Below are 55,739 nucleotides of genomic sequence, written 5' to 3' on the forward strand. Positions count from 1 at the left end.
GCGTATGCCGATGAAAAAAACACGGCGAACGATGCTCATGATCTGGCTTACAGCCTCGGTGCCAGCCTCGGCGAACGGCTGCGTCAGGAGGTGCCGCAGTTGCAGATCCAGGCGCTGATCGAAGGTCTGCAACAGGCGTATCAGGGCAAGCCGCTGGCGCTGAGTGAAGCGCGTATCGAACAGATTCTGGCCGACCACGAATCGCGCAATGCCGAGCAGGCATCACGGCAATCGAGCGACGCGGCGATGGAAAACGAGCAACGCTTTCTCAGTGCGGAAAAAGCCAAACCGGGGGTGAAGGAACTGGCCGACGGCATCCTTCTGACTGAACTGGTTCCGGGCACTGGCGCCAAGGCCGGCCCCGACGGCAAAGTGCAGGTGCTGTATGTCGGCAAGCTGCCGGATGGCACCGTGTTCGATCAGAACACCCAGCCGCAATGGTTCAACCTCGACAGCGTAATCGCCGGTTGGCGCACCGCCTTGCAGAACATGCCGGTGGGGGCGAAATGGCGACTGGTGATTCCATCGGATCAGGCCTATGGCGCCGACGGTGCCGGCGACCTGATTGCGCCATTCACGCCACTGGTTTTTGAAGTGGAATTGCGCGGCGCGACGAGCTGATCAGGCATAAAAAAACGGTGCGCTTTCGGGCGCACCGTTTTTTCATGAAGGACGTGGATCAGGCCTGAACCGGATCTTCTTCCTTGTGTGCCGTGTGCAGCACTTCGATCAGGCAATCTTCAAGTTCAAAGCGCTCGTGCAACAAGCCGCCCAATTCCTTGAATTTCTCCGCAACGCATTTGCCTTCATCGCACAGGTCGTTGAACGCGAGCAGCTTCTCGGTAATGACGTCAATGCGCGGGTAGATGGTCTCGGCGAGTTCCAGACCGCGCTTGTCGTTGAACGCCTTGGCTTCGCCAGTCAGCTGTTCATAGATTTCGAAGTGCCCCGCCGATACGTAATCGACCAGCACCCCGCAGAATTCCTGCAAAGGCTTGCGGCTCTCGGACAGCGACTCAGGCTGCGCACCGAGCTTGTCGTAGGCGCCGATCAGCTCTTCACGCTCCTGCAACCAGCGGTCGATCAGCAGATGAACCCCACCCCAACGTTCCTGAGCATTCTGACAACTTTCGAGCATGGCGATCTCTCTTCCCTTGTGGGTCATGCTGCTCTACACCCGCGCCCTGTTCTGATTTGACTGGTGGACGATCGGGCAGAGCGTCATCGAGCAACATAAATCCAATGACACGTGCCGGCCAGATTATGCCCGCACGCCTATGGCTTCAAGGTACGCAGGAGATAAAGTTCATACAAGTGTTTAATCCCTGACCAGCATGTGGTGCGACGCTTCGTCGCTGACCGGTCGTTGCAGAGCGCTCCAGATCAGACGCAACAACTGACAAACAGCAAGAATCGACACGCCGACAAAAAACAGCAGGCTCCATTCAGGGATGCTCAAATCGAACAGCGTCCAGGAAATTTCCGCGCAATCGGCGCCGCCGTTGAGCATCCGTTGTAATGCGCAGATCCACGGCAAACCACTGAAGAGTGACTCCACGGTTGGCGAGCATCTGACCAGTTGCAGCATGGAGTCGCTCTGGATCAGGACCTGCCGCCACGCAGCGGTGGTTCCGCCCAGACTGGCGCCCAGCGCAAACAGCCAGTACCACCATAATCCGCCGCGCCGGGGGCCATGCACCGCCGCCACGCCACAGCCAATGCACAGCAGGGTGAGGAACAACCGCTGCACCAGGCACAGACTGCAAGGCGTCAGGCCGACCGCGTATTCGAGGTAATAGGAAGCTCCCAGAGCAAAGGCCCCCGCAATGAAAGCCATGAAGAACAAGGAGCGTGAGCAGGCCAACGACATGGCTTTTCCGTAACAGTAGAGACAGACGGTTACGGTAGAGGAAAGCGTGTCAGCCTTTCAAGGCAAGGACCTGCCGACAGTTCACCACAGGTGTAGGGAAAACCCGACAGGCTCGATAGGAAATGGTGAAGCGCTCTGTAGGACTTTGTCTCTTGAGCGCAAAGAAGGGGAATTTTCGGTCATCGAAGTTCGCGAGGGAGCATCCTCCCCCGCCCTTCAGACCTTCGCCACAACCGGCAAAGGCGCCGCCAGCAAGCGTTCATCCAGCAGCCCGAGACCTTCCTGGAACAACTGATTGCTGCGCTGGGTATCGCCAAGCTGTGCAAGCAGGCGGGCCAGTTCCGCACAGGTCTCCGGATTGCGCTGCACGCGCAGACTGCTTTCCAGATAGTCGCGAGCCTTGCCCCACAGGCTGGTTTGCAGACACAACCGCCCGAGGGTCAGCAGCAGACTCGGATCGGCCGGATGCTCCTTGAGCCAGCCTTCGGCAATCTGCAACTGACGCGCAGGATCACTGCCACGAACCAGACCATAAAGCCGCGCCAGATGGCTGTCGTACTTGCGCTTGAGCGCTGTGCGCAGCACTTCTTCCGCTTCGACCTGAGCGCCCAACTGGCGCAGTTGCTCGGCATAGGCCAGTACCAAAGGTGCTTCCTGACGCTGCGCCGAAGTCAGCTGTTCCCACGCCCGCTTGAGCGATTGTAGACCCACGGTACCGTCTTCTTCGCGTTGCGCTGCCAGGGACAGATTCTCACCCCAGGCGCGACGCTCGAGTTCAGCCAGTTCAGCCGGCGGTAGAACCTTGTCTTTGCGCAGTTCCGGCAACAGACGAATCACCGCCGACCATTCGCCACGCTGCTGATGCAGACGTTGCAATTGACGCAATGTCTGCGCGCTGCGCGGATGCCGTTCATGCATCGCCTGCAAGGTCACCAGCGCACCGTCGGTGTCGCCACGATCGGTCTGCAACTGTGCGTGACTGAGGGCGATCGCCAATTCGGCTTGCGGCTGACGCTCCAGCGCGCGTTCAAGCAAACGATCACTTTCTTCGTACTGGCCTTGCTCGTTCGCCGCACGGGCGGCGCCGAGGTAATACAGCAGCGGCTGACGCTCGGCTTCCGCTGCGCGGGTCAGATGCCGTTGCGCGCTGGCCCAGCGACCTTCAGCCAGATCCAGTTGTCCGTGTTCGATCGCCACTTGCACGCGGCGGCTGCGATTGCGTCGCGACCACGGATTGACCACGCCGGTGGAGGTCATCACCAGCTCGACCAGCACCTTGATGCCCCAGAACAGCAGCCACAGCACCGCTATCACCGCCAGTGTCGCCCACAGGCTCGATTCGTAGCGGAAGCTCTTGTACGCCACCAGCACGTAACCGGAATGCTCGGCAATCGCCAGGCCCAGTGCTGCCGTCGCGGCGATGACCAGAAACACGATTACATAGAGGCGCTTCATGGGGTCGCCTCCTGCGCAGCATTGGCGGCAGGCTTGGCGAACGGTTTCACCGATTCCTCGGCATTGACGTTACGTCGCTCCAGATATCCCTGCACCGCACTCAAGGTGCCGGTCAGATCCGGAGTCTTGACGGTGACCGGTTCCTTGCTCAGCTCGGCGACCTGTTCCAGCATGACTTTGCTTTGCGGGTTGTCCGGATTGAAATTGCCCTTGAGCACATCGCGCGCCTCGGCCAACGCCTGGGTGTATACCGGCGCCTGACCGTTGAGCGCGGCCCACTGCGCCTGCTCCAGCGCCAGGCTCAGGGCCAGGCGCACCTGGCTCAGGCTCTGTCCGGCCAGCAGCGGTTTGACGTTCTTGTCAGCGTTGAAGTCGATGCGGATATAGCGCGATACCTTGTCCCACCACTGTGCCCAGCGACTGGCGCCATCGCCATCGTTGGTCAGGCCCAGCAGCGACTCGCCGCGATCCTTGTACTCCGGCGCCAGCTCCGTGAGGTCGATGACCTGATCGCGCAGCGCGCCGAGACGCAGGAACAGCCCGGTGCGATCCGGCTGTTCGGTGCTGCGCAAGGCGACCAGGGTTTTCGCCACTTGCTCGCGCGCGGCGAAGGAACCCGGATCGTTCTGTTCACGCAGAATTTCATCGGCGCCCTGTACCAGTGCCTGGGCGCTGCTGATGTCCTGCAACGCTGAAAGGCGCAGGCTGGCCAGACGCAGCAAGTGTTCGGCCTCGGCCAGACGCCAGTCCTTGCGGCTGGCGCCGAGGACGGTTTCCAGACGTTGATTGAGGCGCTGCTGATCGCCCTGCAATTGCGTCACCAGACGTTGGCGCTCGGCGAGCTCGTCAGCACCGGGCAGCTGCGCCAGGCGTTCGGTCAGACGCTGTTCGTTGAGCTTCAGACTCTGCGCCTGATCGTTCAACGCCTGCACCTGACTCGACTGTTGCTGCGTGTTGTTCTGCAGGTGGCGCACCTGCCAGACACCCCAGCCGCCTATGGCGACACCGGCGGCGCCGAGCAGCAAGGCGACAATCGCCAGTCCATTGCCTCGGCGCGGCTCTTTGGCCGGTGGTGGAGTTTCAACCTGGGCATCGAGCGCAGGCTGGACGTCATCTTTTGGCAAGGCTGTTTCGCTCACGTATCCATCCTTTGCATTAGAAAACGGCACGGGACATTCCCGTAACGCCGTCAGCAAAGCCGCGGCACTCGCGCCGCGGCAATCCACAACTGTTTGAGCCCCGGCGGCACGTGCCAGCTCGGCGACCCTCGGGCTCGGTACAAACAACGGCAACTGCGCGATCTTCGGCCAGGCATCGCCGGCCATCTGCCGCAGGTGCTCGAAACCCTGTCCACTGCTGACCACCAGCCCGTTCAAGCGTTCCGCTTCGATCCGCCGTGGCAGCTCGTTTGGCGGGTAGGCTGGCAGGTCGCGGCGATACAACTCCCGATACTCGACACTAGCACCAAGCGCGCGCAGGCGCTCGGCGAGCAGTTCACGACCACCCTCGCCGCGCAGGATCATCACCTGCGCACCGGGCTGACTCACCGCCTCGCGCAGACGCGGCAATTGCAGCAGGGCTTCACTGTCATCGCCATCAGCCGGGAAGCTGACATCGAGACCATGCTCGCGAAGAATGCCTGCGGTCGCCGCGCCGACGCTGAACCACGGCATGCTCAATGGCGCCGTGCCTGCGGACTTGAGCAGATCCACCGCGATCCGCGCCGCCGGTTTGCTGACCACAATCACCGCGCTGCAATCGGGCAATCGCGAAATCGCCTGGCGAATAGTGTCAGAGACCGGCAGCGGGACAATGTCCAAAAGCGGCAGACAACTGCTGAAAATCCCGTGCCCGGCCAACTGTTCGGCCAGCGCCGCGCAATCATCCGCAGGGCGCGTCAGCAGCAGGCGCCAAGCCGTCACTCGTGACCCGCCTCGCCGTACACCGCTTTGAGAATGTCGTCGGCGCCTTGCTTGAGCAGGTCTTCAGCGACCTGTACGCCCAAGGTTTCCGCGTCGGCACGCGGCGCCCGGGCTTCGGCGCTGAGCAGCTTGCCGCCGCTTGGCTCACCGACCAGGCCGCGCAACCACAGTTGCTCGCCTTCGAGCACCGCGTAGCAGGCGATGGGCACTTGGCAGCCGCCGTTCAAGTGTTTGTTGAGGGCGCGTTCGGCGTTCACCCGCGAAGCGGTATCGGCGTGATGCAAAGGCGCGAGCAAGGCGTGGATTTCGTGGTCGGCGCTGCGGCATTCTATGCCGACCGCGCCCTGGCCACCGGCCGGCAAGCTGTCATCGACACTGATCGCCGAAGTGATGCGATCCTCGAAACCGAGGCGGATCAAACCGGCGGCGGCGAGGATGATCGCGTCGTACTCGCCGGCGTCGAGTTTGGCCAGACGGGTGTTGACGTTGCCGCGCAGGAAACGGATCTGCAGATCGGGACGCCGCGCCAGCAATTGCGTCTGCCGACGCAGGCTCGAAGTGCCGACGATGGCCCCGGCAGGCAGCGCTTCAAGACTGGCGTAGGTGTTGGAGACGAATGCATCGCGCGGGTCTTCACGCTCACAGATGCAGAACAGACCCAGGCCTTGCGGGAAGTCCATCGGCACATCTTTCATCGAATGCACGGCGATATCGGCCTGGTTTTCCAGCAGCGCGGTTTCCAGCTCCTTGACGAACAGACCCTTGCCGCCGATCTTCGACAGTGGCGAGTCGAGCAGCTTGTCGCCGCGACTGACCATGGGCACCAGCGTCACCAGCAGGCCCGGGTGGGCCGCCTCGAGACGGGCTTTGACGTATTCGGCCTGCCAGAGGGCCAGCGCACTTTTACGGGTGGCGATGCGGATTTCGCGAGGGGACATGGAACAATCCGTACTGAATAGATACGGCGGATAATAACAGCTCAGTCAATTTCGCTTTGACCTGAATCAGAACCGGCGCGGCCTCCCTGGCCTGCCATGCCGGATAAAAGAACACGAAAAGACCGCTGAAGACCGGGTCAAAGCCCCTGCATCATCTTGCGCACACCGGCAACATGCCGCCGGCTGACAATCAGCGCATCGCCATTGAGGCCTTTGAGGAACAACTGGAAATGTCCCAGTGGCGTGCGTTGCAAGCGCTCGATGCGGTCGCGAGCGACCAGCGCATTGCGGTGGATACGCACAAAGCGTTCGCCGAATTCGTCTTCAAGGGCTTTGAGGGGTTCGTCGAGCAGCACCTCGCCGGCTTCGTGACGCAGGGTCACGTACTTGTGGTCGGCGATGAAGTAGACCACCTGATCCAGCGGAATCAGCTCGATGCCTTTACGGGTCCGTGCGCTGATGTGGCTGCGTGGGCCGTTGCCACTTTCGGCAGCGGGACGGGTCAGGGCCGAGAGTTGCGCCCGGTTGGGACGTTCAGCCCGCTTCAGGGCTTCATTCAAGTGTTCGGTTCGCACAGGTTTCACCACATAGCCCACGGCGCTGGCCTGCAGGGCTTCCACGGCAAATTCATCGGGACTGGTGCAAAACACCACGGCCGGCGGCGTCTCTCGTTCGCACAGTCGGGCAGCAACCTGCAGGCCATCGAGGCCCGGCATGCGGATATCGAGCAGCACGATATCCGGCTTGTGGCTGTCGATCAGCGCTAACGCCTCCTCGCCATTCGTGGCACTGGGCTCCAGGACTGTGTAACCCTCGAGTTCGCTCACCATACGGCTTATGCGCTCGCGAGCCAGGGGTTCGTCATCAACGATCAGGACATTCATATTGCGCTGGATTCCTGCGTGAGTCTCGCACAAGGATAGCGTAGACAGGTGTAGTGACCTGCGTCACCGCGATCCACGCTAAGACTAGCCCGAGCGCCAAAAAGTGCCGTACGTCGGCCAGCAATATTTGCCAGCGTCCGGGTCGTACCGCTCAGAGCCCACTGTTTCCTGCGTTTCTCACGGTGGTTGGCCGTTGGACAACTCACCCGCCCCCTCTTCTTATAGTCGGTGGCCAGACCTTTGCATGATCCGCAATCGCACCGACCCTTATGTCCACTGTAGACGTTCGTCGGAACGATATTGCTCAATCAAAAAATATCCTTTTGTAAATTCCTTGCAGACCGCGCCGGACATGCCTGACACATCCGCGAAAAAACGTATCGACCGGTGTCAGCGACAGGATTGGCAACCCTGTTATTATCCGCGCCAGCGTTTCACGCCATTTCTTCAAGCCGATACGAGCGAATTCATGAGCACTGACAAGACCAATCAGTCCTGGGGCGGCCGCTTCAGTGAACCCGTCGACGCCTTCGTCGCCCGCTTCACCGCCTCCGTCACTTTCGACCAGCGCCTGTATCGCCACGACATCATGGGCTCGATCGCCCACGCCACCATGCTGTCCAAGGTCGGCGTGCTGACCGATGCCGAGCGCGACAGCATCATCGATGGCCTGAACACCATTCAGGGCGAAATCGAGGCCGGCCAGTTCGACTGGCGCGTCGACCTCGAAGACGTGCACATGAACATCGAAGCGCGCCTGACCGACCGCATCGGCGTCACCGGTAAAAAGCTCCACACCGGGCGCAGCCGCAACGACCAGGTCGCCACCGATATCCGCCTGTGGCTGCGCGATGAAATCGACCTGATCCTCGCCGAGATCACCCGCCTGCAAAAAGGCCTGCTGGAGCAAGCCGAGCGTGAGGCCGCGAGCATCATGCCGGGCTTCACTCACCTGCAGACCGCACAGCCAGTGACCTTCGGGCACCACATGCTGGCCTGGTTCGAAATGCTCAGCCGCGACTACGAGCGTCTGGTCGACTGCCGCAAGCGCACCAACCGCATGCCGTTGGGCAGCGCCGCGCTGGCCGGCACCACTTACCCGATCGACCGCGAATACACCGCGCAACTGCTCGGCTTCGACGCCGTCGGCGGCAACTCGCTGGACAACGTTTCCGATCGCGACTTCGCCATCGAATTCTGCTCGGCCGCGAGCATCGCGATGATGCACCTGTCACGTTTCTCCGAAGAGCTGGTGCTGTGGACCAGCGCGCAGTTCCAGTTCATCGATCTGCCGGATCGTTTCTGCACCGGCAGCTCGATCATGCCGCAAAAGAAAAACCCCGACGTGCCTGAGCTGGTGCGCGGCAAGACCGGCCGAGTCTTCGGCGCGCTGATGGGCCTGCTGACCCTGATGAAAGGCCAGCCACTGGCCTACAACAAGGACAACCAGGAAGACAAGGAGCCGCTGTTCGACGCCGCCGATACCCTGCGCGATTCGCTGCGCGCGTTCGCCGACATGATCCCGGCGATCAAGCCGAAACACGCGATCATGCGTGAAGCGGCACTGCGCGGTTTCTCCACTGCGACTGACCTGGCTGACTACCTGGTGCGCCGTGGCCTGCCGTTCCGTGATTGCCACGAAATCGTGGGCCACGCAGTGAAATACGGCGTCGACAGCGGGAAGGATCTGGCCGAGATGAGCCTGGAAGAACTGCGTCAGTTCAGCGATCAGATCGAGCAGGACGTGTTTGCCGTGCTGACCCTCGAAGGCTCGGTGAATGCACGCGACCATATCGGCGGGACTGCGCCGGCGCAGGTCAAGGCTGCGGTGGCGCGCGGTCAGGCGTTGATCGCCAGCCGCTAGAAGCCAAAAAAGCTTCGCGAGCAGGCTCGCTCCCACAGGGATTCTGGATGTTCACAAAATTTGTGTTCACCACCGGCTCAATGTGGGAGCGAGCCTGCTCGCGAAGGCTTCCTTCAGAGCGCTACAAAATTCACTTCTTGGCAGCAATCATTGCCAAAAACGCCGGCATCGCCGCGTCCTTGTCCGCCGCAATCTTCTGCACGTGCGGATTCTGCTCAAGCCGCTCCAGCAGCGCTCTCGCCTGCGGCATCTCGGCCAGCAGATCGATCCCGAACAGCTTCTGCCCGACCGCACAGGCCAGCGGCACGCTGTAGAGGAAATACAAATCGGCAATGCTCAGGCTGTCACCCGCCACGTACGGAGCGAACTTGCCATGACGGCCCAGCGCGGCGAAGCCCAGCAGCAGCTCGGTCCGGGTCTTCTCCTTGATCGCCTCCGGCAATGTCATACCGAAAAACGCCTCGCCATAGCAGGCACGCCCCGGCAACTCGATGTACAACTCGATCTCCTTGGCAATCGCCAATACCTGCGCGCGCTCGAACGGATCGCTGGGCAGGAGCGGCGTGCCCTTTTGTGATTGTTCGAGGTATTCGAGGATGATCGCGGTTTCGTTGATGTAACCGGCGTCGACACCCAGCACCGGGACCTTTCCGCGCGGGCTGATTGCCAGTGATTCCGGGGTTTGTGTCGGGTAGAAGGTCACCTCTTCGAAGGCCAGGCCTTTTTCCAGCAGTGCCAGTTTGACCATGTTGTAGTAGTTGCTGACAGCGAATCCGTAGAGCTTGAACATCACAGAGCCTCCAGGCCGTGCGGGGTGGGCAGTGCCTGTTTATAGATCGCCGCGGCGTTTCCCGCCAGCAGCATCACGCCGCTGAATGCGGGTAAACTGGCGCCTTTCCCTGAGGAGCCTGCAATGAGCGAGCCGACAGATATCGTCAACGATGACGACGAAGAAGCATTCACCGAAGCGACCCTGATCGAAGCCATCGAGAACCAGATCGAAAGCGACAACCCGCCGGCGGCCAAGGCGACGTTGAACAAGCTGACTTTGGTCGGCATGGACCGTGAGGAGATCCTCAATTTGATGGCCCATGTGCTGGCTTTCGAAATTGACGCGATGCTCGATGAAGACCGCCCGTTCGACACCGAATGGTACGAAACGGCATTGCGCAAGCTGCCAGAGCTGCCACCGGAAAAATAATAAAATCAAAAGATCGCAGCCTTCGGCAGCTCCTGCACCAATCTCTCGTAGGAGCTGCCGAAGGCTGCGATCTTTTTTATGCGGACTACACTGGAATTCGCCTCAAGACAAAATCCCCTGATCTGAGCACTGGACATGCCGCACCAGCGGGTTCACCTTAGGGGCGCTGTCGTCCAATTCCTAGAAAGTCTGGAGTCCTTATGTCGCTTACCCCTGAGTTGGTTGCCGAACTGGAAGTCCTTGCACTCTTCAACCTGGACAGTTCCCAGGAAGGTCTGAAAATTCATCAGACCGCTGCCCCGAAACACATCGCTGCTGCCCAGCGCCTCTTTGAAAAAGAACTCACCGACCAGCCCGATGGCGGTTATCTGACCAGCCTCGGTCGCGATGCCGCGCAAAACGTGCAGACCGTACTGACGATTTTGAAAGAACAGGAAACCGCCTGATTTCTCTGACTTTGCCCACGGAAACTCCTGCCACGGGATTTCCGCGGGCCAGCCTGAACGCTGTCGATAAAAATCTGCCGTCAAAAAACAAATTCAGCTTAAACGTCCTGCTGCGCAGAGGCTAAACTGCGGCCAATCCGAGACCCTCTACATCCGAGCCTGCAAGCCGGTTTGAGCTGACATGACGCGCACCCACGAAATCCGCCCCGACCTGGACGAAGGCATCGACCGCAAGGTACTCAGCCAACTGCGCGCACGTTTTCTCAAACTCAATGAAGGCCGCCTCGGCCGCGCACTCGAAGGGTTGTCGACGCGCCAGCAAAGCGTGCTGACGCTGTTGCCGCTGTTCTTTCACGTCAATCATCCGTTGCTGCCTGGCTATGTCTCGGGCAGTACGCCGGCGGGTCTCTCGAATTATGAGCCGGACGCCAGTGCGCTGACTGAGGCGCAGCGCCTGACTCGCTCGTTTTCCTACAAACCGCGCCACGGCAGTAACCCGCCGCGACCGATCCACGGCCTGTTCCTGATGGGCAGCCTCGGCACGCTGGCCCAGGCCGATCAGAGCGATATGGACGTGTGGGTCTGCCATGGGCCGGATCTGAGCGAGAGCGAACTCGCCGAGCTGAGCAAGAAGTGCCAATTGCTGGAAGCCTGGGCTGCGAGCCAGGGTGCCGAAGCGCATTTCTTCCTGATCGACCCGGCGCGCTTCGTCAAAGGCGAACGAGATTCCAAGCTCAGTTCGGACAACTGCGGCAGCACCCAGCACTATCTGCTGCTCGACGAGTTTTATCGCACGGCGATCTGGCTGGCCGGGCGCACGCCGATCTGGTGGTTGGTGCCGGTCTATGAAGAAACAGCCTACGACGCGTACACCCACACCCTACTGTCCAAGCGCTTTATTCGCGCCGACGAAACCCTCGATCTCGGGCCGATGGCAACCATTCCGCCCGGCGAATTCATCGGTGCCGGGTTGTGGCAGTTGTTCAAAGGCATCGAGTCGCCCTACAAGTCAGTGCTCAAACTGCTGCTGACCGAGGTGTACGCCAGCGAACATCCGCACGTGCAATGCCTGAGCCTGCGCTTCAAGAGAGCCGTGTTTGCCAATCAGCTCGATCTCGATGAGCTCGACCCGTACATGGTCGTGTATCGGCGTATCGAGGAATACCTGATTGCCCGTAACGAGCCGGAACGCCTGGAGCTGGTGCGCCGCGCGCTGTATCTGAAGGTCAACCGCAAGCTCACCGGCAACAGCCGCAGCCAGGGCTGGCAACGCACACTGCTTGAACGCTTGGCCGGCGAGTGGCACTGGGATCAGCGACAACTGGCGCTGCTCGACAGCCGCAGTCAGTGGAAAGTCCGCCAGGTCAGCGCCGAGCGCCGCGCGCTGGTCAATGAACTCAACTACAGCTATCGCTTTCTGACCCAGTTCGCTCGCAGCGAACAGACTGTCAGCCTGATCAACAAGCGCGACCTCAATGTGCTCGGCCGGCGCCTGTACGCGGCGTTCGAGCGCAAGGCCGACAAGGTCGAATTCATCAATCCGGGCATCGCCCCGGACTTGGCCGAAGACACCCTGACCTTGGTGCAATCGCCGAACAAAAAAGAGCCGGGGCAGACCCAGTGGGGTTTGTACAACGGCAGCCTGACGGCGCTGGAGTGGGAACACTTCGCGCCGATCAAGCGCAGTCGCGAGCTGCTTGAACTGCTGACCTGGTGCCACCGCAACGGCGTGATCGACAGCAGCACGCGCCTGGCCCTGCATCCTGGCACCAGCGACTTGAGCGAGTTCGAACTGTTCAACCTGCTCGGCAGCCTGCAGCAGTGCATCGCCCTGCCCTTGCCCACCGTGGCCGAAGAGCCATTGCTGCGTGCTGCCGTACCCAGCGAAGTGCTGCTGCTGATCAACGTCGGCGTCGACCCGCTCAAGCATCATCGCGATCTGAACATCCTGATGACCACCGAGCGCACCGACTCGCTGAGCTATGCCGGTGTGCGCGAGAACCTGGTGCTGACCCTCGATCAGGTCACGCTCAACAGCTGGAACGAAGTGCTGGTCAATCGTTTCGACGGCCCGCATGCGCTGCTCGATTGCCTGCGCGATTACCTCAACAACCTGCCGCGCGGGCCTGTGCAGCCATCCCTGAAAGTACGCTGCTTCTGCCACAACCGCGCGCAGTTCATTGCCCGCCGCGTCGAGGAAATCGTCGACACCGCGCAGACCCTGTTGCTCAGCAATTTGAATCATCGCTACCTGATTCAAGTGCAGCAGCACTATCACGTGCTGGAGCTGGTGCCGGGTCAGGTCAACCATGTCGCCCTCGCCACTCTGCCGGCACTGCTCGATTATCTGGGCGAAGAACAACCGCGCTACAGCCCGCTGCACCTCGACCCGATGGCACTGGAGGACCATGACCTCGCGCTGATCCTGCCGATGGGTCAGCCGGAGTGCATTCAGGTGTTCTACCGCATCAGCGAGCAGCAGGCCGAGCTGTACGTGCTGGATGAATTCAATGCGCTGTGGCAGCAGCAACTGCCGTACCACGACGAGCAGAGTCTGCTGGTACCGCTGCAGCGTTTTCTGCAATCGATCCAGTACCGCCGTGAAGCGCAATTGCCGATGGACGGTGGCCCTGCGGGCAGCCCCGAGACTTTGTATTACCAGCTGTCGGGCCCGGGGCGCTCACGCAGGGTCGAAACCCGGCCAGCACCGCAGACACCGGTGAACAAACCGTTCTATGACGTGCAGGCGATCATCGGCAAAGCCGCGCCGGGCGAAGTGCAGGTCACCTTGTATTGCAATCAGCGCGAATTCAGCGAGCTGGAGCATGGCGACCAGTTGTTCAGCGTGGTCGCCCGGGAGATCGTCGAGCAGCGCCGCGAGACCGAGCGCTATCGCTGCTACATCACCGACCTCGATCTCTCGGGGCTGCTCGGTGACGGGCACAGTTCAAGCAATCTCTATCTGCGCTACAAGGCGGACCTGGAGCGCTCGTTGAATGAAGCGCTCGAACAGGTTTGAAGCGGGGATTTATTCGGGAAAGGCGCCGCCGTTGACCGGTTGCGATTCCACTTCCAGCAAGGTCAGTTTCAGCGACTTGCCGCCCGGCGCCGGCCAGTCGATGTGCTGACCGACCTTCAGGCCCAGCAGCGCACTGCCGACCGGTGCCAGGATCGAGATCTTGCCTTCGTCGGCGTTGGCCTCCTTGGGATAGACCAGCGTCAGGTGGTAATCCTTGCCACTGCCTTCTTCGCGGCAATGCACGCGGGAATTCATGGTCACGACATCGGCGGGCACTTCATCGTGGCCGACCACGGTATCGGCGCGGTCCAGCTCGGTTTGCAGCGCAATCACGCCCGGCGCAGCCTGGTCTTTCTCGCTCAGGCTGTCGATCAGGCGCTCCAGACGTTGCACGTCCAGACGGGTAAGGGTGATGGAAGGTGCGGTCATGATCCAGGCAGACTCCTTTCTTCTGCACAAAAAAAGCAAAACCCCGCCAAAAAAGACGGGGTTTTCACCGTGCCTCGGTGGTTTGAGGCGTTCGCGGACACTATCACAGCTCAAAAAATATACAAGTCACGCCCTTTTTTGCCTGGGTGAAACCCTTGTGGCGAGGGGATTTATCCCCGTTCGGCTGCGCAGCAGCCGTATAGATTTTGGGGCCGCTACGCGACCCAACGGGGATAAATCCCCTCGCCACGATATCAACAGGCTTGGGATTTTCGTGCGGCAGCCTGCTGGCATATCACCCGGCGCCGCTGATCATCCGCCGAGCGCCATTCGCGAATGTCTTCGACGTGGCGCGCGCAGCCGAGGCAGACCTTCTGCTCGTCCAGACGACAGACGCCCGTGCACGGCGAAGGCACCGCCGGGCTGACGTTGCTGTAGAGCGGTTTCGGCGGGCGAACAGGCGCTGCATCAGCCACGAATCACAGACCTTCGAAATCGAATTCGGCGCCAGCCTGCTGTTTGACGAGGCGCTGAAGCATTTCGCCCAATTGCTCTTCGCTCTTGTCGCACATCCAGCGCTCGCTTTCTTCGTCGTAGTCGAAGTGGAAACCACCGGACACGGCCGCCAGCCACAGCTGACGCAATGGCTCCTGGCGGCTGAAGATCAACTGGCTGCCGTTTTCGAATTTGACCGTCAGCACGCCGGCCGAGCTTTCCAGATCGATGTCCAGATCGCTTTCGTCAAATATGTCTTCCAGTTTTTCCTGGGTTTCATCGACCAGATCGTGGAAACGGGCTTCGGACAAACTCATTGCGGCAACCTCAAAAATGTCTGATCAGGCTCAAGCGCCGAAAGATACGGACGCTGCCGGCCGATTGCAAAGATTAACGACCAAGCACCTGTCGCCTATTCAACACCGCCCCTGTGGGAGCGAGCCTGCTCGCGAAAGCGGTGTGTCAGGCAACGAGCCTGTTGAATTTGCCGACGCCTTCGCGAGCAGGCTCGCTCCCACAGGGATGATGCGCTTCTCAGGAGCCCCGCCGGACGGGAACCCCCTCGCATAGGCAAGCTGCCGGGTGGCCGGTATACTCCGGCGCAATTAACGCATTTTCAAGGATTTCGCCATGAAGCGCCTGATCTCTTCCCTTGCTGCGCTCGTCGCGGTTGCCTGCCTGGTTTCGGCCTGTGGTCAAAAAGGCCCGCTGTACCTGCCCGATGACGACCAGGACCCGGCCGAACAAGCCCAGTCCTCGCAAAAGCAGCCATCCAAGGCTCACAAGCACGACGTTTACTAAGGGATCGCCATGGACGCTTTTAACTACCGTGGCGGGGAACTGTTCGCGGAAGGTGTGGCGCTGTCCGCCATCGCCGACCGCTTCGGCACGCCCACCTATGTCTACTCGCGCGCCCACATCGAAGCGCAGTATCTGGCCTACGCCGATGCGCTGGCCGGCATGCCGCATCTGGTCTGCTTCGCGGTCAAAGCCAACTCCAACCTCGGTGTACTGAATCTCCTGGCCCGTCTCGGCGCCGGTTTCGACATCGTTTCCCGTGGTGAGCTGGAACGTGTACTGGCCGCTGGTGGCAGCGCCGACAAGATCGTTTTCTCCGGCGTCGGCAAGACCCGTGACGACATGCGTCGCGCCCTCGAAGTCGGCGTGCACTGCTTCAACGTCGAATCCACCGACGAGCTCGAGCGCCTGCAAGTGGTCGCCGCCGAGCTGGGTGTTCGCGCCCCGGTTTCGCTGCGCGTGAACCCGGACGTCGATGCCGGCACCCATCCGTACATTTCCACCGGTCTGAAAGAGAACAAGTTCGGCATCGCCATTGCCGACGCCGAAGACGTGTACGTGCGCGCCGCGCATCTGCCGAACCTGGAAGTGGTCGGTGTCGACTGCCACATCGGTTCGCAACTGACCACCCTGCCGCCATTCATTGACGCCCTGGATCGCTTGCTCGATCTGGTCGACCGTCTGGGCGATTGCGGCATTCACCTGCGCCACATTGATCTCGGTGGCGGCCTGGGCGTGCGTTATCGCGATGAAGAGCCGCCGCTGGCTGCCGACTACATCAAAGCCGTGCGCGAGCGTCTCGACGGGCGTGATCTGGCGCTGGTGTTCGAGCCGGGCCGCTTCATCGTCGCCAATGGCGGCGTGTTGCTGACCCAGGTCGAATACCTCAAGCACACCGAGCACAAGGATTTCGCCATCGTCGACGCGGCGATGAACGACCTGATCCGCCCGGCGCTGTATCAGGCGTGGATGGATGTCACGGCGGTGAAGCCGCGCGACAGCGCTGCACGCAAGTACGACATCGTCGGCCCGATCTGCGAAACCGGCGACTTTCTCGCCAAGGACCGCGAGCTGGCGCTGGAAGAAGGCGACTTGCTGGCGGTGCATTCGGCCGGAGCCTACGGTTTCGTCATGAGCTCCAACTACAACACCCGCGGCCGTGCCGCCGAGGTGCTGGTGGATGGTGATCAGGTTTTTGAAGTGCGTCGCCGCGAAACCGTGGCCGAGCTGTTTGCCGGCGAAAGCCTGCTGCCGGAGTAACCCATGCTGCTGCGTTTTACCAAAATGCACGGCCTGGGCAACGACTTCATGGTTCTCGACCTGGTCAGCCAGCACGCGCACATTCAGCCCAAACACGCCAAGCAATGGGGCGATCGCCACACCGGGATCGGTTTCGACCAGTTGCTGATCGTCGAAGCACCGAGCAACCCGGATGTGGATTTTCGCTACCGGATCTTCAACTCCGACGGTTCGGAAGTGGAGCAATGCGGCAACGGTGCGCGCTGCTTCGCCCGCTTCGTGCTCGACAAACGTCTGACTGCCAAGCGGCAGATCCGCGTCGAGACCAAGGGCGGCATCATCGAACTGGACGTGCGTAACGACGGCCAGATCGGCGTGAACATGGGCGCGCCGCGCCTGGTGCCGGCGGACATCCCGTTCCAGGCGCCAGCCCAGGCCAGCAGTTATCAGCTGGACGTCGAAGGCGCCACGGTCGAGCTGGCCGCCGTGTCGATGGGCAATCCCCATGCGGTCATACGCGTGGATGACATCAACAGTGCACCGGTGCATGAACTGGGGCCGAAGATAGAACACCATCCGCGCTTCCCGGCGCGGGTCAATGTCGGTTTCCTTCAGGTCATCGACCGCCATCGTGCGCAACTGCGCGTATGGGAACGCGGCGCCGGGGAAACCCAGGCCTGCGGCACCGGCGCCTGTGCGGCGGCGGTGGCGGCCATCAGTCAGGGGTGGATGGATTCGCCGCTGTTGATCGACCTGCCCGGCGGGCGTCTGTCCATCGAGTGGGCCGGCCCGGGCGAACCGGTGTTGATGACCGGTCCGGCAGTGCGTGTATACGAAGGACAAGTGCGTCTTTGAGCGAGCAGAAATCATGACCGACAAGCCACAGGTACCCGCCCGACCAGTCGACGAATCAGCGTCCGAGAGCCTTGAGGCAGCCGCGGTTGCCGCCTACCTGGAGGCTCATCCGGACTTCTTCGTTGAGCACGAAGAGCTGCTGCCGTCGTTGCGCATTCCGCACCGACGCGGCGACACCGTGTCGCTGGTCGAGCGGCAGATGACCATCCTGCGCGATCGCAATATCGAGATGCGCCATCGCCTTTCGCATCTGATGGACGTGGCCCGCGACAACGATCGCCTGTTCGAAAAGACCCGCCGCCTGATCCTCGCGCTGATGGATGCATCGACCCTGGAAGACGTGGTCATCAGCGTTGAAGACAGCCTGCGTCAGGATTTCCAGGTGCCCTTCGTCAGCCTGATCCTGCTCGGCGACAACCCGGCACCGGTCGGCCGCTGGGTGACCCACGCCGATGCGCAAACCGCGATTGGCGGCCTGCTCACCGAAGGCAAAAGCGTCAGCGGCAGCCTGCGTGAACATGAGCTGGATTTCCTCTTCGGCGAAGAACAGCGCCAGCAGATCGGCTCAACCGCCGTGGTTGCCGTCAGCCATCAAGGCATCCACGGCATCCTGGCCATCGCCAGTCGCGACCCGCAGCATTACAAGAGCTCGGTCGGCACCTTGTTCCTCAGTTACATCGCCGAGGTCATGGGCCGCGTGCTGCCACGGGTCAACAGCTCGCTGCGCTCGGTACGCTGACCATGGAACGACAACTGGACGCTTACTGCGAACATCTGCGCAGTGAGCGACAGGTGTCGCCGCACACCCTGTCGGCTTATCGCCGCGACCTCGATAAAGTCCTCGGCTGGTGCATCAAGCAGAACATCGGCAGTTGGGCCGCGCTGGATATCCAGCGCCTGCGCAGCCTGATCGCCCGATTGCATGCGCAAGGCCAGTCCTCGCGCAGCCTCGCCCGCCTGCTCTCGGCGGTGCGCGGGCTTTATCACTATTTGAATCGCGAAGGCCTGTGTGACCACGACCCGGCCACCGGCCTGGCCCCGCCGAAAGGCGAACGGCGCCTGCCGAAGACCCTCGATACTGACCGCGCCCTGCAATTGCTGGAAGGTGCGGTCGAGGATGACTTTCTCGCCCGCCGCGATCAGGCGATTCTCGAGCTGTTCTATTCGTCAGGCCTGCGTCTGTCCGAATTGACCGGGCTCAATCTCGATCAACTCGACCTCGCCGACGGCATGGTTCAGGTGCTCGGCAAGGGCAGCAAGACTCGGCTGTTGCCGGTTGGCACCAAGGCTCGCGAAGCCTTGGAACACTGGTTGCCGCTTAGAGCCATGACCAACCCGGCGGACGATGCGGTGTTTGTCAGCCAGCAAGGTCGTCGTCTCGGCCCGCGGGCGATTCAGGTGCGGGTCAAACTTGCTGGCGAGCGCGAGCTGGGGCAGAACCTGCATCCGCACATGCTGCGGCACTCGTTCGCCAGCCATTTGCTCGAGTCTTCACAGGATCTGCGCGCGGTGCAGGAATTGCTCGGTCACTCTGATATCAAAACCACACAGATCTATACCCACCTCGACTTCCAGCATCTGGCGGCGGTCTACGACAGCGCCCATCCCCGGGCCAAACGCATGAAAGGCGATGATTCATGAGCATTCAGTTGATCACCTTCGACCTCGACGACACCCTGTGGGACACCGCTCCGGTGATCGCCAGCGCCGAAACCGTGTTGCGCGAATGGCTGAGCGAGCATGCGTCGAACCTGGGCGCGGTGCCGGTGGAGCATTTGTGGTCGATTCGCGAGCGAGTGCTGGCGGGCGAACCGGGCCTCAAACACCGCATCAGCGCGCTGCGCCGACGTGTGCTGTTCCATGCGCTCGAAGGAGCCGGGTATGCCCACGGCGAAGCGTCGGAGCTGGCTGACAAGGCTTTTGAAGTGTTCCTGCATGCGCGGCATCAGATCGAAGTGTTCCCGGAAGTCGAGCCGCTGCTGGAGCTGCTCGCCAATCATTACGCCCTCGGCGTGGTCACCAATGGCAATGCCGACGTGCGCCGGCTGGGGCTGGCGGATTACTTCAAGTTTGCCTTGTGCGCCGAAGACATCGGCATCGCCAAACCGGATGCGCGGCTGTTTCATGAAGCCTTGCGGCGTGGCGATGTGAGTGCCGAAGCGGCGGTGCATGTCGGCGATCATCCCGGCGATGACATTGCCGGGGCGCAGCAGGCGGGATTGCGCGCGGTGTGGTTCAACCCGACGGGCAAGGTCTGGGAAGCGGAGCGCTTGCCGGATGCGGAGATTCGCAGTCTCACGGAATTGCCCGCCGTCCTCTCCCGCTGGAATGCTTCCTCGAACTGATCTACAGCCCTGTGGGAGCGAGCCTGCTCGCGAATGCGGTGTGTCATCCAACATGTATGTCGGCTGACATGCCCTCTTCGCGAGCAGGCTCGCTCCCACAGGGGACTGCATTTGTTTTCAACGGATTTATTTCAGACATGAAAAAGCCCGCAGCGACGGCGGGCTTTTTCAGCAAGCGAGCGACGCGCCTCAGATAGGGCGGCTGCCGTACTTGTTGTCCGGCTTCTTGGGCGGATCGGCGACCACGTTGGCCTCCACTTCCTGCACCTTGCCGCCGCGCGCAAGGAATTCTTCCATGGCCTTGGCCAGGGCGTCACGCTCCTTGTTCTTGGCTTCGATGCTCGGCAACTCGTCGACCGAGACCGCAGCCTTGGCTTTGCCTTTGGCAGCCGGGGCCGGCGTGTCGTCACCGCCATCGTCTTCGGCAACGTCTTCCGCTGCCGCTTCCAGGCCTTCCTCGGCCTCGTCTTCGTCGCCTACTTCGAGGTCGTCGTTTTCCAGATCATCGTCGCTCATGTTCTACCTCATGACTTGCCAAAAGCAGATTAGTTATAGACCAGCTTTGGCGGCTGTCGAAGCCGCCGTTGAAAAATCTTCTGCCGCTGCCCGGCAGCGGCTCATGCCTGTTCACCGTGCAAGGTGGCGAGGACTTTACGGGCACCGCCATGATCACGGTGCTCGCCCAGATAAATCCCTTGCCAGGTACCCAGGGCCAGCCGCCCTGCCGCAACCGGCAGACTGATCTGGCAACCAAGCACGCTGGCCTTGAAGTGCGCCGGGAGATCATCCGGGCCTTCGTCGTTGTGCTCGTAGCCGTCCGTTCCTTGTGGGATCAGACGATTGAAAAATCGTTCGAAGTCGCGACGAACTGCCGGATCGGCGTTCTCGTTGATGGTCAACGACGCCGACGTGTGCTGCAGCCACAAATGCAACAGACCGACCCGACAGGTCTTGAGTTCAGGCAAGCCTGTGAGCAACTCGTCCGTCACCAGATGAAAGCCCCGGGGCCTTGCCCGCAGGGTTATCAGAGTCTGTTGCCACATACAGTTCTCCGCTCGTTCGGGGCGCATTCTAGCGTGCTCTGAAAAAAAACAAAGGCCCTAATATTCCTGCAGCGATGTAAGCGATTGCCCGCAGAAAAAGCCTCGTCGTAAAGACGACCAAAGCCGTAAGAAAAATCCTTTCAGCCGCTCCCTGAATGACAAATCCCGGACAAAAAAATGCCCGGCGAACCGGGCAATTTTTTTATCGCGCGTACTTACAGGTTGTAGCCGCGTTCGTTGTGTTGTGCCAGATCGAGGCCGACCGACTCTTCTTCCTCGGTTACGCGCAGACCCATGACGGCGTCCAGCACCTTGAGGATGATGAAGGTGACGATCGCGGTGTAGATCACCGTGAAGCCGACGCCTTTGATCTGGATCCAAACCTGCGCGCCAATGTCAGTCACGGTGCCGAAGCCGCCCAGTGCCGGTGCGGCAAACACACCGGTGAGGATCGCGCCGAGGATACCGCCGATACCGTGCACGCCGAAGGCATCCAGGGAGTCGTCATAGCCGAGTTTGCGTTTCAGGGTGGTGGCGCAGAAGAAGCACACCACACCTGCAGCCAGACCGATCACCAGTGCACCCATCGGGCCCACGGTGCCAGCGGCCGGGGTGATCGCGACCAGACCGGCGACCACACCCGAAGCAATACCCAGTGCGCTTGGCTTGCCGTGGGTGACCCACTCGGCAAACATCCAGCCCAGTGCCGCAGCGGCAGTGGCGATCTGGGTAACCAGCATGGCCATACCGGCAGTGCCGTTGGCGGCAGCAGCGGAACCAGCGTTGAAGCCGAACCAGCCGACCCACAGCATCGCCGCGCCCATCAGCGTGTAGCCGAGGTTATGCGGAGCCATTGGTGTGGTCGGGAAGCCTTTGCGCTTGCCCAGCACCAGGCACGCGACCAGACCGGCGATACCGGCGTTGATGTGCACCACGGTGCCGCCAGCGAAGTCGAGCACGCCCCAGTCCCACATCAGGCCGCCGTTACCGGACCAGACCATGTGCGCGATCGGTGCATAAACCAGCGTGAACCAGATGCCCATGAAGATCAGCATCGCGGAGAACTTCATGCGCTCGGCGAACGCACCGACGATCAGCGCCGGGGTGATGATCGCGAAGGTCATCTGAAAGGTAATGAACACAGCCTCAGGGAACAGCGCCGCCGGGCCGGTAATACTCGAAGGCGTGACACCGGCGAGGAACGCCTTGCCCATGCCGCCGAAGAACGAATTGAAGTTGACGACGCCCTGCTCCATGCCGGTGGTGTCGAAGGCAATGCTGTAGCCATAAATGACCCACAGGATGCTGATCAGACCGGTAATGGCGAAGCACTGCATCAGCACGGAAAGAATGTTTTTCGAGCGAACCATACCGCCGTAGAACAGCGCCAGGCCGGGAATGGTCATGAACAGCACGAGCGCTGTCGAGGTGAGCATCCAGGCGGTGTCGCCGGAATTGAGGACTGGCGCTGCCACTTCGTCTGCCGCCATGGCGATGCCGGGCATTACGATGGACAACAGGGCGCCTAGCCCTGCGAATTTACGCAGAGTCATATTGTTTTCTCCTGGGGCGTTGGGTTTGTGGCGGCGCTTAGATCGCGTCGGTATCGGTTTCGCCGGTACGGATGCGGATCGCCTGTTCCAGATTGACCACGAAGATCTTGCCGTCACCGATCTTGCCGGTGTTGGCCGCTTTGGTTATCGCCTCGATAACCCGATCCAGATCCTTGTCGTCGATGGCCACGTCGATTTTCACCTTGGGCAGAAAATCGACCACATATTCCGCGCCGCGATACAGCTCGGTGTGACCCTTCTGCCGGCCGAAGCCTTTGACTTCAGTGACGGTAATGCCCTGCACGCCGATTTCGGACAGCGACTCGCGCACGTCGTCCAACTTGAACGGCTTGATGATGGCAGTGACTAGCTTCATGAAACTCTCTCCCGAATTGGTGGACTTGCCCCAGGAAAACAAACCCGTCTCAAGTCTAAGCGCAGTGCCTGGCTTTGTAACGCATCGTTGACGCCAGCTAACCGCATCAGACGAAACTCCCCGCTTCGTCTGCCGCACTGCATTCGTCACAGCGACTGCATCAGTGCATGGGTCGAGGGTGACTAAGCAGAAACCTTGCCAGCTCGGCAAAAACCCTGCATTTCAATCTCTTGGCCCGCGTTGCACGCGCTCGGGCAGAAAAGCTTTTGCCGATACGCACAACAACGGTGCGCCACCGTCCGTCCCCCTGCGCGAAAAGCGTGCATCCGTGCAACGGGATTGACTATAGACACTGCGTGATACACTGCCGGCCATTGTTTCCAGGACATTCCCCATGCTCGCGCCCAAAGACTTCCTCGACGCCCTGAGCGGCACCGCCTCCCGCCTGTTCAGCGGCGACACGCCACTGCCGAAAGCCGAAATCGAAAGCCAGTTCAAAATGCTGCTGCAAAGTGCCTTCAGCAAACTCGATCTGGTCAGCCGGGAAGAGTTTGATAGCCAGATGGTGGTGTTGGCTCGCACGCGGGCACGGCTTGAGAGCCTCGAAGCCAAAGTCGCCGAGATGGAAGCGAAGCTGACACCGCCCGCGGAATAATCCGCTGCTATCCCCTGTGGGAGCAGCTAGCCTGCTAGCGACTGAAGGTCGGCACTACCTTCAGCTTCATGTGTATGAATTAGCGCAGGCTGCGATCTTTTGATGCACAGCCCTGCAACAATCCCCACTGAAATGACCTTTTTGTGTCTTCGTTCCCCACCCTGCTCCGAAATCCTCCACTCACAGAAGTAACGTCCTACAAAACGCGTCCGCCACGTCTGATTTCGCTGCCCCCTCTCTGCTGGCTATCTTCTGCGACCAGATCCAAACAGATGAAAACAATGAGAAGAAAAGGCAAAGCAACGGATCTTCGTAACCAGACATTCAGATCAAATTCGCGAAAGATCGCCTACAAATTCTTTCTCAAGGACATTGCCCCGAGAATCCCAAATATTGATGCAGCAGCGGTCAAGTTTGAGCCAATTACCCCAGCAGCGATAAAGCAATACTTTCTCTGGGAGGGGCCAACAATTTTCCCTTGGGATGACGTTGCAGACTGGAAAAGTAAAGATGCGAAAGGTCTGGATTTGGCGATATGGTACAAACAGATTCTTTGCGGCATGTGCTATGCGACCCCGCGCGCAAGCTCTATCTGCTTAAAGATTGTTTTGTTGGAAGGGCATCCGGATAGCGCGCACCCGCTTCGCGGCAGGATCGCGCCGATTGCTCTGCTTGTCGCAGATCACTATGCGCGAGCGCTAGGATGCAAAGAAATCGAGATCCAGGATCCTGATCCGAATGTTGTTTTTTACTACCGGAAACTGGGGTTCGAGTTCGACCACACCAACCGGCTTGTCATTTCTGTGAACGGTCAATAACATCGAAATCAACAACCCAATCGCACGAGGTGCGTATGAGCCCAAAAAAGCGAAAGGAAAAGCTTCTTCAGATTGTTGAACTACATCTCGAAGCACTCCGGTTGGCTGGGGACATGTCAGCCAACCAACGGCGATTTATTGAAGTTGCTGTTACGTGTGGGCCAGAGCTTGAGCCAAGCGGCCCGCTGGCCGGTAGAAGATCCTGAGTCAAAAATAAAAAGGCGTCCATAGGACGCCTTTATTGTGTTTGGAGGAGTAGTCGCAGCGATTCTTTAGCTCTTGGCTTCGCCGCCATGGGTTCAGAATCCGACGAGTCGGCCCGTCGTCACTACTTCAGAGAAACCAGCTTTCTCTGCTGCCAAAAATGCGGGGGAGCTTTTACTGGTGCCCAGTCCCGACGAATGCGCAGTTGCAGTCCTCGAGCGGGAGGATCCGTCAATGCCGGGCGAGAGTCAACGCTTCAATTCAGGCAAACAGTGACAGCCAATCGGGTCTGGATACGTCTTGTAAACCTCTATTTCAGCACTGAAGCCCGGCTCAACTACCCTTCAAAAACCCGCAGGAAGCGGCTCCCCGATTCAGCTCAAGGAACGACCATGTCCCTCTCCATTGTCCACAGTCGCGCCCAGATTGGCGTGGAAGCCCCAGCCGTCACTGTCGAAGTCCATCTGGCCAACGGTCTGCCGTCGCTGACCATGGTCGGCCTGCCTGAAGCGGCGGTGAAGGAGAGCAAGGATCGGGTGCGCAGCGCGATCATCAATTCCGGGCTGCAATTTCCGGCGCGGCGGATCACCTTGAATCTGGCCCCGGCGGACCTGCCCAAGGATGGCGGGCGCTTCGATCTGGCAATTGCCTTGGGGATCTTGTCGGCCAGTGTGCAGGTGCCCTGTCTGACGCTGGACGAGGTGGAATGTCTGGGTGAGTTGGCGCTGTCTGGCGCCGTGCGACCGGTGCGTGGCGTGCTGCCGGCGGCACTGGCGGCGCGCAAGGCCGGGAGGGCGTTGGTGGTGCCACGGGCGAATGCGGAAGAGGCGTGCCTGGCCTCGGGCCTCAAGGTGTTTGCGGTCGATCATTTGCTGGAAGCGGTGGCGCATTTCAATGGGCACACGCCGGTCGAGCCTTACGTTTCCGATGGTTTGATGCACGCCGCCAAGCCCTATCCCGACCTCAACGAAGTGCAGGGTCAGACGGCCGCCAAACGCGCACTGCTGATTGCCGCAGCGGGGGCGCATAACTTGCTGTTCAGCGGGCCACCGGGAACCGGCAAGACATTACTGGCCAGTCGTCTGCCGGGTTTGCTGCCGCCGCTTTCCGAATGTGAGGCGCTGGAAGTAGCAGCGATTCAATCGGTCGCCAGCGGGGTTCCCTTGACTCACTGGCCGCAGCGGCCGTTCAGGCAACCGCACCATTCGGCTTCAGGGCCGGCATTGGTCGGTGGCAGCTCGAAACCGCAACCCGGCGAAATCACCCTCGCCCATCACGGCGTGCTGTTTCTAGATGAATTGCCAGAGTTTGATCGCAAGGTTCTCGAGGTGCTGCGCGAGCCGCTGGAATCCGGGCATATCGTCATTGCTCGGGCCAAGGATCGCGTACGTTTCCCCGCGCGGTTTCAATTGGTGGCAGCGATGAATCCGTGTCCCTGTGGATATCTTGGCGAACCCAGTGGCAAATGCTCGTGCACACCGGACATGGTCCAGCGCTATCGCAACAAGCTCTCAGGGCCGCTACTGGACCGGATCGATCTGCACCTGACCGTGGCGCGTGAAGCGACCGCATTGAATCCGGCAGCCAAGCCCGGCGAGGACAGCGCCAGCGCTGCGGCGTTGGTCGCCGAAGCGCGGGAACGCCAGCAGAAACGTCAGGGCTGTGCCAATGCGTTTCTCGATCTGCCGGGGCTGAAGCATCACTGCAAGTTATCCACAGCCGATGAAAAATGGCTTGAAGCGGCCTGCGAGCGACTGATCCTGTCGCTGCGCTCGGCGCATCGCCTGCTCAAGGTCGCGCGCACGTTGGCGGATCTTGAACAGGCCGATGCGATTACCCGCGAGCATCTGGCCGAGGCACTGCAATACCGGCCGGCGACACCTTAATGCTCAGTCAGATCAACCAGCGGTGCCTGGCGCACTTCGGTGTCGCGCCCGGCCTGGATATCGGTCACGCGCTTCAACGCGTTACCCACCGCAGCTTTGTCGGCCAGCAGGCTGTAGCTGATCTGGAACTGTTTATGTTCTTTCGGCGCAATGGTCGGCACCAGATTCAACGGCCGCTGATAGCGACGGTTGTAGGAAAAACTGGTTCCCGGCTCCAGCCCGGTGACGTAGCCCTGCCCTTGGGTGTCGGTGTTTTTCCACAGCGAAAACACTGGCAACTGCTGGGTATTGAAGCCAACAGATACGCCGAGACTACCGGCTTTGTTATGCAGCACGGTCAAGGTGTCGCCCTTGGCGTCCGCATACGGCACGACGTTGTAGACAGTTTCGTCGTAGTCCTTGGTTGGCCCGCGATAGGTCTGCCAGTCGGGCAGATCTCCCTTGGCCTTGTCGTTGAACGGCGACACCTGCTTCACCGGCGCAGCGAATTTCGCTCCTTGCTCAAGAAACGGCGTGCTGAAGTTGCTGTGATACAGCGCCTGGTATTCCTTTGGATAGTCGCCGTTGTTGGTCAGAGTGTCGTTGAGGGCAAAGCGTGCACTGCCCGGTTCGGTGACCAGTTCGGTCGCTACCGAGAAATCGACTTTCTTGAATGCCTGCTCTTTCAACTCGCCACGCAGCGTGATGGCATACGGCGGCTTCTCGTCGATGTGCAAAGTGACGGTGCTGGCCGGGATGTTGGCGGCGCGACCGTGCAAGGTCAGCAATTCGCCGTTGTCCATGCCGGGATGGCCAACCCACTCATAGCCGCAACGGGTGACCAGTTCATTGAAGCCTTCCAGCCAACCCAGGCCACCGCGACCGTTGAGTTCGATGAACGCCGGGTTGACCACGTCCTTGACCGGCGAATCCCAGCCCATCCGCACGTCGCCCACCGAAGCCTGCAACACATTCATGCCACGGGTCGGCACTACCGAGAGTTTCATCGTGCCGTTATCGATATCGACAATGCTGACGCCCTCCTGACGACCGCCATGCAGGGTACGCAGGGTCACGGAAAACGGTTTGGCGGTTTTTACGCCGAGTTGTTCACTGGTGATCGTCCAGTTTTTTGCCGGAGTGTTGGCGTCGAGCAGGACATAGTCCCAAGCCATGGCATGAGAAGCGGCAGACAATGCGCCGAGGGCGACGAGGAGTTTGAGCGGGGTCATGGCAGCAGCCTTTATTGGAGTTGTGCCATTTTTATAGCGCTGCGGAAACGTTTCAGCAAGTCCAAAGAAGCGGTGGCAGAAAAGCATTCGCGAGCAGGCTCGCTCCCACAGGGATTTCGGGCCTTCACAATATTTGTGAATTACGCCGACTACTGTGGGAGCGAGCCTGCTCGCGATAGCTGTTTCAAAGATGCATCAACGGAAGCGATCAACCTCGGAACGCAGATCCGCCGCCAGCTTCTCCAGCTCTTTCGCGGTGACAGCCAGGTTCGACACCACCTCACGCTGCTCGCTGTTGGCCAAGGCGATGCTCTGCAAATTGCTGCTCAGCAACGTCGCAGTGCTGCTTTGTTCCTGAGTGGCGGTGGTGATCGCAGCAAACTGCTGGCCTGCCGAACGGCTCTGCTCATCAATCCGCGCCAGCGCCGAGGCGACATTGGCGTTGCGCGACAGGCCTTCCTGCATCAGCACATTGCCCTGTTCCATGGTGCTGATCGCGTTGCCGGTTTCCTGTTGGATGCTGTGGATCATGCTGGAGATTTCGTCGGTCGCCTGGCGGGTACGCGAGGCGAGGCTGCGCACTTCGTCCGCGACCACGGCAAAACCGCGACCTTGTTCACCGGCACGAGCGGCTTCGATGGCAGCGTTAAGTGCCAACAGGTTGGTCTGCTCGGCGATCGAAGTGATCACGCCGACAATGCCGCCGATTTCCTGCGAGCGCTGCCCCAGCGTGTTGATCACGCTGGCGGTGCTGTTCAGCGCGCCAGCGATCTGCTCCAGCGACGACGACGCTTCTTCCATCGAGCTGCGGCCAATCTGGGTCTGCTGCGCGTTTTCCTGCGCCAGGCGCTGGGTCGCGCCCATGTTGTCGGCGATGTTCAGCGACGTCGCGCTGAACTCTTCGACGGCGCCGGCCATGCTGGTAATTTCGCCCGACTGTTGCTCCATGCCCTCATACGCACCACCGGACAAACCGGACAACGCCTGCGCGCGGCTGTTGACCTCTTCCGAGGCCCGGCGGATGTGCTCGACCATGGTCGACAGGGCCTGGCTCATCTGGTTGAACGCGCGGGACAGCTGACCGATTTCGTCGTGGCTCGATACGTTCAGACGCACGCTCAGATCACCGGCACCGAGGGCTTCGGCCTGACGCACCAGATCGCCCAGCGGGGCAAGTTTGCTGCGCAGCAGCCAGACCACGGAACCGACCGCGAGCAACATCGCCAGCAGGCTACCGATCGCCAGTTGCGTACCGACGCTCCAGGTCACCGCGCGGATCTCGGCTTTCGGCATGCTCGCCACCACCGACCACGGGCCACCTTCGAACGGCACGGCGATGCTGTAGAAGTCCTCACCCTTGTCGCTCCAAAATTCACCCTTACCCGGGGTTTTCACCAGGTTGTTGATGGTCGGTGCGGCTTGATCCAGGTTTTCGACGCCGGCAATCGGCACCAGCCATTTGTTCTGCTCGTCGAGCAGCGCCAGCGAGCCTGTCTTGCCAATGCGGAAGCGCTTGAGATTGGCGAACTGCGCGTTCTGGGCATCGGTGTAATCGAAGCCTACGTACAACACGGCGATGATCTTGCCGCCCGCATCGCGCACCGGTGTGTACTGCGACATGTAGTAGCGCTCGAACAGCAGCGAGCGGCCGACATAACTCTGCCCCGCCATCAACTTCGCGTACGCCGGGTTGGCATGATCGAGCACGGTGCCGATGGCACGGGTGCCGTCCTGCTTGCTGACGTTGGTGCTGACGCGAATGAAGTCTTCGCCGCTGCGCACGAATACCGTGGCCACGCCGGCGGTCATCTGCTTGAACTCGTCAACTTCCTTGAAGTTGTTGTTCAGCACCTCGTTGCCCAGATGCAGGCCCGGGGTCTGCACGCCGGCCACGGTCACTGGCTGATCCGGGTGCACACTCAAACCACTGCCGAAGCGCTTTTCGAACAGTCCGCTCAGGCGCAGGGTGCTTTCGCGCAGCGTACCGTGAAAGGTGCTCAGTTGATCGGCCAGCAGCCGGGCCTCACTGGCCAAGTGCTCTTCACGGGTGGCGAGGTTGGCGGAATCCAGCGAACGCAAGGCGAACACCGTACTGCCGCTGATGACTATCGCCAGTATCACAGCAAGGGCAAGGCCCAGCTGCGAGGCGATCCGAGCACGAGGTTGAGACATGAACAGCTCCTGGCCGAGCCACCGAATCCTCCTTGATCGCGGTAATTGCCCGGAAAATATTCTAATAATGGGGGTAGCGCGGAACCGGCACGACGGTTCCACATGCTCGTAGTCGGCGGAAAATCCGAATACTTGAGCGGATTGCGTGGGTATGGCGCAGTAGTGGCATTGTGCCGGCTCGAACGTTTCAGCTCAAGCGCTCTACCGCCGGCAATTGCATGGCGCGGACTTCGCCTTGGAGAAAATCGCTGAGGCGGCGCAAACGTTCACCTCCCGGACGCGGTTTCGGCCACACCAGGTAATAATTCAGGCCACTGGCGACGGCGGTTGGCCATGGCAGGCTCAAGCGCCCTTGCGCGACATCTTCGGCGACCATCAACAGATCACCCATCGAAACGCCGTAGCCGCGCGCCGCGGCGATCATGCCCAGTTCCAGCGTATCGAACACTTGTCCGCCCTTGAGCGAGACCTGATCGGACAGGCCCATGCGCTCCAGCCAACTGCGCCAGTCACGGCGATCCGGGGTCGGGTGCAGCAGTTCAGCCGTCGCCAGACGCGCTACATCCCAAGGTTGATCATTGAGCAGGTTCGGCGCGCCGACCGGAATCAATTCCTCGGGAAACAGCAGGCTCGCTTCCCAGTCCGGCGGGAAATGCCCGTCACTGAGCAAAACTGCGCAATCGAATGGTTCGTTGTTGAAGTCCACCGAATCGATATCCATCCATGCGCTGGTCAGTTGCACCTCATTGCCCGGCTGCAAATGGCGGAAGCGACTCAACCGCGCCAGCAGCCAACGCATGGTCAGGGTCGATGGCGCTTTCATGCGCAGGATGTCGTCCTCGGCGCGCAAGGTATTGCAGGCGCGCTCAAGGGCGGCGAAGCCTTCGCGGATACCGGGTAACAGCAGCCGCGCCGATTCGGTCAGTTGCAGGTTGCGCCCGCTGCGATGAAACAGCCGGCAGGCGAAGTGTTCTTCAAGAGTGCGCATGTGCCGACTGACCGCGCTCTGGGTGATCGACAGTTCTTCCGCCGCGCGGGTGAACGAGCTGTGTCGCGCTGCCGCTTCGAATGCGCGCAGGGCATACAACGGCGGAAGGCGTCGGGACATACACAAAGCTCCAATAGCGGGGATACAGCCAATTCGGCAGGACGATTCAGGATGAGTATTAATCATGCCACCCATCCTTTTTATCCCTTTGTGCAAAGCCTGCCAAGCGCCGAGAATCGACGCTCTTCTGCTTCCTCTGATATTTGGGTGGTGATGACCATGCAGCATCCTGTGCGTACCGAACTCTGGGCCATTTTGCGGCTGGCGGGGCCGCTGATTGCTTCGCAGTTGGCGCACATGCTGATGGTGCTGACCGACACCTTGATGATGGCGCGCCTCAGCCCCGAAGCGCTGGCCGGTGGCGGCCTCGGTGCCGCGAGCTACTCGTTCGTGTCGATTTTCTGCATCGGCGTGATTGCAGCGGTCGGCACACTGGTGGCAATCCGTCAGGGTGCGGGCGACATCATCGGTGCCGCGCGCCTGACCCAGGCCGGGTTGTGGCTGGCCTGGCTGATGGCCCTCGGCGCCGGGCTGTTGTTGTGGAACCTCAAACCGGTGTTGCTGCTGTTCGGCCAAACCGAAACCAACGTCAACGCCGCCGGGCAATTTCTCATCGCCCTGCCCTTCGCCCTGCCCGGCTACCTGAGCTTCATGGCCCTGCGCGGTTTTACCAGTGCAATCGGCCGGGCGACGCCAGTGATGGTCATCAGCCTCGCCGGTACGGTGGCCAACTTGCTGCTCAACTACGCGCTGATCACCGGCATGTTCGGCCTGCCACAACTGGGCCTGACCGGTATCGGTCTGGTCACGGCGATTGTCGCCAACTGCATGGCACTGGCGCTGGCCTGGCATATCCGCCGGCATCCGGCGTATGACGCTTATCCGTTGCGCGCCGGTCTGTCGCGGCCGAACCGGCAATACCTGAAAGAACTGTGGCGTCTGGGCCTGCCGATTGGCGGCACCTATGCGGTGGAAGTCGGGCTGTTTGCCTTTGCCGCGTTGTGCATGGGCACCATGGGCAGTACGCAGATGGGCGCGCATCAAATCGCCCTGCAGATCGTGTCGGTGGCCTTCATGGTCCCGGCCGGGATGTCTTACGCCATCACCATGCGCGTCGGCCAACACTATGGCGCCGGGCAATTGGTCGATGCGCGCATGTCCGGGCGTGTCGGCATCGCCTTCGGCGCCGTGGTGATGCTCGGTTTTGCCCTGGTGTTCTGGCTGTGGCCGAACCAGTTGGTCGGCCTGTTCCTCGACCACAACGATCCGGCGTTTGCCGAAGTGATCCGTCTGGCGGTGAGCCTGCTGGCCGTAGCGGCGTGGTTCGAGCTGTTCGACGGCACGCAGACGATTGCCATGGGCTGTATTCGTGGGCTCAAGGATGCCAAGACTACGTTTCTGGTGGGGCTCGCTTGCTATTGGCTGATTGGCGCACCGGCGGCGTGGTGGATGGCGTTCCATTTGAACTGGGGGCCGACGGGCGTCTGGTGGGGATTGGCGCTGGGCCTGGCGTGTGCGGCGGTGAGTTTGATGCTGGCATTCGAGTGGAAGATGCAGCGGATGATTCGGCGCGAGCCGCAAGCTCAAGGTTTCAACATCCCTCAGGCCGAATGATGGTTTCCTTTGTGGGAGCGAGCCTGCTCGCGAAGACCGAGCGTCAGGCACAGATCATTCAGCTGACAGAACGCCTTCGCGAGCAGGCTCGCCCCCACGGGGATTTGTGCCGGCCGCAACAATCGTGATCAACCGACGATTTCCAAAGCCGGCTGCTGGTTCGATCCAGACGCCAGATATTCCACCAGATCCTCCAACGGCAGCGGTCGGCTGATCAGGTAACCCTGCACCTGATCGCAGCCGAACCCGCGCAGCAACTCCAGTTGCTCCGGCGTCTCGACCCCTTCGGCAACTACTTCCAGGTGCAGGTTGTGCGCAAGGTTGATCATCGCGTGCACCAGTTTGCGGTTCTCTTCGCGCTGTTCCATGCCGCCGACAAAACTCTTGTCGATCTTCAACAAGGTGATCGGCAGGCTGTTGAGGTGCACGAACGACGAAAACCCGGTGCCGAAATCGTCCAGCGAGAAGCGCACACCGAGGCGGCCGAGGGCGTCCATGGTCTGTTTGACCAGATCGCTGCGCCGCATCACCGCGGTTTCGGTCAGTTCGAATTCCAGCCACTGCGCCTCGACGCCGCGCTCGGCAATCAGGCGGCTGAGCGTCGGCAGCAACTGGCTGTCCTGAAACTGGCGGAACGACAGGTTGATCGCCATGTGCAGCGCCGGCAGCCCCTGCTCGCGCAAGGCCTGCATATCGCGCAAGGCGCGGGAAATGACCCAGTAGCCCAGCGGCACGATCAGACCGCTCTGCTCGGCCAGCGGCACGAACTCGCTCGGTGGCAACAGACCGCGCTCGCCATGACGCCAGCGCACCAGCGCTTCGAGGCCGACAATCTGGCCGTCTTCAAGATTCAGGCGTGGCTGGTAATGCAGTTCCAGCTCATCGCGGCGCAAGGCCCGGCGCAGTTCGCTTTCGAGGTCGGCCATGCTCCGCGCGTTGCGGTTGATGCGTTCGTTGAAGATATGAAACGTGCAGCCCTGTGTGCTCTTGGCCTGCTGCATGGCGATATGGGCGTGCCACATCAGTGGATCGGCACCGCCGTTGGCACGGGCATGGGCGATGCCGAGGCTGGAACCGATCAGCAGGCTTTCGCCGTCAACCCAGTAAGGTTCGGCCAACGCCTCAGTGATGCGTTCGGCCATCCACTCGGCGCGTTGCGGTGCACGACGGGTATCGATCAGCAGAGCGAATTCATCGCTGCCCAGCCGTGCCAGTTGATCGCCGGCCTCCAGCTGACTTTTCAGCCGCGCGACCACTTGCAGGATCAAGCGATCGCCGGCCTGATGACCAAGGGCATCGTTGGCATGGCGGAAGTTGTCGAGATCGAGATGGCCGAGGGCGAGACCGCGACCGTCGCCTTCGGCAAGGCGCGCGGTGAGCAGAGTCTGGAAGCCCTGACGGTTGGCGATACCGGTCAGCGGGTCCTGTTCGGCCAGGCGCTGAAGAGTGTTTTCCAGCACGCCGCGCTCGCGCACATGGCGCAGGCAGCGCTGGAGCATGCCGGCGTCGAGAGCGTCGAACACCAGCCAGTCGCTGACACCGACCGGCGCGGTGGCCGGCTCGTGCTCCAGCAGCAGAACGGTCGGCAGGCTGCAACGCCCGGGTGGCGGTTGCAACGCCGGCAGAGTCAGTAATACCGCGTGGCGGTTGTCCTCGAACAGGCGGCTGACCGAATCCCAGTTCGGCGCGCTGATCAGCACCGCCGCGCTCCCCATCGGAGCCAGACACTCACGCAACAACGCTGTCCACGCTGGCTCCTCGGCCAGTAGCAGCAAACGCAAGGGTTCGACAGGCGTAGACAAGCTGACTCCCTAGACTCTGCAATGATGTAGGCGGGGCATTATGCCGTTGTGCTGAACAATGACCAATGCGTTGTCTGATGACAACGGCATCGAAACGTTATTTTGTGTCACGAATGAGAACATTAGCCGCAAAATCCCCGCGTATCCTGCGTGAAAGTAACAAAAGCGGCAAATCTGAATCGCGTGCTGCGTCACAAGTCGGACAGAGCAGCAGAAATCGCTGAGCCTGTTAAAATGCCGGCCCATTTCGTCAACGACTCCCGAATTTTCGTATGTCCCGACTCAATCCCCGGCAGCAAGAAGCCGTGAACTACGTCGGCGGCCCTCTATTGGTGCTCGCCGGTGCTGGCTCCGGCAAGACCAGCGTGATCACGCGCAAGATCGCGCACCTGATCCAGAACTGCGGCATTCGCGCCCAGTACATCGTCGCCATGACCTTTACCAACAAGGCCGCGCGCGAGATGAAAGAGCGGGTCGGCACCCTGTTGCGTGCCGGCGAAGGGCGCGGCCTGACCGTCTGCACCTTCCACAACCTGGGCCTGAACATCATCCGCAAGGAGCATGCGCGGCTGGGCTACAAACCCGGTTTCTCGATCTTCGACGAGACCGACGTCAAAGCCCTGATGACCGACATCATGCAGAAGGAATACGCGGGCGACGACGGCGTCGACGAGATCAAGAACATGATCGGCGCCTGGAAAAACGACCTGATCCTGCCCGCCCAGGCCCTGGAAAACGCGCGCAACCCGAAGGAGCAGACCGCCGCCATCGTCTACACCCACTACCAGCGCACGCTCAAGGCGTTCAACGCGGTGGACTTCGATGACCTGATCCTGCTGCCGGTAAAGCTCTTCGAAGAACACGCCGACATTCTCGAAAAGTGGCAGAACAAGGTGCGGTACCTGCTCGTCGACGAATACCAGGACACCAACGCCAGCCAGTACCTGTTGGTGAAGATGCTCATCGGCAAGCGCAACCAGTTCACCGTGGTGGGCGACGATGACCAGTCGATCTACGCTTGGCGTGGCGCACGTCCGGAAAACCTGATGCTGCTCAAGGACGACTATCCGTCCCTGAAAGTGGTGATGCTCGAGCAGAACTACCGCTCCACCAGCCGCATCCTGCGCTGCGCCAACGTGCTGATCTCGAACAATCCGCACGAATTCGAAAAACAGTTGTGGAGCGAGATGGGCCACGGCGACGAGATCCGCGTGATCCGCTGCCGCAACGAGGACGCCGAAGCCGAGCGCGTGGCCATGGAAATCCTCAGCCTGCACTTGCGCACCGACCGCCCCTACAGCGATTTTGCGATTCTCTATCGCGGTAACTACCAGGCCAAGCTGATCGAATTGAAGCTGCAACACCATCAGGTGCCGTATCGCCTGAGCGGCGGCAACAGCTTCTTCGGTCGCCAGGAAGTGAAGGACCTGATGGCCTACTTCCGCCTGATCGTCAACCCGGATGACGACAACGCCTTCCTGCGCGTGATCAACGTGCCGCGCCGCGAGATCGGCTCGACCACCCTGGAAAAGCTCGGCAACTATGCCACCGAGCGCAAGATCTCGATGTACGCCGCCACCGACGAAATCGGCCTGGGCGAACATCTCGACAGCCGCTTCACCGATCGTCTGGCGCGCTTCAAGCGTTTCATGGACAAAGTCCGCGAGCAGTGCGCCGGCGAAGATCCGATCTCGGCGCTGCGCAGCATGGTCATGGACATCGACTACGAGAACTGGCTGCGTACCAACAGCTCCAGCGACAAGGCTGCGGACTACCGCATGGGCAACGTCTGGTTCCTGATCGAGGCATTGAAAAACACCCTCGAGAAGGACGAAGAAGGCGAAATGACCGTTGAGGACGCCATCGGCAAACTGGTGCTGCGCGACATGCTCGAGCGCCAACAGGAAGAAGAGGACGGTGCCGAAGGTGTGCAAATGATGACGCTGCACGCCTCCAAAGGCCTGGAATTCCCCTACGTGTTCATCATGGGCATGGAAGAGGAAATCCTCCCGCACCGTTCCAGCATCGAAGCCGACACCATCGAAGAAGAACGCCGCCTGGCCTACGTGGGCATCACCCGCGCCCGCCAGACCCTGGCCTTCACCTTCGCTGCCAAGCGCAAGCAGTACGGTGAAATCATCGACTGCGCGCCGAGCCGCTTCCTCGATGAGCTGCCGCCGGACGATCTGGCCTGGGAAGGCAACGACGACACCCCGACTGAAGTCAAAGCCGTGCGTGGCAATAGCGCATTGGCCGATATACGCGCGATGTTAAAGCGCTAGAATCGACTACTTTTTAATCTACCTTCGGCGCCCATCGCGCCAACAGAGGAAGCTGTTGTGGAAGCACTGCACAAAAAAATCCGCGAAGAAGGCATCGTGCTTTCCGATCAGGTCCTGAAAGTCGACGCTTTCCTGAACCACCAGATCGACCCGGCCCTGATGAAGCTGATCGGTGACGAATTCGCCGCGCTGTTCAAGGACTCGGGGATCACCAAGATCGTCACCATCGAGGCCTCGGGCATCGCACCGGCGATCATGACCGGTCTGAACCTCGGCGTGCCGGTGATCTTCGCCCGCAAGCAACAGTCGCTGACCCTGACTGAGAACCTGCTCTCGGCGACCGTATATTCGTTCACCAAGAAGACCGAAAGCACCGTCGCCATCTCCCCGCGCCACCTGACCAGCAGCGACCGCGTGCTGATCATCGACGACTTCCTGGCCAACGGTAAGGCCTCGCAAGCGCTGATCTCGATCATCAAACAGGCCGGCGCCACCGTTGCCGGCCTGGGCATCGTCATCGAGAAGTCGTTCCAGGGCGGCCGCGCCGAACTGGACTCGCAGGGCTACCGCGTTGAATCCCTGGCCCGCGTGCAATCGCTGAAGGATGGCGTCGTTACCTTCATCGAGTAACCAGCGGCACCGAGTTACCCCTGTGGGAGCGAGCCTGCTCGCGAATGCATTGTGTCAGTCACCCTGTTGAGTGAATGACACACCGCTTTCGCGAGCAGGCTCGCTCCCACAGTGGGTTCTGGGGGTGGTCAGTTACTGCGCGGTGGCTTTCAGGCCTGTGAGCAGCAGGCGCTGAAACAGGTCTTCTTTCAACCCCTCCGGGTTTGTGAGCTGCATCCGCTCAAGATGTTCCGGGAACACTGAAGCCTCCGGCGCATCCAGCGCTGCCTTGCCCAATTCCAGAATCTCGGTCAGCTTGAACTTGCTCTTCAGCCAGTTCAGCGCCCGCAGCAGATCCCGTTCGATGGCGGTGAAATCACAACCCAGCGGATACTCCGGAAACAGGTTCGGATGCCGTGCGGCAATCGCCTGCAAGCGTTGCGGTGTGTTATCGGCAAACCGTGGATCGATACGGAAATCCTTTGGCAGCTTGCCGACTTTCTGCGCCTGCTCGATCAACCCCGGCTGGAACCGCGAGTCGCTGATATTGAGCAACGCTTCGATCACCGCCGCGTCGGATTTGCCGCGCAGATCAGCGATGCCATACTCGGTGACGACGATGTCGCGCAGGTGCCGCGGGATCGTGCAGTGGCCGTAGTCCCAGACGATGTTGGAGCTGACCTCGCCGCCGGACTCGCGCCAGCTGCGCAGGATCAACATCGATCGCGCGCCCTCCAGCGCATGGCCTTGGGCAACAAAGTTGTACTGGCCGCCAACCCCGCTGAGCACGCGTCCGTCCGCCAATTGATCAGCCACGCCGGCGCCGAGCAGAGTCATGGTGAACACGGTGTTGATGAAGCGCGCATCGATGCGCTGCAAGCGCTTGAGCTCTTCCTGGCCGTACAGCTCGTTGATGTAGCTGATGCGGGTCATGTTGAATTCAAGCAGCTTGCTTTGCGGCAACTCGCGCAGCCGCTCATAGAAACTGCGCGGGCCAAGGAAGAAGCCGCCATGCACCGAGATACCGTCGGGCTGCGCGGCTTCGTCGAGGGTACCGGCGTTGGCCTGCTCCTGAGTCGGCACATCCGGATAGACCTTGCGCCGAATGATCCCGGCATCCGCCAATACCAACAGCCCGTTGACGAACATCTCGCTGCAACCGTAAAGGCCTTTGGCAAATGGCGCGGTGCCGCCCTCGCGCTGGATCAATTGCGCCCATTGGCTGAGGTTGATGTCATCGAGCACCGCCTGATAACCGGCGTTATCGGCCTGACGGGCAAGTAGCGCAGCAGTCAACGCATCCCCCATCGAACCGATACCAATCTGCAATGTACCGCCATCGCGCACCAGCGTACTGGCGTGCAAGCCAATGAAATGATCCTGAAAGCCCACCGGCATGTTCGGCGTGGAAAACAGCGTGCAGCTGTCCTTCTCGTCGATCAGCAGATCAAAGGTGTCGATGTCGACTTCCGCATCGCCGGGCATGTACGGCAGATCCGTATGCACCTGGCCGACCAGCACAATGGTCTCCCCCGCCTCGCGGCGCTTGGCGATCATCGGCAACAGGTCGAGGGTGATGTCCGGGTTGCAGCTCAGGCTTAAGCGATCAGGGTGTTCGCTGCTGCTGGCGAGCAATTGCGCCACCAGATTCAGACCCGCTGCGTTGATGTCGCGAGCGGCATGGCTGTAATTGCTGCTGACGTAATCCTGCTGCGCCGGCGCGCTGTTGAGCAGACTGCCAGGCTGCATGAAAAACTGCTGGATACGGATGTTGGCGGGCAGGCTGTCGCGCTGCAGATCGGCGAGGAAATCGAACTCCGGATAATCACCAAACACCCGCTCTACAAAGGGCTCGATAAAGCGCTTCTGCAAGCCATCGCCCAGATTCGGCCGACCGAGGCACAGCGCGGTATAGATCGTCAGCTGCCGCTCGGGCAGGTCCTTGATGCGCCGGTACAGCGCGTTGACGAAGTGATTCGGCTTGCCCAACCCCAGCGGCAGGCCCATGTGGATGTGCGCAGGCAAACGCGCCAGCACATCGTCCACCGCCTGTTCGATCGAACACAACTGCACCATCTGAAGCCTCCCGCCCGTTCCGTTGATAGGGGTAGACCGAGATTGCCGGGGAATTACTTCCGGGGGAAGGTGATTGGTGCGAAAAAAGGGCCAAAGTTTCGACTGAGGGCGAATCACCGACTGTTAAGTCGGCAAGACGAACCGCCTCACAAACGCACAACTCTTTTCCTACATCACCTGTAATTCAATCACGCGCAACTACCAGACACGTCTCAATTGTACTTATTGCCTACACAGGTAGCCTTGGAGGCAGGATTCAAAAGCTCTGCAAAAAAGAACCTCTCTCCGGAAGCACTGACCTCTAATGAAAAGCAACCTGATACTCTGCTGCTTTGGTGTAGGCATTGCGATTCTTACAAGCGCATCACCCTATTTGATAGGCAATTCAATCAACCTATACTTGGCAAGTGACAGTTTATATTTATACGCGCTCGCGGGCGCTTCGTTCCTCCTCATCGCCACGCCCCCATTAAAACTGGCAGCCAACATCTATCTACAAAAAACCGCGTCCAAAACAAGATTTATTTTGAAGAAGGCAATCCTGAATCACCTACTAGACAGAAGCTTCGAGCATACGCAAAAACCAGGCGAGCGGATCGAACTGATCGATGGCGACGTTGATGGCTCGATGTATTTGTATCACTCAATTTATCTGGATGTATCGCTGAACTGCAGCATCATTATCGCTGCGCTCCTGGTGACTGCCCACTATCATCCACTTCTGGCACTCGCACCACTTACCGGCGTCGTTTATGCTATTGCGGCATACCTTATAACTCGAAAAAATAGCAACTCACTGTTTGATGAATATATTCAAGAGAACACCTTAACAATAGGCGCCCTCTGTGAACTTTTAGTTAATGCAAAGCCATACACCAACAGGACCAAGGTCGATATAAAAAATATCGAGCGCCTCGCTTTTCGCTCAAGCCTCAAATCTACAACATTCGAATCAATGTCAGGTACATGTTATCCGATAGCGATAGTGGTCTTATTATTGCTATCGGCCCATCTGCTAAGCGTTGGCGAAGCGACTATAGGCTCAATTTTTGCCTCAGCCATTTATCTTGAACGCGTTCTGAGCCCCACGATGTCACTGATATCTATCTACTACTCGAGCAGAGAGGCATCTTATAGACGTAGTCGAATTCGTAGCTACGAACTGCAGCACGAGGGGCATTGAACTATGTTTATATGCTTGCGAAATAACCTGACCGTTTTTCTGCTTTCGGTTATTTGCCTTACCGTAGCAACTATATGTCAATTGTTAATACCATCAGTGGTCGCAAAGAGCCTGTCGGCTCTTACTACCGGCTCCATTAACGCTGAATTTTATTTCACTCTTATCGCTGTTTTTCTAACCAAGCTATCAAGCCAAGCTCTGGGCAATTCCTTGGCAACGCTCATGGAAGCAAGATCCCGCTTTCTACTTATCAACTTCATTGTGCATGATAAACGCCCCTCTCCGTTATGTTCTCGGGTGACATTGATAAAAGAAGACGCGGAAAAAATTGCTTCCGTCATTCATGACACAATCCATCTCATGGGCTCTTGCATTTTGACGGTTTCCGCAGCCTATATTCTGCTCCGGGAAAACATCTATTTCTTCCTGCCCATCGCTTTAATTATTGTGTCGACGTGCGTGCAGTTGAGATTTGCCAAGCCTGTAATCCAGCGGTTATATGCAGCAGAAATGTCGAAGGAAGATTTGTACAAAGAGTCGCTTATCAGCGCCTTCAACGTTTCCAGCGATGGCAAGCAAAGTAAAATGCAACTCATCAGAAGCTATGGATATTTGAAGGACACGGTAAGAGCACGCTACAAGTATCTGAAAGCAAGCGCCATACAATCCTTCTGGCCGGAAATGGCTATATCGGCGGGGACGGTATCGGTCATTTTCTTCAGTGCCGCTGCCACGCCGGAATTATTTGGCGAGCGTCTTATTGCCTGTCTCGGTTATATCGGAATTTTTACCATGGCCAGCACGGGTTCGATAAGACTCGGCATAACGATGATTGGCGTGAAGGTATCCGTCGATAGAATCTTCAGAAGGCATCGATATGAATGATCTGTTTATCCAGCAAATACGCCTGAAGCCAGACATGACGGTGGGTGACCGGCTACAAAACCTCTTCCCGCTTGAGCTCAGCAACTCGATAACGGTTTTTATTGGCGAAAATGGTGCTGGGAAATCCACATTACTCGAAGCCATTGCCATCAAGTCAGGCTGCAATCCAGAAGGCGGTGGGAAGAATTTCAATTTCTCGACGGAGAACACGCATTCAAAACTGCACGAAAGCCTGACGCTCTCAAAAGGCTACCGAAGGGAGAAGGACGTTTTTTTCTACAGGGCAGAAACCTTCTACAACTTGAATACTGCAATTCGCAAGCTTGATGCAGAGGCGAGCTTTGATCCCGAAATAAAGACCTATTACGGCGGCGTGGATATGCATTGCCTGTCGCACGGTGAAGCCATGGAGGCGTTGTTTCAACATCGATTCAAAGCCCAAGGTCTGTATGTGCTCGACGAGCCGGAAGCATCGTTATCCCCGTTGAGGCAATTGGTTTTTATCAACCGGATAATGGAGCTGTCGCGCGGCGGCGCGCAGTTCATCATCGCTACTCACTCTCCCCTCATCATGTCGATCCCGGGATGTGATCTTAGGCAGATATCAGGAGGGCGCTGCGAGCAAATAGCGCCTGAAGATACCGATGCTTACGCCGTGTACAAAGCGGTGCTCAATTCTGCCGGCGCCTACATCACGAAAAACATGCAGTGAGATTGCAGGCGCAAAAAAACCGTCCGAAGACGGTTTTTTCAAAGCCGCCGCTGATTACAGACCGGACATCTCTTTGATCGCACCCTTGAGCTCTTCATCGGAGCAATCGGCGCAGGTGCCTTTTGGTGGCATGGCGTTGATGCCGGTGATGGCCTTGGCGAGGATGCCGTCCAGACCACCCTGATGATCGGCCCGCTCCTTCCAGGCTGCCTTGTCGCCGATCTTCGGCGCGCCAAGCAGGCCCGTGCCGTGGCAAGCGTTGCAGTGTTTGGCGATCACGTCTTTAGGGGCCTTTGCTCCGCCGCCACCGCCAGCGGTAGCAGCCACTTCCATACCCTTGCATTCCTGCCCTTGAACACACACCTGGCCGACGGGCTCAAGGCGTTTGGCGATGTCGTCATTTGTCGCAGCTTGAGCGCTGACAGCCCATAGGGCCACTACGGTTGCTGGTGCAGCCAGCATTTTCATAATTAGGTTCACGCGTTCACCCTCAATGGTGGCTATTCACGCCTGCGGCCACGGTTCGCAGGCGGGCGCAAGTATAGCGGGTAGGCCGCTGTACTGAAACAACCCCATGGTTAGAGGGGTCTTGTTGCCCATCGGTAAAACGGTTCGGGGGCCTTTGCCATATTGGCCTGGCGCCTTCTGCTTAAAAATTCGCCGGCGTGGCTGCGCTGATTAGTCGCGCCGGCACGTCGAACGGGTTACGGAAACGATGCGGCTTGGTACTTTCAAAATAGTAGCTGTCGCCGGCTTCGAGGATAAAAGTTTCCAGCCCCACCACCAGCTCCAGGCGACCTTCCACCAGAATCCCGGTTTCCTCGCCCTCGTGGGTGAGCATTTCTTCGCCGGTGTCGGCGCCCGGCGGGTAGATTTCGTTGAGGAAGGCGATGGCGCGGCTCGGGTGGGCGCGGCCGACCAGTTTCATGGTCACGGCGCCGTCGGAGATGTCGATCAGCTCATTGGCCTTGTAGACGATCTGAGTCGGTTGGTCCTGCAGGATCTCTTCGGAAAAGAACTCGACCATCGACATGGGAATGCCGCCGAGCACCTTTCTCAGCGAACTGATCGAAGGGCTGACGCTGTTCTTTTCGATCATCGAAATGGTGCTGTTGGTGACGCCCGCGCGTTTGGCGAGTTCACGCTGGGAAAGCCCTTTGAGCTTGCGGATCGATTGCAGTCGTTCACCGACGTCCAAGGCGGGAGCCTCCTGATGTTGTAAGAATATTGAGCGTTATCATGGCGACAGCGTTCAGTATTTACAACAGCTGGCCCCCGCAGCGGCGTTAACCCTCGGAATAGAGCCTTGGCACCCGTTTCAGGTTGCAGAAGATCTGATACGGGATGGTATCGGCCCACTTTGCCACGTCGCTGGCGAGGATGTTTTTACCCCACAGCTCGACAGTTGAACCAAGCCCCGCTTCCGCTACGTCGGTCAGATCGATGCAGAGCATGTCCATCGACACGCGCCCGAGCAGGCGGCTGGGTTTGCCCGCCACCAGCACGGGTGTGCCGGTCGGTGCCTGGCGCGGGTAGCCGTCGGCGTAACCCATGGCGACCACGCCGATGCGCATCGGCTTGTCGGTGATGAACCTGGCGCCATAACCGATCGGCTCGCCGGCCGGCAATTCACGCACGCTGATGACTTTCGATTCGAGGGTCATCACCGGTTGCAGGCGTTCAGCGACGGCGTTGGCTTCTTCGAACGGGGTCGCGCCGTAGAGCATGATGCCCGGGCGTACCCAATCGCTTTGGAATTCTGGCCAACCGAGCACAGCTGGCGAGTTGCGCAGGCTGACTTCCGCCGCCAGACCCTGACGCGCCGCTTCGAACACCGCCACCTGCTCGGTACTGCTCTGCGCGTGCAGTTCATCAGCGCGGGCGAAATGGCTCATCAATACGATTTTCGCCACTTTGCCGCTGGCCAGCAGACGCTGATAGGCCGCTGGATAATCTTTCGGATGCAGGCCGACGCGGTGCATGCCGGAATCGAGCTTGAGCCATACCGTGATCGGTTTGCTCAGGACTGCCTGCTCGATCGCTTCGAGCTGCCACAGCGAATGCACCACGCACCAGAAATCATGCTCGACGATCAGCGCTAGCTCGTCAGCTTCGAAGAAGCCTTCCAGCAGCAATACCGGTGCGCGAATCCCGGCGGAACGCAGCTCCAGAGCTTCTTCGATACAAGCCACGGCAAAACCATCCGCCTCGGCTTCCAGCGCCTGGGCGCAACGCACCGCGCCATGGCCATAGGCGTCCGCCTTGATCACCGCGAGCGCCTTGGCGCCGGTGACTTCACGGGCAATTCGGTAGTTGTGACGCAGGGCTTGAAGGTCGATCAGGGCACGGGCAGGACGCATGGCGGCAGACTTCTGGGCGGTCATGGGAAGAAAAACCGGCGCTGACTGACGACGTGAACCGCCAACAGCACCGGGAGAGGGATCTTGGGAACGTTATGGCAGCGCGGCGACGATGGAGATCTCCACCAGAATGCTCGGCTTGGCCATCTTCGCTTCGACGGTGGCGCGGGCCGGCGCGGCGCCTTTGGGCAGCCACTGGTCCCACACCGCGTTCATTCCGGCGAAGTGCGCTTCGATGTCGTTCAAATAGATCGTTGCCGACAACAGATGCTGTTTGTCCGTCCCGGCCAGATCGAGCAGACGTTCGATATTGGCGAGCACGTCGCGGGTCTGCTGTTCAATTCCGGCGTCGAAGTCGTCGCCGACCTGCCCGGCCAGATACACGGTGCCGTTGTGGCTGACGATCTGACTCATGCGCTCATTGGTGAGCTGGCGCTGGATTGACATGTTTTGCGGACTCCTGGGTCTGGTTGCCGTAACGGGAAATATCGAGGCCTTCAGCGCTGATCTGCGGCTTTTTCTTCGCCATCAGGTCGGCGAGCAAACGGCCGGAACCGCAGGCCATGGTCCAGCCAAGCGTACCGTGACCGGTGTTGAGGAACAGATTCTTGAACGGCGTGGCGCCAACGATCGGCGTACCGTCCGGCGTGGTCGGGCGCAGGCCGGTCCAGAAACTCGCTTCGGCCAGATTGCCGCCCTGAGGATAAAGGTCGTTGACGATCATCTCCAGGGTTTCGCGCCGACGCGGGTTCAGCGACAGGTCAAAACCGGCGATCTCGGCCATGCCGCCGACGCGGATGCGGTTGTCGAAACGGGTGATCGCGACCTTGTAGGTCTCGTCGAGAATGGTCGACGTTGGCGCCATGTCCGGGTTGGTGATCGGCACGGTCAGCGAGTAGCCCTTGAGCGGATACACCGGGGCCTTGATGCCCAGCGGCTTGAGCAGTTGCGGCGAGTAGCTGCCCAGTGCCAGCACGTAGCGGTCAGCGGTTTCCAGCTTGCCGTCAATCCATACCCCGTTGATGCGATCACCGGCGTAGTCGAGTTTCTGGATGTCCTGGCCAAAACGGAATTCCACGCCGAGCTTGCGCGCCATTTCGGCGAGACGGGTGGTGAACATCTGGCAGTCGCCGGTCTGGTCGTTGGGCAGACGCAGCGCGCCAGCGAGAATGTCAGTCACGCCTGCCAGCGCCGGTTCGACGCGGGCGATGCCGGCGCGGTCAAGGACTTCAAACGGCACGCCGGATTCTTTCAGCACCGCGATGTCTTTGGCGGCGTTATCCAGTTGCGCCTGAGTACGGAACAACTGCGTGGTGCCGAGGCTGCGGCCTTCGTAGGCGATACCGGTTTCGGCGCGCAATTCATCGAGGCAGTCACGGCTGTACTCGGACAGACGCACCATGCGCTCCTTGTTCACCGCGTAACGGCTGGCAGTGCAGTTGCGCAGCATTTGCGCCATCCACAGGTATTGGTCGATATCGGCGGTGGCCTTGATCGCCAATGGCGCGTGGCGCTGAAGCAACCACTTGATGGCCTTGAGCGGCACGCCCGGCGCGGCCCACGGCGAGGCGTAACCCGGCGAGACCTGGCCGGCGTTGGCGAAACTGGTCTCCATGGCCGCAGCAGGCTGCCGGTCGACCACCACCACTTCAAACCCGGCACGGGCCAGATAGTAAGCACTGGCGGTACCGATGACGCCGCTACCCAAGACCATGACGCGCATTTTCAATCCCTCATCGCGGCTTTTCGCCGAACGGTTTGTTAGAGCAATGATGGGCGCAGTTTAAAAAAGAAATGCCAGTGCTTTTCACTATATAAGCGCCTATATTTGGCGACAATTCTCGGCAAAAACCCTTTTCACGGAGGCGCATCCCCTATGCGTACCAACACTCAGACCAAACGTGAGCTGGACAAGATCGACCGCAACATCTTGCGCATCCTCCAGGCGGACGGGCGGATTTCCTTCACCGAACTCGGAGAAAAGGTCGGCCTCTCGACCACGCCGTGCACCGAGCGCGTGCGGCGTCTGGAGCGCGAAGGGATCATCATGGGCTACAACGCCCGGCTCAATCCGCAGCATTTGAAGGGTAGCCTGCTGGTGTTCGTCGAGATCAGTCTCGACTACAAATCCGGTGACACATTCGAAGAGTTCCGACGCGCGGTGCTGAAGCTGCCGCATGTGCTGGAGTGTCATTTGGTGTCAGGGGATTTCGACTATCTGGTGAAGGCGCGGATTTCCGAGATGGCCTCGTACCGCAAACTGCTGGGCGACATTCTCTTGAAGCTACCGCATGTGCGCGAATCGAAGAGCTACATCGTCATGGAAGAAGTGAAAGAGAGCCTGTGCCTGCCGATTCCGGACTGAAATCGGCGGCGTCCCCTTCGCGAGCAGGCTCGCTCCCACATTTGAAATGCAATCTCCTGTGGGAGCGAGCCTGCTCGCGAAGAAGTCGACTCGGTCTGAACTGAACGCAACGGCTAAACCAACACCTGCCGATTCGCCGCCATGTACTCGAAAATCTGCTTCTCCACCCGTGGATGAATCAACTCCACCGGCCGCCGCTCGTTCGGGCATGGCAAGGTCTTGGTGGTGCCAAACAAGCGGCAGATCAGCGGCCGCTCTTCATACACCGTGCAACCATTCGGCCCCAGGTGCACACAGTTGAGTTCTTCCAGCGCGGCATCCTGTTCGGCGCGGGTTTTGCGCGGCAGCCGGGCCATTTCCTCGGGCGAGGTGGTCACCGGCCCGCAGCAGTCATGGCAGCCCGGCACGCAGTCGAACGTGGGAATCTGCTGACGCAGGTTGCGGATTTTCTGGCTGTTGCAGCTCATCGATACGGTGACCAAAGTGGCGGGATAACGATTGTGCCGCAAAAGCCCGGATCCAGACACCGCAGGCCGACCGATGTTGCCCACGTTCGGGCGTGCGGCTTATGCTCCGTCAAATTTTCTCGACACTCAGCCGTTGGATGATGCCCATGACCGCCCGCGCCCAGACCACCGCGAGCCAACCCCACGTTGCCTCTTATTACGCCGCCAGCAGCCTGCCGCAGCCTGACCATCCCGTGCTGCAAGGCGAGGTGGTGGCGGATGTCTGCGTGGTCGGCGGTGGCTTTTCCGGGCTGAATACGGCGCTGGAATTGGCCGAACGCGGTTTCAGCGTGGTGTTGCTGGAAGCGCACAGGATCGGCTGGGGCGCCAGCGGTCGCAATGGTGGGCAACTGATTCGCGGTGTCGGTCACGGCCTCGATCAGTTCGCCAATGTCATCGGTGCCGACGGGGTGCGCGAGATGAAACTCATGGGCCTTGAGGCCGTGGAGATTGTTCGCCGGCGCGTCGAGCGTTTCAGTATTGCCTGCGACCTGACCTGGGGCTATTGCGATCTCGCCAACAAGCCTTCCGATCTCGACGGTTTTGCCGAAGATGCCGAAGAGTTGCGCGGCCTCGGTTACCGCTACGAAACCCGCTTGCTGCAAGCGAACGAAATGCACACAGTGGTCGGCTCCAAGCGCTACGTCGGCGGCTTGATCGACATGGGCTCCGGACATCTGCATCCGCTGAATCTGGCGCTGGGCGAAGCGGCAGCGGCGCAGCAACTGGGCGTGCAGTTGTTCGAGCGTTCGGCGGTGACGCGCATCGATTACGGCCCCGAAGTGAAGGTGCACACGGCGCAGGGCTCGGTGCGGGCCAAGACGCTCGTGCTGGGCTGCAATGCCTATCTCAATGACCTCAACCCGCAACTGAGCGGCAAGGTGCTACCCGCCGGCAGCTATATCATCGCCACCGAACCGCTGAGCGAAGAGCAGGCGCACAACTTGCTGCCGCAGAACATGGCGGTCTGCGACCAGCGGGTGGCGCTGGATTACTACCGGCTCTCGGCGGATCGACGTTTGCTGTTCGGCGGCGCGTGTCATTACTCGGGACGCGATCCGAAAGACATCGGCGCCTATATGCAGCCGAAGATGCTTGAAGTGTTCCCGCAATTGGCCGGGGTGAAAATCGATTATCAGTGGGGCGGAATGATCGGCATCGGTGCCAACCGCCTGCCGCAGATTGGCCGGCTCGCCGAGCAGCCGAACGTGTATTACGCCCAGGCCTACTCCGGGCATGGGGTGAATGCCACCCACCTGGCCGGCAAGCTGCTGGCCGAAGCGATCAGCGGGAAGCATGGCGGCGGCTTTGATCTGTTCGCCAAGGTGCCGCACATCACCTTCCCGGGCGGCAAGCATTTGCGCTCGCCGTTGTTGGCGTTGGGGATGTTGTGGCATCGGCTGAAAGAGTTGGTCTGAGGGTATCTCGGCGGCCCTTGATCCGCTTTCGCGAGCAGGCTCGCTCCCACAATAAACGCGTTTATTCAGGCAGAACGCGGTCACTGTTTGGAGCGAGCCTGCTCGCGATTAGGCCGGCAAGAACGATACAGATCTCAGATTCGCCAAAACGGCTTCAACCCCTCCTCCCTTGCCTGCTCCAGCGTCAACCCGACATCCCTGAGTTGCTCCGGTGTCAGGCCTAGCAACGCCTTGCGCGTGTGCAGACGATGCCAGAACAGACCCCAGCGACTGAGGCCGGACGGTGCGTTACGCAGCAGATTGCGCGCGCTGTCCTTCTGCCCTGCCGCCAGTTCCTGACTGTGTAACGTCAGCCGCACATCGCTCAAGCCGTTCATTTTCGTTGCTCCTGTTTACTTGGGTAGCCAGAGATTCCATGATGCGCGGGCGGGAAAAACCATTACAGACTCAACGAACCTGTATTAACTTCATACAGATTTGCCGATTCACTGACTGAATGACTGATTTTTGCCGCATCTGTACTGGTTTCCACCAAGACGCACCGAGGCCGTCATGACTCTGTATGTAAACCTCGCCGAATTGCTCGGCACTCGCATCGAACAAGGCTTCTATCGCCCCGGCGATCGTTTGCCGTCAGTGCGCGCCTTAAGCGTCGAACATGGAGTCAGCCTGAGCACGGTGCAGCAGGCGTATCGGGTGCTTGAAGACAGCGGCCTCGCCACGCCAAAACCCAAGTCCGGCTATTTTGTGCCGGTCAGTCGCGAACTGCCGGAATTGCCCGCGGTCGGCCGTCCGGCGCAACGGCCAGTGGAGATTTCGCAGTGGGACCAGGTGCTGGAATTGATCCGCGCCGTACCGCGCAAGGACGTCGTGCAATTGGGCCGTGGCATGCCCGATGTTGGCTCACCTACCATGAAGCCGCTGCTGCGCGGACTGGCGCGTATCAGTCGCCGGCAGGACATGCCTGGTCTGTATTACGACAACATCCACGGCAACCTCGAACTGCGCGAACAGATCGCACGGCTGATGCTCGATTCCGGCTGTCAGTTGAGCGCCAGCGATCTGGTCATCACCACTGGCTGCCACGAAGCGCTGTCCACCAGCATCCACGCGATCTGCGAGCCGGGTGACATCGTCGCGGTGGACTCGCCGAGCTTCCACGGCGCCATGCAGACCCTCAAAGGCCTGGGCATGAAAGCCCTGGAAATCCCCACCGATCCGCTGACCGGCATCAGCCTCGATGCCCTGGAACTGGCGCTGGAACAGTGGCCGATCAAGGCCATTCAGCTCACCCCCAACTGCAACAACCCCCTCGGCTACGTCATGCCCGAATCGCGCAAACGCGCCTTGCTGACCCTGGCCCAGCGTTTCGACGTGGCGATCATTGAAGACGATGTGTATGGCGAGCTGGCCTACACCTATCCGCGCCCGCGCACGATCAAATCCTTCGACGAAGACGGCCGCGTGTTGCTCTGCAGCTCGTTCTCCAAGACCTTGGCGCCGGGGCTGCGCATCGGCTGGGTGGCGCCGGGCCGATATCTGGAGCGGGTGCTGCACATGAAATACATCAGCACCGGATCCACCGCGCCACAACCGCAGATCGCGATTGCCGAATTCATCAAGGCCGGCCATTTCGAGCCGCACTTGCGGCGCATGCGCATGCAGTACCAGCGCAATCGCGATGCGATGATCGATTGGGTGACGCGCTACTTTCCCGCCGGCACTCGCGCCAGTCGCCCGCAAGGCAGCTTCATGCTCTGGGTGGAGCTACCGGAAGGTTTCGACACGCTGAAACTGAATCGCGCGCTGCACGATCAGGGCGTACAGATTGCTGTCGGCAGCATCTTTTCCGCCTCGGGCAAGTACCGCAATTGTCTGCGGATGAACTACGCTGCCAAACCAACAGCGCAGATCGAAGAAGCGGTGCGCAAGGTCGGCGCTGCGGCAATCAAACTGCTCGCTGAGACCGACTGACCTTTTTTGCGCGCCCGGCGTCCAAATTGCCGACCCCAGCCGCCAACCGGAACGATCCTACGTGAGCTTCAGACAGCCCTTACTCGCTTCACTGATACTCGCCTCGTTCCTCAGCGGCTGCGCCAGCCTCGATGTGCCGCGCGAACCAAGCCAGGCATTGCCAGCGTCGGACTCCAGCTTCGGCCGTTCGATTCAGGCTCAGGCCGCGCCCTACAAAGGGCAGTCGGGGTTTCGCCTGCTCTCCGACAGCGGTGAGGCCTTTACCGCCCGCGCCGAGCTGATTCGTCATGCCCAGGTCAGCCTCGACTTGCAGTACTACATCGTCCATGACGGCATCAGCACGCGGATGCTGGTGGAGGAAGTGCTCAAGGCTGCCGACCGTGGCGTGCGCGTGCGCATCCTGCTCGACGACACCACCAGCGACGGCCTCGACCAGATCATCGCCACCCTGGCGGCGCATCCGCAGATACAGATTCGTTTGTTCAATCCGTTGCACCTGGGGCGCAGCACCGGCGTAACGCGCGCGGCCGGACGACTGTTCAATCTGTCCGTGCAGCACCGGCGCATGCACAACAAACTGTGGCTGGCGGACAACAGCGCGGCCATCGTCGGCGGGCGCAATCTGGGCGATGAATATTTCGACGCCGAACCCAACCTGAATTTCACCGACATCGACATGCTCAGCATCGGCCCGGTGGCCGAGCAACTCGGACACAGCTTCGATCAGTACTGGAACAGCGCGCTGAGCAAGCCGATCGACGAATTCCTATCCAGCCAACCGACCGCCGCCGACCTGCAAAACACGCGCACGCGCCTGGAAGAATCGCTGGAAGAAACCCGCAAGCAGAACCACGCGTTGTATCAACAGTTGATGAAATTCACTACCGACCCGCGCATGGACATCTGGCGTAAAGAGCTGATCTGGGCCTGGAACCAGGCCCTGTGGGATGCGCCGAGCAAGGTCCTGTCCAAAGGCGAACCCGATCCGCACCTGCTGCTGACCACGCAACTGGCGCCGGAGCTGACCGGTGTCAGCAAAGAGCTGATCATGATTTCCGCGTATTTCGTGCCGGGCCAGCCAGGGCTGGTCTACCTCACCGGGCGCGCCGATGCCGGGGTCTCCGTGAGCCTGCTGACCAATTCGCTGGAGGCCACTGACGTGCCGGCGGTGCATGGTGGTTACGCGCCCTATCGCAAGGCGTTGCTTGAACACGGGGTGAAACTCTATGAACTGCGCCGCCAGCCTGGGGATAACTATGGCAGCGGGCCGCGAGTGTTCTACAGCCGCTCGTATCGCGGCTCGGACTCCAGCCTGCACAGCAAGGCGATGATCTTCGACCGGCGCAAGTCGTTTATCGGCTCGTTCAACTTCGACCCGCGCTCGGTGCTGTGGAACACCGAAGTCGGCGTCCTGGTCGACAGCCCGGAACTGGCCGAGCACGTGCGCGCACTGGCACTGCAAGGCATGGCGCCGACCCTGAGCTATCAGGCGAAACTCGAGGACGGCAAGGTCGTCTGGGTCACCGAAGACAACGGCCAGATGCACACCCTGACCAAGGAGCCGGGGAGCTGGTGGCGGCGCTTCAACTCGTGGTTCAGCACCAGCGTGGGCCTGGAGCGGATGTTGTGATCCTTTGTGGGAGCGAGCCTGCTCGCGAAAACGGTTTCACATCCAGCAAATGAGCTGACTGGTGCACCGCTTTCGCGAGCAGGCTCGCTCCCACAGGGATGCGCTCAGACTGCTTCGGCCGATGTGCCAAAGGCCCCTTGGCGCAACAACAAAAGTACCAGGCCAAACGCCCCCGCCGCCATCAACAGTGGCAACGCATGCCCATTGATCCACTGACTCCCCGCCCCTGCTGCCAACGGCCCGACCAGACAACCGACACCCCACAACTGCGCGATATGCGCATTGGCGCGGACCAGCGCATCGTCTCGATAACGCTCTCCAATCAGGATCAGCGACAGGGTAAACAAGCCGCCGGCACTGGCGCCGAACAGCACCCACAACGGCCAGATCAGCAGCGTGTCGAGCAACATTGGAATGGCCAGACTCGACAGCATCAACACCACCGCGCAACCAGCAAACAGCGTGCGCCGCGACAGGTAATCGGCCAACGCGCCGATCGGCAATTGCAGCAGCGCATCGCCGACCACCACCGTGCTAACCATGGCCAGCGCAATTTCGGCGGTGAACCCTTGTTGCAGGCAGTACACCGGCAGCAGCGTCAGAATCATCGCCTCGAACGCGGCGAACAACGACACCGCCCAGGCAATCGCCGGCAGCTCGCGGGCGAAGCCCCATAGATCGCCAAACGTGACGCTGTTGGCTTCACTGCTCGGCGCACCGCTGCGCCCCAGCAGCAGCAGGGGCGAGAGCGTGAGCAGGCCGACCCCGACCCAGAAACCGTAATCATGCTCGGTACCGAGCGCCCCCAGCAGCAGCGGACCAGACAGTTGGCTCAACGCATAGCTGCTGCCATACAGCGCGACCAGTCGCCCACGCCACTGCTCGACCACCAGTTGATTGATCCAGCTCTCGCCGAGGATGAACACGATGGTCAGGATCACCCCGATCAGCAGGCGCAGCAGCAACCAGATCGGATAACTCGGCAGCAGTGCCAGCAGGCCGATCGACAATGCCCCGGCCCACAGGCACAGACGCATCAGGTTCGCCGTGCCGAAATACGCGGCGAGATGGCTGGAAATCTTCGCCCCCAGCAGCACGCCGATTGCCGGCATGGCTGCCATCACACCGATGGCGAACGAGCCGTAGCCCCAGCCCTCCAGACGCAACGACACCAGCGGCATGCTGACCCCCAGGGCCAGGCCGACACTCAAGACAGACGCCAACACGGCGAAATACGTCGCCCACCGCATGTTCCACGCTCCTGTGGATATTCTTTTTGTGTTCACCCAAAACACTGTGGGAGCGAGCCCCTGTGGCGAGGGGATTTATCCCCGTTGGGTCGCGCAGCGGCCCCAAAACCTGCAACCACGATGTACCAGGTACACCGCGTGCAATGGTTTAGCGACTGCTTCGCAGCCGAACAGGGATAAATCCCCTCACCACAGAGGCTCGCTCCCACAGGGGATCTCTGTAGGTTCGAGAGCCTGATTAACTCAGGCTCTCTTAATGAATTACAGCTTGATCCACGTCGCCTTCAGCTCGGTGTACTTGTCGAAGGCATGCAGCGATTTGTCGCGACCGTTGCCCGACTGCTTGAAGCCACCGAACGGCGCGGTCATGTCGCCGCCATCGTACTGATTGACCCACACACTACCGGCGCGCAAAGCCTTGGCGGTCAGGTGTGCCTTGGAGATGTCCTGGGTCCACACCGCTGCGGCCAGACCATATGGCGTGTCGTTGGCGATCTGGATGGCTTCTTCGGCGCTGTCGAAAGCGATCACCGACAACACCGGGCCGAAAATCTCTTCCTGGGCAATCTTCATCGCGTTGCTCACACCATCGAAAATGGTTGGCTCGACGTAAGTGCCACCGGTCTCCTGGAGGATGCGCTTGCCGCCGGCGACCAGTTTGGCGCCATCGCTATGGCCGGATTCGATGTACGACAGCACGGTGTTCATCTGCTGGGTATCGACCAGCGCACCGACGTTGGTCGCCGGGTCCAGCGGATTGCCCGGCTTCCAGGCTTTCAGCGCCTCGATCACCATCGGCAGAAATTTGTCCTTGATCGAACGCTCGACCAGCAGGCGCGAACCGGCGGTGCACACTTCGCCCTGGTTGAAGGCGATGGCACTGGCGGCGGATTCGGCGGCGGCCTGCAGGTCCGGCGCATCGGCGAAGACGATGTTCGGGCTCTTGCCACCGGCTTCCAGCCAGACGCGCTTCATGTTCGATTCGCCTGCATAGACCATGAGTTGCTTGGCAATCTTGGTCGAACCGGTGAACACCAGCGTGTCGACGTCATTGTGCAGACCCAGCGCCTTGCCCACGGTGTGACCAAAGCCCGGCAGTACGTTGAGCACGCCTTTGGGGATCCCGGCTTCAATGGCCAACGCAGCGATACGGATGGCGGTCAGCGGCGACTTTTCCGACGGCTTGAGGATCACCGAGTTACCGGTCGACAGCGCCGGGCCGAGTTTCCAGCAAGCCATCATCAGCGGGAAGTTCCACGGCACGATAGCGCCGACCACGCCCACCGGCTCACGGGTCACCAGACCCAGTTGGTCATGCGGGGTGGCGGCAACTTCGTCGTAGATCTTATCGATCGCTTCACCGCTCCAGCTCAACGCCTGCGCCGCACCCGGCACGTCGATGTACAGCGAATCGCTGATCGGCTTGCCCATATCGAGTGTTTCCAGCAGCGCCAGTTCTTCGGCGTGCTGTTTCAGCAGGCTGGCGAAGCGGATCATGGTGGCTTTGCGCTTGGTCGGCGCCAGGCGCGACCAGACGCCGGAATTGAAAGTGGCGCGGGCGTTTTCCACGGCACGGTCGGCATCAGCGGCATCACAGCTGGCGATCTTGCCGAGCAGACGGCCATCGACCGGGCTGATGCATTCGAAGGTTTCGCCGGAGACGGCGTCGGTGTATTCGCCATTCAGGAAGGCGCGGCCTTCGATTTTCAAATCGCGGGCGCGTTGTTCCCAGTCGGCACGAGTCGGGGTGGTCATTCGGGTGTCCTCCTCTTATTGAATACGAGCACCGCAAGCGCTGCGGCGCTGTTCAAGAATTCTGCCCGGCCAGCCTGCACTTTCGGCCCGAGGCACCCGCCACCCTAAACCAGCGGCCGGGTCTGTTTCAATATATTTGACATAAGCTGGCCATACGGCCTTGCGGTGTTCATTTTAATAAACATAGACTTTGGCCCATTCCAGCCAACGCGCCGTCATTAGCGGAGAAAACAACAATGAACATCCAGAACGTCGTCGACATCAGCCTCGCCAGCAGCGAAGCCGAGCGGTATCGCCCGGACCCGGCGAAGGTGCTCAAGGGCGATCCTGAGCAGGCGGTGTTTCATCAATACGACAGCCCTTGTGGGCAAATGGGCGTGGGTGTGTGGGAAGGCGCGGTGGGTCAGTGGACGGTGAATTACACCGAGCATGAGTACTGCGAGATTCTGCAGGGGGTTTCGGTGTTGCGTGACAGCGATGGCAATGCCAAGACCTTGCGCGTTGGCGATCGCTTCGTGATTCCGGCGGGGTTTCGCGGAACCTGGGAAGTGCTGGAGGCTTGTCGCAAGGTTTATGTGATCTTTGAACAGAA

General features: G+C 60.2%; 53 protein-coding genes and 2 pseudogenes (2 of these 55 running past the window's edge). 25 read left to right on the top strand and 30 right to left on the bottom strand.

Annotated features, from left to right (window positions below):
• Nucleotides 1–621, top strand: the 3' portion of a protein-coding gene (locus tag ND528_RS06590; protein ID WP_016772603.1) for an FKBP-type peptidyl-prolyl cis-trans isomerase. Its footprint begins 45 nt before the window's first position; only the last 621 of its 666 coding nucleotides appear in the window; its start codon lies beyond the left edge, outside the window; it ends in the stop codon at nucleotides 619–621.
• Between the two features lie 58 nt (nucleotides 622–679).
• Here the strand turns inward: ND528_RS06590 and ND528_RS06595 are convergent, their stop codons facing one another.
• The 8 genes and pseudogenes from ND528_RS06595 to ND528_RS06630 all read right to left on the bottom strand — a co-directional run.
• Nucleotides 680–1,138: an Rsd/AlgQ family anti-sigma factor gene (locus ND528_RS06595; protein WP_016985889.1), complete on the bottom strand. Its 459-nt coding sequence runs from the start codon at nucleotides 1,136–1,138 to the stop codon at nucleotides 680–682.
• A gap of 180 nt (nucleotides 1,139–1,318) precedes the next feature.
• Nucleotides 1,319–1,870 (bottom strand): disulfide bond formation protein B, encoded by a 552-nt coding sequence (locus ND528_RS06600; RefSeq protein WP_263469945.1) that lies wholly within the window; start codon nucleotides 1,868–1,870, stop codon nucleotides 1,319–1,321.
• 216 nt (nucleotides 1,871–2,086) lie between these two features.
• Nucleotides 2,087–3,325 (bottom strand): heme biosynthesis protein HemY, encoded by a 1,239-nt coding sequence (locus ND528_RS06605; protein ID WP_263469946.1) that lies wholly within the window; start codon nucleotides 3,323–3,325, stop codon nucleotides 2,087–2,089.
• Nucleotides 3,322–4,464, bottom strand: coding sequence for a uroporphyrinogen-III C-methyltransferase (locus tag ND528_RS06610; RefSeq protein ID WP_256674653.1), 1,143 nt, complete (start codon nucleotides 4,462–4,464; stop codon nucleotides 3,322–3,324). Before ND528_RS06610 ends, ND528_RS06605 begins: the two co-directional genes overlap by 4 nt.
• 36 nt (nucleotides 4,465–4,500) lie before the next feature.
• Nucleotides 4,501–5,247, bottom strand: a pseudogene (locus ND528_RS06615) (uroporphyrinogen-III synthase); the annotation flags it as partial.
• Nucleotides 5,244–6,185, bottom strand: coding sequence for a hydroxymethylbilane synthase (hemC, locus tag ND528_RS06620; protein WP_056791656.1), 942 nt, complete (start codon nucleotides 6,183–6,185; stop codon nucleotides 5,244–5,246). The pseudogene ND528_RS06615 and the gene hemC, both read right to left, overlap by 4 nt.
• A gap of 137 nt (nucleotides 6,186–6,322) precedes the next feature.
• Nucleotides 6,323–7,069, bottom strand: a complete 747-nt coding sequence (locus tag ND528_RS06625) for a LytR/AlgR family response regulator transcription factor (protein WP_130912463.1) — start codon at nucleotides 7,067–7,069, stop codon at nucleotides 6,323–6,325.
• Nucleotides 7,066–7,218 (bottom strand): annotated as a pseudogene (locus ND528_RS06630) (sensor histidine kinase); the annotation flags it as partial. The gene ND528_RS06625 and the pseudogene ND528_RS06630, both read right to left, overlap by 4 nt.
• 320 nt (nucleotides 7,219–7,538) lie before the next feature.
• On the opposite strand from ND528_RS06630, the gene argH reads away from it, so the two are divergent.
• Nucleotides 7,539–8,933: an argininosuccinate lyase gene (argH, locus tag ND528_RS06635; protein WP_130912464.1), complete on the top strand. Its 1,395-nt coding sequence runs from the start codon at nucleotides 7,539–7,541 to the stop codon at nucleotides 8,931–8,933.
• A gap of 130 nt (nucleotides 8,934–9,063) precedes the next feature.
• On the opposite strand, the gene ND528_RS06640 is transcribed toward argH, so the two are convergent.
• Nucleotides 9,064–9,723, bottom strand: coding sequence for a glutathione S-transferase family protein (locus tag ND528_RS06640; RefSeq protein WP_130912465.1), 660 nt, complete (start codon nucleotides 9,721–9,723; stop codon nucleotides 9,064–9,066).
• Between the two features lie 123 nt (nucleotides 9,724–9,846).
• On the opposite strand from ND528_RS06640, the gene ND528_RS06645 reads away from it, so the two are divergent.
• From ND528_RS06645 to ND528_RS06655, 3 genes are all read left to right on the top strand, one after another.
• Nucleotides 9,847–10,134, top strand: coding sequence for a hypothetical protein (locus ND528_RS06645; protein ID WP_263469947.1), 288 nt, complete (start codon nucleotides 9,847–9,849; stop codon nucleotides 10,132–10,134).
• Between the two features lie 200 nt (nucleotides 10,135–10,334).
• Nucleotides 10,335–10,580: a TIGR02647 family protein gene (locus tag ND528_RS06650; protein WP_016772594.1), complete on the top strand. Its 246-nt coding sequence runs from the start codon at nucleotides 10,335–10,337 to the stop codon at nucleotides 10,578–10,580.
• A gap of 181 nt (nucleotides 10,581–10,761) precedes the next feature.
• Complete coding sequence (locus ND528_RS06655; protein WP_263469948.1) at nucleotides 10,762–13,599, top strand: class I adenylate cyclase; 2,838 nt, start codon at nucleotides 10,762–10,764, stop codon at nucleotides 13,597–13,599.
• 9 nt (nucleotides 13,600–13,608) lie between these two features.
• Here ND528_RS06655 and rnk read toward each other — a convergent pair whose 3' ends face one another.
• From rnk to cyaY, 3 genes are all read right to left on the bottom strand, one after another.
• A complete protein-coding gene (gene rnk, locus ND528_RS06660; RefSeq protein WP_130912468.1) occupies nucleotides 13,609–14,028 on the bottom strand; it encodes a nucleoside diphosphate kinase regulator in 420 nt (139 codons plus the stop codon).
• A gap of 254 nt (nucleotides 14,029–14,282) precedes the next feature.
• On the bottom strand, nucleotides 14,283–14,504 hold the full coding sequence (locus ND528_RS06665; RefSeq protein ID WP_130912469.1) for a DUF1289 domain-containing protein: 222 nt from the start codon (nucleotides 14,502–14,504) through the stop codon (nucleotides 14,283–14,285).
• 3 nt (nucleotides 14,505–14,507) lie between these two features.
• The gene (cyaY, locus tag ND528_RS06670) at nucleotides 14,508–14,840 is read right to left on the bottom strand and encodes an iron donor protein CyaY (RefSeq protein WP_041476930.1); all 333 of its coding nucleotides are present in this window, start codon (nucleotides 14,838–14,840) and stop codon (nucleotides 14,508–14,510) included.
• A gap of 313 nt (nucleotides 14,841–15,153) precedes the next feature.
• On the opposite strand from cyaY, the gene lptM reads away from it, so the two are divergent.
• From lptM to ND528_RS06705, 6 genes are read left to right on the top strand one after another with little or no spacing between them, the layout of a single operon-like run.
• A complete protein-coding gene (lptM, locus tag ND528_RS06680; protein ID WP_016772589.1) occupies nucleotides 15,154–15,324 on the top strand; it encodes an LPS translocon maturation chaperone LptM in 171 nt (56 codons plus the stop codon).
• A 9-nt stretch (nucleotides 15,325–15,333) separates the two neighbouring features.
• Nucleotides 15,334–16,581, top strand: coding sequence for a diaminopimelate decarboxylase (gene lysA, locus ND528_RS06685; RefSeq protein ID WP_263469949.1), 1,248 nt, complete (start codon nucleotides 15,334–15,336; stop codon nucleotides 16,579–16,581).
• 3 nt (nucleotides 16,582–16,584) lie between these two features.
• A complete protein-coding gene (gene dapF / locus ND528_RS06690) occupies nucleotides 16,585–17,415 on the top strand; it encodes a diaminopimelate epimerase (protein WP_137214386.1) in 831 nt (276 codons plus the stop codon).
• A 13-nt stretch (nucleotides 17,416–17,428) separates the two neighbouring features.
• Entirely contained in the window at nucleotides 17,429–18,154 is a 726-nt protein-coding gene (locus tag ND528_RS06695) for a DUF484 family protein (protein ID WP_024014772.1), read from the top strand.
• A 2-nt stretch (nucleotides 18,155–18,156) separates the two neighbouring features.
• Nucleotides 18,157–19,056: a tyrosine recombinase XerC gene (gene xerC / locus ND528_RS06700; protein WP_024014773.1), complete on the top strand. Its 900-nt coding sequence runs from the start codon at nucleotides 18,157–18,159 to the stop codon at nucleotides 19,054–19,056.
• Complete coding sequence (locus ND528_RS06705; RefSeq protein ID WP_263469950.1) at nucleotides 19,053–19,760, top strand: HAD family hydrolase; 708 nt, start codon at nucleotides 19,053–19,055, stop codon at nucleotides 19,758–19,760. Before xerC ends, ND528_RS06705 begins: the two co-directional genes overlap by 4 nt.
• A 189-nt stretch (nucleotides 19,761–19,949) precedes the next feature.
• Here ND528_RS06705 and sutA read toward each other — a convergent pair whose 3' ends face one another.
• The 4 genes from sutA to glnK all read right to left on the bottom strand — a co-directional run bounded on the left by sutA (nucleotide 19,950) and on the right by glnK (nucleotide 22,732).
• The gene (gene sutA / locus ND528_RS06710; RefSeq protein ID WP_016772583.1) at nucleotides 19,950–20,276 is read right to left on the bottom strand and encodes a transcriptional regulator SutA; all 327 of its coding nucleotides are present in this window, start codon (nucleotides 20,274–20,276) and stop codon (nucleotides 19,950–19,952) included.
• Between the two features lie 101 nt (nucleotides 20,277–20,377).
• Complete coding sequence (locus tag ND528_RS06715; protein WP_130912471.1) at nucleotides 20,378–20,803, bottom strand: secondary thiamine-phosphate synthase enzyme YjbQ; 426 nt, start codon at nucleotides 20,801–20,803, stop codon at nucleotides 20,378–20,380.
• Nucleotides 20,804–21,018: 215 nt separating this feature from the next.
• Nucleotides 21,019–22,356 (bottom strand): ammonium transporter, encoded by a 1,338-nt coding sequence (locus ND528_RS06720; RefSeq protein ID WP_041476939.1) that lies wholly within the window; start codon nucleotides 22,354–22,356, stop codon nucleotides 21,019–21,021.
• Between the two features lie 37 nt (nucleotides 22,357–22,393).
• Complete coding sequence (gene glnK, locus ND528_RS06725) at nucleotides 22,394–22,732, bottom strand: P-II family nitrogen regulator (RefSeq protein ID WP_002555808.1); 339 nt, start codon at nucleotides 22,730–22,732, stop codon at nucleotides 22,394–22,396.
• Between the two features lie 394 nt (nucleotides 22,733–23,126).
• On the opposite strand from glnK, the gene ND528_RS06730 reads away from it, so the two are divergent.
• The 3 genes from ND528_RS06730 to ND528_RS06740 all read left to right on the top strand — a co-directional run bounded on the left by ND528_RS06730 (nucleotide 23,127) and on the right by ND528_RS06740 (nucleotide 26,295).
• Nucleotides 23,127–23,387: an accessory factor UbiK family protein gene (locus ND528_RS06730; protein ID WP_007920416.1), complete on the top strand. Its 261-nt coding sequence runs from the start codon at nucleotides 23,127–23,129 to the stop codon at nucleotides 23,385–23,387.
• Between the two features lie 272 nt (nucleotides 23,388–23,659).
• Nucleotides 23,660–24,205, top strand: a complete 546-nt coding sequence (locus ND528_RS06735) for an N-acetyltransferase (RefSeq protein ID WP_330221309.1) — start codon at nucleotides 23,660–23,662, stop codon at nucleotides 24,203–24,205.
• Between the two features lie 596 nt (nucleotides 24,206–24,801).
• Nucleotides 24,802–26,295 carry a YifB family Mg chelatase-like AAA ATPase gene (locus ND528_RS06740; RefSeq protein WP_263469951.1) on the top strand — a complete coding sequence of 498 codons (1,494 nt, stop codon included), beginning with the start codon at nucleotides 24,802–24,804 and terminating at the stop codon, nucleotides 26,293–26,295.
• On the opposite strand, the gene ND528_RS06745 is transcribed toward ND528_RS06740, so the two are convergent.
• From ND528_RS06745 to ND528_RS06755, 3 genes are all read right to left on the bottom strand, one after another.
• Nucleotides 26,292–27,506: an aldose 1-epimerase family protein gene (locus ND528_RS06745; RefSeq protein ID WP_263469952.1), complete on the bottom strand. Its 1,215-nt coding sequence runs from the start codon at nucleotides 27,504–27,506 to the stop codon at nucleotides 26,292–26,294. The two genes, ND528_RS06740 and ND528_RS06745, sit on opposite strands and share 4 nt — an antisense overlap.
• Before the next feature lie 195 nt (nucleotides 27,507–27,701).
• Nucleotides 27,702–29,678 carry a methyl-accepting chemotaxis protein gene (locus tag ND528_RS06750; protein WP_016772578.1) on the bottom strand — a complete coding sequence of 659 codons (1,977 nt, stop codon included), beginning with the start codon at nucleotides 29,676–29,678 and terminating at the stop codon, nucleotides 27,702–27,704.
• Between the two features lie 187 nt (nucleotides 29,679–29,865).
• On the bottom strand, nucleotides 29,866–30,786 hold the full coding sequence (locus tag ND528_RS06755; protein ID WP_024014781.1) for a LysR substrate-binding domain-containing protein: 921 nt from the start codon (nucleotides 30,784–30,786) through the stop codon (nucleotides 29,866–29,868).
• A gap of 159 nt (nucleotides 30,787–30,945) precedes the next feature.
• Here ND528_RS06755 and ND528_RS06760 point away from each other — a divergent pair, with 159 nt between their 5' ends.
• Entirely contained in the window at nucleotides 30,946–32,340 is a 1,395-nt protein-coding gene (locus ND528_RS06760) for a NorM family multidrug efflux MATE transporter (protein ID WP_263469953.1), read from the top strand.
• 128 nt (nucleotides 32,341–32,468) lie between these two features.
• Here ND528_RS06760 and ND528_RS06765 read toward each other — a convergent pair whose 3' ends face one another.
• A complete protein-coding gene (locus ND528_RS06765) occupies nucleotides 32,469–34,142 on the bottom strand; it encodes a putative bifunctional diguanylate cyclase/phosphodiesterase (RefSeq protein WP_263469954.1) in 1,674 nt (557 codons plus the stop codon).
• 272 nt (nucleotides 34,143–34,414) lie between these two features.
• Between ND528_RS06765 and rep the strand changes: the two genes are divergently transcribed.
• Together rep and ND528_RS06775 are read left to right on the top strand one after the other, a co-directional pair.
• Nucleotides 34,415–36,424, top strand: a complete 2,010-nt coding sequence (rep, locus tag ND528_RS06770) for a DNA helicase Rep (RefSeq protein WP_130912477.1) — start codon at nucleotides 34,415–34,417, stop codon at nucleotides 36,422–36,424.
• Between the two features lie 57 nt (nucleotides 36,425–36,481).
• Nucleotides 36,482–37,054, top strand: coding sequence for a xanthine phosphoribosyltransferase (locus tag ND528_RS06775; RefSeq protein ID WP_016772573.1), 573 nt, complete (start codon nucleotides 36,482–36,484; stop codon nucleotides 37,052–37,054).
• A 132-nt stretch (nucleotides 37,055–37,186) separates the two neighbouring features.
• Here the strand turns inward: ND528_RS06775 and ND528_RS06780 are convergent, their stop codons facing one another.
• On the bottom strand, nucleotides 37,187–39,109 hold the full coding sequence (locus ND528_RS06780; RefSeq protein ID WP_263469955.1) for an acetyl-CoA hydrolase/transferase C-terminal domain-containing protein: 1,923 nt from the start codon (nucleotides 39,107–39,109) through the stop codon (nucleotides 37,187–37,189).
• A 304-nt stretch (nucleotides 39,110–39,413) separates the two neighbouring features.
• Between ND528_RS06780 and ND528_RS06785 the strand changes: the two genes are divergently transcribed.
• From ND528_RS06785 to ND528_RS06795, 3 genes are all read left to right on the top strand, one after another.
• A complete protein-coding gene (locus ND528_RS06785; RefSeq protein WP_263469956.1) occupies nucleotides 39,414–40,292 on the top strand; it encodes an ABC transporter transmembrane domain-containing protein in 879 nt (292 codons plus the stop codon).
• A gap of 222 nt (nucleotides 40,293–40,514) precedes the next feature.
• On the top strand, nucleotides 40,515–41,177 hold the full coding sequence (locus ND528_RS06790; protein WP_263469957.1) for an ABC transporter ATP-binding protein: 663 nt from the start codon (nucleotides 40,515–40,517) through the stop codon (nucleotides 41,175–41,177).
• A complete protein-coding gene (locus ND528_RS06795; RefSeq protein WP_130912482.1) occupies nucleotides 41,170–41,889 on the top strand; it encodes an AAA family ATPase in 720 nt (239 codons plus the stop codon). The genes ND528_RS06790 and ND528_RS06795 overlap by 8 nt, the downstream gene beginning before the upstream one ends.
• Nucleotides 41,890–41,943: 54 nt before the next feature.
• Here ND528_RS06795 and ND528_RS06800 read toward each other — a convergent pair whose 3' ends face one another.
• The 5 genes from ND528_RS06800 to dadA form a co-directional block, all read right to left on the bottom strand.
• A complete protein-coding gene (locus ND528_RS06800; RefSeq protein WP_130912302.1) occupies nucleotides 41,944–42,357 on the bottom strand; it encodes a c-type cytochrome in 414 nt (137 codons plus the stop codon).
• Nucleotides 42,358–42,538: 181 nt separating this feature from the next.
• On the bottom strand, nucleotides 42,539–43,087 hold the full coding sequence (locus tag ND528_RS06805; RefSeq protein WP_016772566.1) for a cupin domain-containing protein: 549 nt from the start codon (nucleotides 43,085–43,087) through the stop codon (nucleotides 42,539–42,541).
• An 88-nt stretch (nucleotides 43,088–43,175) separates the two neighbouring features.
• Complete coding sequence (gene alr, locus ND528_RS06810) at nucleotides 43,176–44,249, bottom strand: alanine racemase (RefSeq protein WP_130912303.1); 1,074 nt, start codon at nucleotides 44,247–44,249, stop codon at nucleotides 43,176–43,178.
• A 93-nt stretch (nucleotides 44,250–44,342) separates the two neighbouring features.
• Nucleotides 44,343–44,696 (bottom strand): RidA family protein, encoded by a 354-nt coding sequence (locus ND528_RS06815; RefSeq protein ID WP_016772564.1) that lies wholly within the window; start codon nucleotides 44,694–44,696, stop codon nucleotides 44,343–44,345.
• Nucleotides 44,668–45,972 (bottom strand): D-amino acid dehydrogenase, encoded by a 1,305-nt coding sequence (gene dadA / locus ND528_RS06820; protein ID WP_122506211.1) that lies wholly within the window; start codon nucleotides 45,970–45,972, stop codon nucleotides 44,668–44,670. Before dadA ends, ND528_RS06815 begins: the two co-directional genes overlap by 29 nt.
• Nucleotides 45,973–46,125: 153 nt before the next feature.
• Here dadA and ND528_RS06825 point away from each other — a divergent pair, with 153 nt between their 5' ends.
• The gene (locus ND528_RS06825; RefSeq protein ID WP_010465173.1) at nucleotides 46,126–46,614 is read left to right on the top strand and encodes an Lrp/AsnC ligand binding domain-containing protein; all 489 of its coding nucleotides are present in this window, start codon (nucleotides 46,126–46,128) and stop codon (nucleotides 46,612–46,614) included.
• 113 nt (nucleotides 46,615–46,727) lie between these two features.
• Here ND528_RS06825 and ND528_RS06830 read toward each other — a convergent pair whose 3' ends face one another.
• Nucleotides 46,728–47,081 (bottom strand): YkgJ family cysteine cluster protein, encoded by a 354-nt coding sequence (locus ND528_RS06830; RefSeq protein ID WP_123441968.1) that lies wholly within the window; start codon nucleotides 47,079–47,081, stop codon nucleotides 46,728–46,730.
• 146 nt (nucleotides 47,082–47,227) lie between these two features.
• Between ND528_RS06830 and ND528_RS06835 the strand changes: the two genes are divergently transcribed.
• Entirely contained in the window at nucleotides 47,228–48,538 is a 1,311-nt protein-coding gene (locus ND528_RS06835; RefSeq protein WP_263469958.1) for an NAD(P)/FAD-dependent oxidoreductase, read from the top strand.
• Nucleotides 48,539–48,672: 134 nt separating this feature from the next.
• Here the strand turns inward: ND528_RS06835 and ND528_RS06840 are convergent, their stop codons facing one another.
• On the bottom strand, nucleotides 48,673–48,915 hold the full coding sequence (locus tag ND528_RS06840; protein ID WP_073470922.1) for a DUF1127 domain-containing protein: 243 nt from the start codon (nucleotides 48,913–48,915) through the stop codon (nucleotides 48,673–48,675).
• A 175-nt stretch (nucleotides 48,916–49,090) separates the two neighbouring features.
• Here ND528_RS06840 and ND528_RS06845 point away from each other — a divergent pair, with 175 nt between their 5' ends.
• Both ND528_RS06845 and ND528_RS06850 read left to right on the top strand, forming a co-directional pair.
• Nucleotides 49,091–50,512, top strand: a complete 1,422-nt coding sequence (locus ND528_RS06845; RefSeq protein WP_263469959.1) for an aminotransferase-like domain-containing protein — start codon at nucleotides 49,091–49,093, stop codon at nucleotides 50,510–50,512.
• A gap of 61 nt (nucleotides 50,513–50,573) precedes the next feature.
• On the top strand, nucleotides 50,574–52,142 hold the full coding sequence (locus ND528_RS06850; protein WP_212617432.1) for a phospholipase D family protein: 1,569 nt from the start codon (nucleotides 50,574–50,576) through the stop codon (nucleotides 52,140–52,142).
• Nucleotides 52,143–52,246: 104 nt separating this feature from the next.
• Here the strand turns inward: ND528_RS06850 and ND528_RS06855 are convergent, their stop codons facing one another.
• Both ND528_RS06855 and ND528_RS06860 read right to left on the bottom strand, forming a co-directional pair.
• Nucleotides 52,247–53,392 (bottom strand): MFS transporter, encoded by a 1,146-nt coding sequence (locus tag ND528_RS06855; protein WP_263469960.1) that lies wholly within the window; start codon nucleotides 53,390–53,392, stop codon nucleotides 52,247–52,249.
• A gap of 261 nt (nucleotides 53,393–53,653) precedes the next feature.
• Nucleotides 53,654–55,147 (bottom strand): aldehyde dehydrogenase, encoded by a 1,494-nt coding sequence (locus ND528_RS06860; protein WP_263469961.1) that lies wholly within the window; start codon nucleotides 55,145–55,147, stop codon nucleotides 53,654–53,656.
• A 236-nt stretch (nucleotides 55,148–55,383) separates the two neighbouring features.
• On the opposite strand from ND528_RS06860, the gene ND528_RS06865 reads away from it, so the two are divergent.
• Nucleotides 55,384–55,739 carry the 5' portion of a cupin domain-containing protein gene (locus tag ND528_RS06865; protein ID WP_016772555.1) on the top strand. Its footprint extends 7 nt past the window's final position, so the window shows 356 of its 363 coding nt (coding positions 1–356); it begins with the start codon at nucleotides 55,384–55,386; the stop codon falls past the right edge of the window.

The organism is Pseudomonas mercuritolerans, assembly GCF_025706525.1.
GTDB lineage: Bacteria > Pseudomonadota > Gammaproteobacteria > Pseudomonadales > Pseudomonadaceae > Aquipseudomonas > Aquipseudomonas mercuritolerans.

What these genes read in the sequence shown, in the direction of transcription:
- ND528_RS06595 (WP_016985889.1), bottom strand. Translation starts at nt 1,138, where the DNA reads ATGCTCGAAAGTTGTCAGAATGCTCAGGAACGTTGGGGTGGGGTTCAT.
- ND528_RS06600 (WP_263469945.1), bottom strand. Translation starts at nt 1,870, where the DNA reads ATGTCGTTGGCCTGCTCACGCTCCTTGTTCTTCATGGCTTTCATTGCG.
- ND528_RS06605 (WP_263469946.1), bottom strand. Translation starts at nt 3,325, where the DNA reads ATGAAGCGCCTCTATGTAATCGTGTTTCTGGTCATCGCCGCGACGGCA.
- hemC (WP_056791656.1), bottom strand. Translation starts at nt 6,185, where the DNA reads ATGTCCCCTCGCGAAATCCGCATCGCCACCCGTAAAAGTGCGCTGGCC.
- ND528_RS06625 (WP_130912463.1), bottom strand. Translation starts at nt 7,069, where the DNA reads ATGAATGTCCTGATCGTTGATGACGAACCCCTGGCTCGCGAGCGCATA.
- argH (WP_130912464.1), top strand. Translation starts at nt 7,539, where the DNA reads ATGAGCACTGACAAGACCAATCAGTCCTGGGGCGGCCGCTTCAGTGAA.
- ND528_RS06640 (WP_130912465.1), bottom strand. Translation starts at nt 9,723, where the DNA reads ATGTTCAAGCTCTACGGATTCGCTGTCAGCAACTACTACAACATGGTC.
- ND528_RS06645 (WP_263469947.1), top strand. Translation starts at nt 9,847, where the DNA reads ATGAGCGAGCCGACAGATATCGTCAACGATGACGACGAAGAAGCATTC.
- ND528_RS06650 (WP_016772594.1), top strand. Translation starts at nt 10,335, where the DNA reads ATGTCGCTTACCCCTGAGTTGGTTGCCGAACTGGAAGTCCTTGCACTC.
- ND528_RS06655 (WP_263469948.1), top strand. Translation starts at nt 10,762, where the DNA reads ATGACGCGCACCCACGAAATCCGCCCCGACCTGGACGAAGGCATCGAC.
- rnk (WP_130912468.1), bottom strand. Translation starts at nt 14,028, where the DNA reads ATGACCGCACCTTCCATCACCCTTACCCGTCTGGACGTGCAACGTCTG.
- cyaY (WP_041476930.1), bottom strand. Translation starts at nt 14,840, where the DNA reads ATGAGTTTGTCCGAAGCCCGTTTCCACGATCTGGTCGATGAAACCCAG.
- lptM (WP_016772589.1), top strand. Translation starts at nt 15,154, where the DNA reads ATGAAGCGCCTGATCTCTTCCCTTGCTGCGCTCGTCGCGGTTGCCTGC.
- lysA (WP_263469949.1), top strand. Translation starts at nt 15,334, where the DNA reads ATGGACGCTTTTAACTACCGTGGCGGGGAACTGTTCGCGGAAGGTGTG.
- dapF (WP_137214386.1), top strand. Translation starts at nt 16,585, where the DNA reads ATGCTGCTGCGTTTTACCAAAATGCACGGCCTGGGCAACGACTTCATG.
- ND528_RS06695 (WP_024014772.1), top strand. Translation starts at nt 17,429, where the DNA reads ATGACCGACAAGCCACAGGTACCCGCCCGACCAGTCGACGAATCAGCG.
- xerC (WP_024014773.1), top strand. Translation starts at nt 18,157, where the DNA reads ATGGAACGACAACTGGACGCTTACTGCGAACATCTGCGCAGTGAGCGA.
- ND528_RS06705 (WP_263469950.1), top strand. Translation starts at nt 19,053, where the DNA reads ATGAGCATTCAGTTGATCACCTTCGACCTCGACGACACCCTGTGGGAC.
- sutA (WP_016772583.1), bottom strand. Translation starts at nt 20,276, where the DNA reads ATGAGCGACGATGATCTGGAAAACGACGACCTCGAAGTAGGCGACGAA.
- ND528_RS06715 (WP_130912471.1), bottom strand. Translation starts at nt 20,803, where the DNA reads ATGTGGCAACAGACTCTGATAACCCTGCGGGCAAGGCCCCGGGGCTTT.
- ND528_RS06720 (WP_041476939.1), bottom strand. Translation starts at nt 22,356, where the DNA reads ATGACTCTGCGTAAATTCGCAGGGCTAGGCGCCCTGTTGTCCATCGTA.
- glnK (WP_002555808.1), bottom strand. Translation starts at nt 22,732, where the DNA reads ATGAAGCTAGTCACTGCCATCATCAAGCCGTTCAAGTTGGACGACGTG.
- ND528_RS06730 (WP_007920416.1), top strand. Translation starts at nt 23,127, where the DNA reads ATGCTCGCGCCCAAAGACTTCCTCGACGCCCTGAGCGGCACCGCCTCC.
- ND528_RS06735 (WP_330221309.1), top strand. Translation starts at nt 23,660, where the DNA reads ATGAAAACAATGAGAAGAAAAGGCAAAGCAACGGATCTTCGTAACCAG.
- ND528_RS06740 (WP_263469951.1), top strand. Translation starts at nt 24,802, where the DNA reads ATGTCCCTCTCCATTGTCCACAGTCGCGCCCAGATTGGCGTGGAAGCC.
- ND528_RS06745 (WP_263469952.1), bottom strand. Translation starts at nt 27,506, where the DNA reads ATGACCCCGCTCAAACTCCTCGTCGCCCTCGGCGCATTGTCTGCCGCT.
- ND528_RS06750 (WP_016772578.1), bottom strand. Translation starts at nt 29,678, where the DNA reads ATGTCTCAACCTCGTGCTCGGATCGCCTCGCAGCTGGGCCTTGCCCTT.
- ND528_RS06755 (WP_024014781.1), bottom strand. Translation starts at nt 30,786, where the DNA reads ATGTCCCGACGCCTTCCGCCGTTGTATGCCCTGCGCGCATTCGAAGCG.
- ND528_RS06760 (WP_263469953.1), top strand. Translation starts at nt 30,946, where the DNA reads ATGCAGCATCCTGTGCGTACCGAACTCTGGGCCATTTTGCGGCTGGCG.
- rep (WP_130912477.1), top strand. Translation starts at nt 34,415, where the DNA reads ATGTCCCGACTCAATCCCCGGCAGCAAGAAGCCGTGAACTACGTCGGC.
- ND528_RS06780 (WP_263469955.1), bottom strand. Translation starts at nt 39,109, where the DNA reads ATGGTGCAGTTGTGTTCGATCGAACAGGCGGTGGACGATGTGCTGGCG.
- ND528_RS06785 (WP_263469956.1), top strand. Translation starts at nt 39,414, where the DNA reads ATGAAAAGCAACCTGATACTCTGCTGCTTTGGTGTAGGCATTGCGATT.
- ND528_RS06790 (WP_263469957.1), top strand. Translation starts at nt 40,515, where the DNA reads ATGGAAGCAAGATCCCGCTTTCTACTTATCAACTTCATTGTGCATGAT.
- ND528_RS06795 (WP_130912482.1), top strand. Translation starts at nt 41,170, where the DNA reads ATGAATGATCTGTTTATCCAGCAAATACGCCTGAAGCCAGACATGACG.
- ND528_RS06800 (WP_130912302.1), bottom strand. Translation starts at nt 42,357, where the DNA reads ATGAAAATGCTGGCTGCACCAGCAACCGTAGTGGCCCTATGGGCTGTC.
- alr (WP_130912303.1), bottom strand. Translation starts at nt 44,249, where the DNA reads ATGCGTCCTGCCCGTGCCCTGATCGACCTTCAAGCCCTGCGTCACAAC.
- ND528_RS06815 (WP_016772564.1), bottom strand. Translation starts at nt 44,696, where the DNA reads ATGTCAATCCAGCGCCAGCTCACCAATGAGCGCATGAGTCAGATCGTC.
- dadA (WP_122506211.1), bottom strand. Translation starts at nt 45,972, where the DNA reads ATGCGCGTCATGGTCTTGGGTAGCGGCGTCATCGGTACCGCCAGTGCT.
- ND528_RS06825 (WP_010465173.1), top strand. Translation starts at nt 46,126, where the DNA reads ATGCGTACCAACACTCAGACCAAACGTGAGCTGGACAAGATCGACCGC.
- ND528_RS06830 (WP_123441968.1), bottom strand. Translation starts at nt 47,081, where the DNA reads ATGAGCTGCAACAGCCAGAAAATCCGCAACCTGCGTCAGCAGATTCCC.
- ND528_RS06835 (WP_263469958.1), top strand. Translation starts at nt 47,228, where the DNA reads ATGACCGCCCGCGCCCAGACCACCGCGAGCCAACCCCACGTTGCCTCT.
- ND528_RS06840 (WP_073470922.1), bottom strand. Translation starts at nt 48,915, where the DNA reads ATGAACGGCTTGAGCGATGTGCGGCTGACGTTACACAGTCAGGAACTG.
- ND528_RS06845 (WP_263469959.1), top strand. Translation starts at nt 49,091, where the DNA reads ATGACTCTGTATGTAAACCTCGCCGAATTGCTCGGCACTCGCATCGAA.
- ND528_RS06855 (WP_263469960.1), bottom strand. Translation starts at nt 53,392, where the DNA reads ATGCGGTGGGCGACGTATTTCGCCGTGTTGGCGTCTGTCTTGAGTGTC.
- ND528_RS06860 (WP_263469961.1), bottom strand. Translation starts at nt 55,147, where the DNA reads ATGACCACCCCGACTCGTGCCGACTGGGAACAACGCGCCCGCGATTTG.